At 38.5% G+C, this 57,671-nt stretch carries 45 protein-coding genes and 3 pseudogenes (1 of these 48 running past the window's edge); 36 read left to right on the forward strand and 12 right to left on the reverse strand.

The window, feature by feature from the left end; all coding sequences use genetic code 11:
• The first annotated feature begins 341 nt into the window (after nucleotides 1–341).
• The 23 genes and pseudogenes from HMPREF9969_RS13070 to HMPREF9969_RS09945 all read left to right on the forward strand — a co-directional run bounded on the left by HMPREF9969_RS13070 (nucleotide 342) and on the right by HMPREF9969_RS09945 (nucleotide 23,031).
• Entirely contained in the window at nucleotides 342–545 is a 204-nt protein-coding gene (locus HMPREF9969_RS13070) for a hypothetical protein (RefSeq protein WP_232212669.1), read from the forward strand.
• 33 nt (nucleotides 546–578) lie between these two features.
• The gene (locus HMPREF9969_RS09840) at nucleotides 579–2,204 is read left to right on the forward strand and encodes a hypothetical protein (RefSeq protein ID WP_009435687.1); all 1,626 of its coding nucleotides are present in this window, start codon (nucleotides 579–581) and stop codon (nucleotides 2,202–2,204) included.
• A gap of 288 nt (nucleotides 2,205–2,492) precedes the next feature.
• Entirely contained in the window at nucleotides 2,493–2,966 is a 474-nt protein-coding gene (locus HMPREF9969_RS09845; RefSeq protein ID WP_009435690.1) for an HU family DNA-binding protein, read from the forward strand.
• Between the two features lie 316 nt (nucleotides 2,967–3,282).
• On the forward strand, nucleotides 3,283–3,849 hold the full coding sequence (locus HMPREF9969_RS09850) for a hypothetical protein (protein ID WP_009435705.1): 567 nt from the start codon (nucleotides 3,283–3,285) through the stop codon (nucleotides 3,847–3,849).
• Between the two features lie 307 nt (nucleotides 3,850–4,156).
• Entirely contained in the window at nucleotides 4,157–6,058 is a 1,902-nt protein-coding gene (dnaK, locus tag HMPREF9969_RS09855; RefSeq protein WP_009435695.1) for a molecular chaperone DnaK, read from the forward strand.
• Between the two features lie 76 nt (nucleotides 6,059–6,134).
• Entirely contained in the window at nucleotides 6,135–6,476 is a 342-nt protein-coding gene (locus tag HMPREF9969_RS09860; protein ID WP_036895646.1) for a hypothetical protein, read from the forward strand.
• A gap of 129 nt (nucleotides 6,477–6,605) precedes the next feature.
• Nucleotides 6,606–7,064, forward strand: coding sequence for a DUF6078 family protein (locus HMPREF9969_RS09865; protein WP_036895647.1), 459 nt, complete (start codon nucleotides 6,606–6,608; stop codon nucleotides 7,062–7,064).
• A gap of 129 nt (nucleotides 7,065–7,193) precedes the next feature.
• Nucleotides 7,194–7,559: pseudogene (locus tag HMPREF9969_RS13310) on the forward strand (mobilization protein); the annotation flags it as partial.
• 99 nt (nucleotides 7,560–7,658) lie between these two features.
• Entirely contained in the window at nucleotides 7,659–8,015 is a 357-nt protein-coding gene (locus HMPREF9969_RS09875; protein ID WP_009435684.1) for a helix-turn-helix domain-containing protein, read from the forward strand.
• An 11-nt stretch (nucleotides 8,016–8,026) separates the two neighbouring features.
• The gene (locus HMPREF9969_RS09880; RefSeq protein ID WP_009435738.1) at nucleotides 8,027–9,241 is read left to right on the forward strand and encodes a VapE domain-containing protein; all 1,215 of its coding nucleotides are present in this window, start codon (nucleotides 8,027–8,029) and stop codon (nucleotides 9,239–9,241) included.
• Between the two features lie 218 nt (nucleotides 9,242–9,459).
• On the forward strand, nucleotides 9,460–10,350 hold the full coding sequence (locus HMPREF9969_RS09885) for a toprim domain-containing protein (protein WP_009435678.1): 891 nt from the start codon (nucleotides 9,460–9,462) through the stop codon (nucleotides 10,348–10,350).
• A gap of 143 nt (nucleotides 10,351–10,493) precedes the next feature.
• Nucleotides 10,494–10,847, forward strand: coding sequence for a plasmid mobilization protein (locus HMPREF9969_RS09890; RefSeq protein WP_009435726.1), 354 nt, complete (start codon nucleotides 10,494–10,496; stop codon nucleotides 10,845–10,847).
• Nucleotides 10,844–11,764, forward strand: a complete 921-nt coding sequence (locus tag HMPREF9969_RS09895; protein WP_009435723.1) for a relaxase/mobilization nuclease domain-containing protein — start codon at nucleotides 10,844–10,846, stop codon at nucleotides 11,762–11,764. The genes HMPREF9969_RS09890 and HMPREF9969_RS09895 overlap by 4 nt, the downstream gene beginning before the upstream one ends.
• Nucleotides 11,765–11,766: 2 nt before the next feature.
• Nucleotides 11,767–12,417 (forward strand): hypothetical protein, encoded by a 651-nt coding sequence (locus HMPREF9969_RS09900; protein WP_009435720.1) that lies wholly within the window; start codon nucleotides 11,767–11,769, stop codon nucleotides 12,415–12,417.
• 245 nt (nucleotides 12,418–12,662) lie between these two features.
• Complete coding sequence (locus HMPREF9969_RS09905; RefSeq protein WP_009435701.1) at nucleotides 12,663–15,092, forward strand: hypothetical protein; 2,430 nt, start codon at nucleotides 12,663–12,665, stop codon at nucleotides 15,090–15,092.
• 40 nt (nucleotides 15,093–15,132) lie between these two features.
• Nucleotides 15,133–16,134 carry a hypothetical protein gene (locus HMPREF9969_RS09910; RefSeq protein WP_009435732.1) on the forward strand — a complete coding sequence of 334 codons (1,002 nt, stop codon included), beginning with the start codon at nucleotides 15,133–15,135 and terminating at the stop codon, nucleotides 16,132–16,134.
• A gap of 62 nt (nucleotides 16,135–16,196) precedes the next feature.
• Nucleotides 16,197–16,415, forward strand: coding sequence for a helix-turn-helix domain-containing protein (locus HMPREF9969_RS09915; RefSeq protein ID WP_009435717.1), 219 nt, complete (start codon nucleotides 16,197–16,199; stop codon nucleotides 16,413–16,415).
• 28 nt (nucleotides 16,416–16,443) lie between these two features.
• Nucleotides 16,444–17,511 (forward strand): Fic family protein, encoded by a 1,068-nt coding sequence (locus HMPREF9969_RS09920; RefSeq protein ID WP_009435693.1) that lies wholly within the window; start codon nucleotides 16,444–16,446, stop codon nucleotides 17,509–17,511.
• Between the two features lie 10 nt (nucleotides 17,512–17,521).
• A complete protein-coding gene (locus HMPREF9969_RS09925; protein ID WP_009435735.1) occupies nucleotides 17,522–18,481 on the forward strand; it encodes a Fic family protein in 960 nt (319 codons plus the stop codon).
• Nucleotides 18,482–18,543: 62 nt separating this feature from the next.
• Complete coding sequence (locus HMPREF9969_RS09930; RefSeq protein ID WP_009435683.1) at nucleotides 18,544–20,877, forward strand: hypothetical protein; 2,334 nt, start codon at nucleotides 18,544–18,546, stop codon at nucleotides 20,875–20,877.
• Nucleotides 20,878–20,989: 112 nt separating this feature from the next.
• Nucleotides 20,990–21,190 carry a TIGR02391 family protein gene (locus HMPREF9969_RS12895; protein ID WP_036895649.1) on the forward strand — a complete coding sequence of 67 codons (201 nt, stop codon included), beginning with the start codon at nucleotides 20,990–20,992 and terminating at the stop codon, nucleotides 21,188–21,190.
• 74 nt (nucleotides 21,191–21,264) lie between these two features.
• Nucleotides 21,265–22,416, forward strand: coding sequence for a hypothetical protein (locus HMPREF9969_RS09940; RefSeq protein ID WP_009435680.1), 1,152 nt, complete (start codon nucleotides 21,265–21,267; stop codon nucleotides 22,414–22,416).
• 3 nt (nucleotides 22,417–22,419) lie between these two features.
• Nucleotides 22,420–23,031: a hypothetical protein gene (locus tag HMPREF9969_RS09945; RefSeq protein ID WP_009435718.1), complete on the forward strand. Its 612-nt coding sequence runs from the start codon at nucleotides 22,420–22,422 to the stop codon at nucleotides 23,029–23,031.
• Between the two features lie 467 nt (nucleotides 23,032–23,498).
• On the opposite strand, the gene HMPREF9969_RS12900 is transcribed toward HMPREF9969_RS09945, so the two are convergent.
• The 3 genes from HMPREF9969_RS12900 to HMPREF9969_RS09955 all read right to left on the reverse strand — a co-directional run bounded on the left by HMPREF9969_RS12900 (nucleotide 23,499) and on the right by HMPREF9969_RS09955 (nucleotide 26,584).
• Nucleotides 23,499–23,846 carry a hypothetical protein gene (locus HMPREF9969_RS12900; protein WP_156787975.1) on the reverse strand — a complete coding sequence of 116 codons (348 nt, stop codon included), beginning with the start codon at nucleotides 23,844–23,846 and terminating at the stop codon, nucleotides 23,499–23,501.
• 920 nt (nucleotides 23,847–24,766) lie between these two features.
• On the reverse strand, nucleotides 24,767–25,684 hold the full coding sequence (locus HMPREF9969_RS09950) for a hypothetical protein (protein WP_009435704.1): 918 nt from the start codon (nucleotides 25,682–25,684) through the stop codon (nucleotides 24,767–24,769).
• A gap of 6 nt (nucleotides 25,685–25,690) precedes the next feature.
• Nucleotides 25,691–26,584 (reverse strand): DUF6175 family protein, encoded by an 894-nt coding sequence (locus HMPREF9969_RS09955; RefSeq protein ID WP_036895650.1) that lies wholly within the window; start codon nucleotides 26,582–26,584, stop codon nucleotides 25,691–25,693.
• Between the two features lie 262 nt (nucleotides 26,585–26,846).
• Between HMPREF9969_RS09955 and HMPREF9969_RS09960 the strand changes: the two genes are divergently transcribed.
• The 6 genes and pseudogenes from HMPREF9969_RS09960 to HMPREF9969_RS09980 all read left to right on the forward strand — a co-directional run bounded on the left by HMPREF9969_RS09960 (nucleotide 26,847) and on the right by HMPREF9969_RS09980 (nucleotide 34,083).
• On the forward strand, nucleotides 26,847–28,133 hold the full coding sequence (locus HMPREF9969_RS09960; RefSeq protein WP_009435706.1) for a site-specific integrase: 1,287 nt from the start codon (nucleotides 26,847–26,849) through the stop codon (nucleotides 28,131–28,133).
• Nucleotides 28,134–28,145: 12 nt separating this feature from the next.
• The gene (locus tag HMPREF9969_RS09965) at nucleotides 28,146–29,423 is read left to right on the forward strand and encodes a YhcG family protein (RefSeq protein WP_009435688.1); all 1,278 of its coding nucleotides are present in this window, start codon (nucleotides 28,146–28,148) and stop codon (nucleotides 29,421–29,423) included.
• Between the two features lie 81 nt (nucleotides 29,424–29,504).
• Complete coding sequence (locus HMPREF9969_RS09970; protein ID WP_009435719.1) at nucleotides 29,505–31,013, forward strand: DUF262 domain-containing protein; 1,509 nt, start codon at nucleotides 29,505–29,507, stop codon at nucleotides 31,011–31,013.
• 5 nt (nucleotides 31,014–31,018) lie between these two features.
• Complete coding sequence (locus HMPREF9969_RS09975) at nucleotides 31,019–33,058, forward strand: DUF262 domain-containing protein (protein ID WP_009435713.1); 2,040 nt, start codon at nucleotides 31,019–31,021, stop codon at nucleotides 33,056–33,058.
• Nucleotides 33,059–33,224: 166 nt separating this feature from the next.
• Nucleotides 33,225–33,553, forward strand: a pseudogene (locus tag HMPREF9969_RS13320) (PDDEXK nuclease domain-containing protein); the annotation flags it as partial.
• A gap of 11 nt (nucleotides 33,554–33,564) precedes the next feature.
• Entirely contained in the window at nucleotides 33,565–34,083 is a 519-nt protein-coding gene (locus HMPREF9969_RS09980) for a DUF1643 domain-containing protein (RefSeq protein ID WP_009435696.1), read from the forward strand.
• A 58-nt stretch (nucleotides 34,084–34,141) separates the two neighbouring features.
• Here the strand turns inward: HMPREF9969_RS09980 and HMPREF9969_RS09985 are convergent, their stop codons facing one another.
• The 6 genes from HMPREF9969_RS09985 to HMPREF9969_RS10010 form a co-directional block, all read right to left on the reverse strand.
• The gene (locus HMPREF9969_RS09985; protein ID WP_009435729.1) at nucleotides 34,142–34,801 is read right to left on the reverse strand and encodes a hypothetical protein; all 660 of its coding nucleotides are present in this window, start codon (nucleotides 34,799–34,801) and stop codon (nucleotides 34,142–34,144) included.
• A 21-nt stretch (nucleotides 34,802–34,822) separates the two neighbouring features.
• On the reverse strand, nucleotides 34,823–35,749 hold the full coding sequence (locus HMPREF9969_RS09990) for a relaxase/mobilization nuclease domain-containing protein (protein ID WP_009435689.1): 927 nt from the start codon (nucleotides 35,747–35,749) through the stop codon (nucleotides 34,823–34,825).
• Entirely contained in the window at nucleotides 35,746–36,093 is a 348-nt protein-coding gene (locus tag HMPREF9969_RS09995) for a plasmid mobilization protein (protein WP_009435722.1), read from the reverse strand. Before HMPREF9969_RS09995 ends, HMPREF9969_RS09990 begins: the two co-directional genes overlap by 4 nt.
• A gap of 101 nt (nucleotides 36,094–36,194) precedes the next feature.
• Nucleotides 36,195–37,085 carry a CHC2 zinc finger domain-containing protein gene (locus HMPREF9969_RS10000; protein ID WP_009435727.1) on the reverse strand — a complete coding sequence of 297 codons (891 nt, stop codon included), beginning with the start codon at nucleotides 37,083–37,085 and terminating at the stop codon, nucleotides 36,195–36,197.
• Between the two features lie 181 nt (nucleotides 37,086–37,266).
• Nucleotides 37,267–38,319: an AAA family ATPase gene (locus HMPREF9969_RS10005; protein WP_009435707.1), complete on the reverse strand. Its 1,053-nt coding sequence runs from the start codon at nucleotides 38,317–38,319 to the stop codon at nucleotides 37,267–37,269.
• Nucleotides 38,316–38,624 (reverse strand): DUF3853 family protein, encoded by a 309-nt coding sequence (locus tag HMPREF9969_RS10010; protein ID WP_009435679.1) that lies wholly within the window; start codon nucleotides 38,622–38,624, stop codon nucleotides 38,316–38,318. Before HMPREF9969_RS10010 ends, HMPREF9969_RS10005 begins: the two co-directional genes overlap by 4 nt.
• Before the next feature lie 338 nt (nucleotides 38,625–38,962).
• Here HMPREF9969_RS10010 and drt3a point away from each other — a divergent pair, with 338 nt between their 5' ends.
• Both drt3a and drt3b read left to right on the forward strand, forming a co-directional pair.
• On the forward strand, nucleotides 38,963–40,423 hold the full coding sequence (gene drt3a, locus HMPREF9969_RS10015) for an antiviral reverse transcriptase Drt3a (protein ID WP_009435714.1): 1,461 nt from the start codon (nucleotides 38,963–38,965) through the stop codon (nucleotides 40,421–40,423).
• On the forward strand, nucleotides 40,420–42,603 hold the full coding sequence (gene drt3b, locus HMPREF9969_RS10020) for an antiviral reverse transcriptase Drt3b (protein ID WP_314519638.1): 2,184 nt from the start codon (nucleotides 40,420–40,422) through the stop codon (nucleotides 42,601–42,603). The genes drt3a and drt3b overlap by 4 nt, the downstream gene beginning before the upstream one ends.
• 237 nt (nucleotides 42,604–42,840) lie before the next feature.
• Here drt3b and HMPREF9969_RS10025 read toward each other — a convergent pair whose 3' ends face one another.
• Complete coding sequence (locus HMPREF9969_RS10025; RefSeq protein ID WP_036895656.1) at nucleotides 42,841–43,602, reverse strand: CsgG/HfaB family protein; 762 nt, start codon at nucleotides 43,600–43,602, stop codon at nucleotides 42,841–42,843.
• The gene (locus HMPREF9969_RS10030; RefSeq protein ID WP_009435692.1) at nucleotides 43,602–44,186 is read right to left on the reverse strand and encodes a hypothetical protein; all 585 of its coding nucleotides are present in this window, start codon (nucleotides 44,184–44,186) and stop codon (nucleotides 43,602–43,604) included. The genes HMPREF9969_RS10025 and HMPREF9969_RS10030 overlap by 1 nt, the downstream gene beginning before the upstream one ends.
• A 729-nt stretch (nucleotides 44,187–44,915) precedes the next feature.
• Between HMPREF9969_RS10030 and HMPREF9969_RS10035 the strand changes: the two genes are divergently transcribed.
• The 5 genes and pseudogenes from HMPREF9969_RS10035 (at nucleotide 44,916) to HMPREF9969_RS10055 (ending at nucleotide 52,037) form a co-directional block, all read left to right on the forward strand.
• Nucleotides 44,916–47,810: a TOTE conflict system archaeo-eukaryotic primase domain-containing protein gene (locus HMPREF9969_RS10035; protein ID WP_009435737.1), complete on the forward strand. Its 2,895-nt coding sequence runs from the start codon at nucleotides 44,916–44,918 to the stop codon at nucleotides 47,808–47,810.
• A gap of 11 nt (nucleotides 47,811–47,821) precedes the next feature.
• Nucleotides 47,822–48,253 (forward strand): annotated as a pseudogene (locus HMPREF9969_RS10040) (type II CAAX prenyl endopeptidase Rce1 family protein); the annotation flags it as partial.
• 313 nt (nucleotides 48,254–48,566) lie between these two features.
• Nucleotides 48,567–49,043 carry a phosphohydrolase gene (locus HMPREF9969_RS10045; RefSeq protein ID WP_009435733.1) on the forward strand — a complete coding sequence of 159 codons (477 nt, stop codon included), beginning with the start codon at nucleotides 48,567–48,569 and terminating at the stop codon, nucleotides 49,041–49,043.
• Nucleotides 49,044–49,082: 39 nt separating this feature from the next.
• A complete protein-coding gene (locus HMPREF9969_RS10050) occupies nucleotides 49,083–50,639 on the forward strand; it encodes a type I restriction enzyme HsdR N-terminal domain-containing protein (protein WP_009435736.1) in 1,557 nt (518 codons plus the stop codon).
• A gap of 510 nt (nucleotides 50,640–51,149) precedes the next feature.
• Entirely contained in the window at nucleotides 51,150–52,037 is an 888-nt protein-coding gene (locus HMPREF9969_RS10055; protein WP_232212671.1) for a hypothetical protein, read from the forward strand.
• Nucleotides 52,038–52,220: 183 nt separating this feature from the next.
• On the opposite strand, the gene sprA is transcribed toward HMPREF9969_RS10055, so the two are convergent.
• Nucleotides 52,221–57,671, reverse strand: the 3' portion of a protein-coding gene (sprA, locus tag HMPREF9969_RS10060; protein ID WP_036895651.1) for a cell surface protein SprA. 2,106 nt of this gene lie beyond the right edge of the window; the window shows 5,451 of its 7,557 coding nt (coding positions 2,107–7,557); its start codon lies off the right edge, out of view; the stop codon is at nucleotides 52,221–52,223.

The raw sequence follows: 57,671 nt of genomic DNA on the forward strand, positions 1-57,671 counted from the left end.
TTCTTCTTACCTTTGCCGCCGTGAAAGAATTAGCAATGACATATCAAGTGAATGAAGTACTGCAAAGAATTATCGAATTCTTTGCATCTTTTTGCACTTTATCTTTGGTCAATCCAAATAATTTGCTAACACACACACACACACACACACACACACAATATGCGCACCTAGCGTACAATAACACATTTTTTCTTCTCGCATACGCGCGCGCGAAGCGTGCCGTAACCCCTGTAAACAAAGGACTTCTAGGAGTTTCCTTTGTTTGCTTTTTTATGCCCTTTTGTGAACTCCGTTTTAAGCAAAATAAGAACGAAATAACAGCTATTTTAATCAAGAAAGTTATGAGAAAAGAACAGACTAAGAGGGATTATTCTGCACCAGAGTGTATGATAATTCAGGTAAATGAAGCCACTAATTTAATGCAAACGTCTTTCCCGAGCCAGCATAAGAAGGCTCACAAGGCTACTGGTCCAGCTGCTGCTAAGGCAAGTCAATGGAATGATGAAGACTTAGAAGATGAAACCACATCTTCATGGGAAGACTAACAGAGAGTTATTAACAAAGAGAACAAAGTAACAATGAAGAAAACAATGAAGCAACATTCATTCACATCACAACTAAAGTCCTTGGCTGTTGTATTAGGCATAGCCTTGGCTTTTACATCCTGCGCTAACGAGGATGTAGCACAGAACCCAACCAACCCCAATGAGGGTAACGACAAGAACCTAACAACTTTCGTAGCAGGTGACGAGACAAAGACCCGCACCTCATTGAATTATAACAGTAGTGACTTTTATTGGGAAGCAGGCGATTATATCTATGTAAAGGACGATGACGGCACATTACAGAAGAGCAGCAATGCCCCAACCAGCAAGGTAGCTTCTTTTAAGTATAAAGTACCGGGCAAGTTTACAGGAAATAGCTATAAGGTTTATTACTTGGGCAAGAATAGTAGCGGCAGTCAAGTAACGATCTCTACCACCCAAACACAAACAAAGCCTGATAATACAGAGCACTTCAGCACAGCAGGCGACTATGGTACAGCTACGGCAACCAAGGTGCCAAACAAACAACAATTTGCTTTTGAATTAGAGCATCAAGCAGCTTACCTTGTCTTCCAGCCTTATACAAGTAACACAATTCTGCATAACTGTTACTTGACTGGGGTAGAGGTAACTTCTGATAACGATATTGCAGAGACTTATACTGTCAACACAAGCACGGATAATCTGGATGCTTCAGCGGTTACAGGTGGCAAGAAGATTGTTTTAGAAACAAAAGACCCAACATCAGGCAGCGCTTACAACAACGGCTTCCCACTGACCAGCAACACAGCTGACGTAACCACCAATGGTGCTTACATGGTAATAAAGCCAGGCACTCATACCTTAAAGGTACGTTATTGGGTAAAAGACGTAGCAACCAACGTAGAGGGTACTATTACGAAGACTCTTCCTGCTACTGCTTATGCTTCTAACACCTACTACGATATGACAGCTAACCTTAACGTACGTAATTATGACGGCGATAAATACTACATGTGGGATGCTCAGAATCAATATTGGTATGGTTACGAATGGACAAAGAACTTGCCAGCAGGCGTAGGCCAGCCAACCCTCATTTATAGTCTTCCAGGCGCAACAAGTTCCAGCAACTACCCCAAGAGTAGTAGCGACCCTAACAATCGTTGGTACAACACAAGTTACCCAGGTAACGGCATAAGCAACCCCGCCATCCACTCATGCAAAGACCTTCCAAACGTGAACGAGATGACATGGTACGCTGGCAAGGGCGATCCTCGTTGGGACGCAGACGAATTATGGACTACTATGGGTCATTTATATAAAGGCGGCATGTGGTTTAAGAAGAAGTCCGTATTACAAGCCGAGCATCATTACGACACCGAGAAATCTGTCGACGGCACTGATTGGCGTACAAATGAAAACGATAACAACTGGTCCGCATCTAATACTCTTCCTTCCGCAGCCGATGCAAACAAATACTTCTACCTGCCCGCCTTGGGTTGCTACGGTTTCGTTGGTAAGCTGCAGAGAGTTGGCAGCCGCGGCTACTATTGGTCGTCAACTGCTAACCCTCGGAACAAGTTTAGCGCGTTCACCCTGGACTTCGAAAATGGTACCGTCAACGTGATCAGCTACAACGGCCGCGACAACGGGTTCAGGGTCGAGCCAACATTCGAATAGTCCTTGCGATTGCCCTTTTACAGGTGTCGCCCTCTAAAAGGTAAGAATTAATGCGAAAAAATATGACAAAAAGGGGTGAAATAGGCCTCTTGTAACTAGTTGATAATCAACGTATTATAGGATAGGGTATCTCGGTATAGGACAGAGACACCCTCGGTATAGGACTAAGGGTACCTCAGTATAGGACCGAGGTACCCTCTGTAACGGACCGAGATAGACTGTTGCTTGAAAATAATTTACATGCGATTTACAATAAATTTATTTATTAATCTTTAAAAGTTTGAGACTATGGCTTTTTTCAAGAAAGTGAAGAAGAAAATTACAGGTCTGTGGTATCCGCAGGTAGTAGTTGTAGGGAAGCCCGTAACGACGGACCAAGTGGCTGACCGATTGGCATTGATTTCGACGGTGAGTCGTGGTGACACGTATGCTGTGTTGAAAGACTTAGGCGAAGTGATGGCATCTTTTATGGCGGAAGGTCGCACTGTGAAACTGGAGGGTGTTGGTACGTTTTACTACACCATCAACGCCGACAAGGGCATTGCGAAGCCGGAAGAAGTGACGGCAAAGCAGATAAAGAACGTCCGTGTCCGCTTCATTCCTGAAACATCGCGCACACAAAGCAATAAAGTTGCCACTCGTTCGCTAGTGTCTGATTCTATCTACTGGGAAGAGTGGAAAGAAGATAAGGAAAAGAAAAAGGAGGAGAAAGGAAAGACGGAAAAGGAGAATAAAGAAGAGGGTGGACCAGTGGCTGGGTAAAACGGTACGCCCAACAGCCTCACCCTCAGCCCCTCTCCTGCAGAGAGGGGGGCGCCTAACGGGAGTTGGTTAGGAAATGTATCATGAGGCTTTCATAAGGATTGATTCAGATTATTAATTATTCCGTAATACCATCGTTTATATTAATTGTTAAGCCTTAATTCCATGACGATTATAATGAATTAGAAGACTTTATAGTAATAGCGACCATCTACGTGATCGCACCGTTAGCGTTAAATTATGATAATTTTAAGATATGACTCTACTTTTATCGAATATAATTTTTAATTTTGATGACCAATTAAAACATATTTGTATGAGAAAGTCTATTGTTACAATTTTGTTCATGTTGTTAGGTATGACAACATCTTTTGCGCAGAAAGTTTCTGTTCCAGAACCAGAGTTTGCAGATCAAACTTACTTGCTTACTTCTAACACAGAGTATGTGAAATTGCCACGTGAATCTGGCGTTGTTAAGACAAAAGCGGGTGCATCGTTGTATCTTGTTGGTATTGGAAAGATAAAGACACGTATTACTTTGAGTGGTCCTACTTCATCTGTAACAGTACCTGCTGGTAAGGAAGTTCGCCTTATTATTAAGGCTGCGAATAATTCAACCGACCCAGAGTCCTTTATTAATATCTTCCCATTTGAGGTAAAGGGTAAGGAACGTAGAGCACAATTGGCTGAAGCTGGAACGCTGTCTGCAACTAAAACAAACTCTCTTGGACAGATTACTTTCCAAGCAAAGAAGTATGGTAAGAGTTCATACTATATTGTTATAGAGAACCTGAAGCCAGGTGAGTATGGCATCTCTTTGGGTGATCCTGATAAACGGAATGAAAAGAATGATATGAAAGTGACGACTTTCAGTGTGAAGTAAGGTTGTCAGACCTCTACTGATATTGACAGTGCCAATGCTCTTCTTTTGGAGTGTTGGCACTGTTTGTTTATTCTTTGTTGATAAGCCCTTTAGTTAATCTTGTTGGACGAGTACATCTAATGAATGAATGTGAAGAGAGTTTGCTTTCTGCCATTCTGGCAGTTTCTTTCCGTTGGCACATCATTTGTCTAATTATTGGCGAACAATGCTGTCGGCGATAGCAGCAGGCGGTAAGGTCTGATGCTGTTGCGGCAGACAGATGTCAAGAAATGAATTACGAATAATAATAATAAAAGAATATACAATTATGGGAAAGATTATTGGAATTGACTTAGGAACAACTAACAGCTGTGTTGCTGTATTTGAAGGTAACGAGCCAGTAGTAATTGCTAACAGCGAAGGTAAGCGTACAACACCTTCTGTTGTAGGCTTCGTTGAGGGTGGCGAGCGTAAGGTAGGTGACCCTGCTAAGCGTCAGGCTATCACAAACCCAGAGAAGACCATCTACTCTATTAAGCGTTTCATGGGTGAGACCTACGACCAGTGTAAGAAAGAGGCTGAGCGTGTTCCATTCAAGGTTGTTAATGAAGGTGGCTATCCACGTGTACAGATTGACGACCGCAAATATACTCCACAGGAGATTTCTGCAATGATTCTGCAGAAGATGAAGAAGACTGCTGAGGATTACCTCGGCCAAGAAGTAACTGATGCAGTTATCACTGTACCTGCTTACTTCTCTGACTCACAGCGTCAGGCTACTAAGGAGGCTGGTCAGATTGCAGGTCTTAACGTACAGCGTATTGTGAACGAGCCTACTGCTGCAGCACTTGCTTATGGTGTTGATAAGGCTAATAAGGATATGAAGATTGCCGTATTCGACCTTGGTGGTGGTACGTTCGATATCTCAATCCTTGAGTTCGGTGGCGGTGTATTCGAGGTGCTCTCTACAAATGGTGATACTCACCTTGGTGGTGATGACTTCGATCAAGTAATCATCGATTGGTTAGTTAATGGCTTTAAGTCTGAAGAGGGTGTTGACCTCACAAAGGACCCAATGGCAATGCAACGTCTGAAGGAGGCTGCTGAGAAGGCTAAGATTGAGTTGTCAAGCTCTTCTTCTACTGAGATTAACTTGCCTTACATCACAGCTGAGGGCGGTGTTCCAAAACACTTGGTAAAGACTTTGACTCGCTCACAGTTTGAGCAGTTGGCACATAGCCTTATCCAGGCTTGTCTCGTTCCATGCCAGAATGCTATCCGCGACGCTAAGTTGCAGACATCAGATATCGATGAGGTTATCCTCGTAGGTGGTTCAAGCCGTATTCCTGCAGTGCAGACATTGGTTAAGAACTACTTTGGTAAGGAGCCTTCAAAGGGTGTAAACCCAGACGAGGTGGTTGCTGTTGGTGCAGCTATTCAGGGTGCTATCCTTAATAAGGAGAGTGGTGTTGGTGACATCGTATTGCTCGACGTAACTCCATTGACCCTCGGTATTGAGACAATGGGTGGTGTGATGACAAAGCTTATCGATGCTAACTCTACTATCCCTTGTAAGAAGAGCGAGGTATTCTCTACCGCAGCTGATAACCAGACAGAGGTTACTATCCACGTTCTGCAGGGTGAGCGTCCGATGGCAGCACAGAACAAGTCTATCGGTCAGTTCAACTTGACAGGTATTGCTCCAGCTCGCCGTGGTGTTCCACAGATTGAGGTAACATTCGACATCGATGCCAACGGTATCCTTAACGTATCTGCTAAGGACAAGGCAACAGGTAAGGAGCAAAGCATCCGCATCGAGGCTTCAAGCGGTCTGAGCGAGGAGGAAATCAACCGTATGAAGGCTGAGGCTGAGCAAAACGCTGCAGCTGATAAGGCAGAACGTGAGAAGATTGACAAGCTGAACCAAGCTGACTCAATGATCTTCACCACCGAGAACTTCTTGAAGGACAATGGTGACAAGGTCCCAGCCGACCAGAAGTCAGGCATCGAGTCTGCTCTCCAGCAGCTCAAGGATGCTCACAAGTCAGCTGACGTTGCAGCCATTGACACAGCTATCAACAACCTCAACACTGTTATGCAGGCAGCCAGCCAACAAATGTATCAAGGTGCAGGTGCACAGCCAGGCGCAGATGCAGGTCAGCAGGCACAGCAAGAGCAGCCAAAGCAGGACGAAACAATTCAAGACGCAGATTTTGAGGAAGTGAAGTAAAGAATAGGTATATACGAGGGATAGATAAGCATATCTTGTCTATTCCTCATTTTTTCTAATCTTTAATATATAAATCATGTTTACTAATCCAGAAGAAGCAGGAGCGGTCAGAAGCGTAAATGGTCTTTCCGAAGAAGAAAAAAATGCAATACACAGTTTCTTACAAGGAGCAGTTTATTGCTGGTGTAATAACAATCGCAACAAATGGTTCTCTATGCGAGATTTCATGGGAGGTGCTAATTTCTACTGGGAAGGAACGCCTTTAATAGCACTCTACGAGATGTATAAGGATGAAACGGCTGCAGGACAAGCCGCTGGCAGGTTATTGAAGTTTGTTATCAACAAAGATAAACGAAACTTCGAAACAAAGAAAGAAGAACTCATTAGAAAGTATAAATGGATAGGAGATGAAATTTGATTCTCATTTGTGATTAATAAGTGTTTCCACTGCATATTGGCGAAGTGGAAACACTTATTATTTTTCCATTACTCTACTAATAGCTTCACACCGAAAGGAACAAAACCGACATACCTAACCAACTCCCTCATGACCCTTGAAGAATACAACCAATTACCCTACGACTATGCGCACTGTGCTGGAACTCACTGCGAGAAAGCCAGCCAATGCTTACACCACACCGCCTACAAGATGCTCGAAATGGGTGGACGGGAGCAGTATATGATGGTGAACACGAATGTGATTGCGGATAAGAAGCCTTGTCCGTTCTTCGACCCTAACAACAAGGAACGTTTTGCATGGGGAATATCACGAATATATGACAATGTGCGGGTGGCTGATTTAAGTGATATCCGACAAAATCTCATCTACACCTTTGGCCGCACAGCCTATTATCGGATTAAACGAAAGGAGCGTGTACTGACAGAAAGTGAGCAAAAGGAGATAAGAGATATCTTCACAGATATGGGCTACGACGGTTCTTCAATTGAGTTCGACAGCTATGAAGAACAATACCCTACACTTATGCGTACCTACAAGCGTGTATAAAATAAAACATCTTCTCAGTATTAAGCGAAAGTTTCAACAGTTTGGAACTCTAATTTCATCAGTATGAAACTCCAGTTTCATTATATTGAAACTCTAGTTTCATTCTTATGAAAATAATTAGTTTATAAAGAGCAAAACAAAGCTATAGCTATTAAATATACTCAACTATAGTTCGCACCTTATGTTTCTAACAAATATTTGCTCAAGCTTTGTGAATATATAGAGTTGTACTCCGCTAAACTTCCCTTATCACACGTTGAACCAATTAATATCAAAGGTTTAGTTGCCTTAGACCTGTTTCATTTTGGTTGGAATATATGGAACCATTTTAGAGTTGGCAAACAAGATGAAATTTCGCAGTTTCTTAAGCAGGTTTTTGCCACCACATTCAAAGATGTAGAAGTTGGAAGCATAAAAAGTCACCTCCGTGATGATGAGAAGAAAGGCACTATACCTATTGTACAAAGCCTTTCAGACCACCAAATAACAGAATAACACTCAAACCTATTGTGTTTTTATAGTGTTTCTTCAGTGTCTTAGGACACAGAGGAAACACTTTTTTCATTTGCACCGTAAAAATCAAAAACAAGTATTATGGTACAAAATGAAATCACTTTTGAGAACTTGCCAAAGGCAGTTGCTCACTTAGTCAGCGAAGTTGCTGAAATCAAGAATTTAGTATGTAAAGGACAAACACCAGTTGCCCCTCCCAAACGTATTCCTATTGGAATAGATGATGCGTGTAAACTAATAGGGAAAGCCAAGCCCACAGTTTACACCTTAGTACGTAAACGCTTACTACCTTGTTATAAAAATGGTAAGCATCTCTATTTTTTTGAAGATGAGTTGTTGGCATGGATTGAAGGAGGTAAGAAAAAGACTGTTGACGAAATCAACGGGGAGGCAAAAGCTTTTATTTCTGAGAAACATTCTGATTCTTCCCTTTTATAAATATATGCATTATGGAAAAGGAAAGAACTGAAGGGCGAGCCAAGCAATCTAAGAATGAACGCATAGAGCAATTCTTGAAAGAACATTATGCTTTTCGCTTTAATACAGTTAAAAGTAGAACAGAGTTTCGAGAACAAGATTCTAATACTTCATTCCGTCCTCTTACTAAATATGATATTAATTCTATGCGTCGGCTGGTAGATGGGACTTTGGGAATATATACTCCAGCAGATAATATTCGAGCAATATTGGAGAGCGACTTTTGCAATAAAGTTAACCCGATTCGTGAGTATTTGTTGAATCTTCCAAAGCCTAAAGGTGAAGATAAATCTGAAATCATAAGGTTGGCAAATTGTGTTGTGGTGAGAAATCCCGATAAATGGCAGCATTATTTTGTAAAATGGCTTGTTGCAGTCGTAGCCAATGCTATGGATGATTTACAGTGTCGTAATCATACATGTTTAGTTCTTACAGGTGAACAAGGAAAATTCAAAACAACTTTCCTTGATTTACTCTGTCCAGAAGAACTGAAGAGTTATCTTTTCACAGGAAAGATTGACCCACAAGGAAAAGATGTACAAACACTGATTGCGGAATATCTTTTTATCAATATTGACGACCAGCTAAAAGCACTCAATAAAAGGGATGAGAATGAATTGAAGAATCTGATAACGACACCAAGAGTAAAATATCGTAGACCATACGACACTTACATCGAAGAGTATCCACATCTGGCAAGCTTTATGGCATCTGTTAATGGTAATGATTTTCTAACAGATCCGACAGGAAGTCGTCGCTTCCTGCCTTTTGAAGTTGAACATATTGATATTGACGCAGCTAAAGAGATTGATATCAACAAGGTGTACTCCGAGGTAGTTGAATTGTGGAGAGTTGACTATCATTATTGGTTCAATGAAGAGGAAATAGCCGAACTGCATCAAGAGAGCGAAGGGTTTCAAGTGCAGACTGTTGAGTATGAAATGCTTCTTAAAGGCATGGAAAAGCCAGCAGCAACCGAAGAGAGTTATATGACCACTTCTGAAATCCTAAACTATTTGCGTGGATACACAACGCTTAACCTAAGTGAAAGGAGAATGGGAGAAGCCTTGAAAAAGGCTGGTTTCTTGCGAAAATCCAAAAGGATAGGTGGTAATCCAATGTATGTTTATCATATACGCAAGATTGTTCCAAATCCCTTTATTCAAAGTTACAATACTAATTATTAATACTACTTTACTACAAAGAGAGATAAAGCATTGAAAGAAAAAAGGTTAGACCGTAGTAAATAATGATATAAGGTATTACTACCTCATTACTACCAACCTACCATATACATGTGCAATGATTACTACAAAGATAGTTAGTACTACATATTTTTCTTTCATTGCCAATGACTTACAAGAATATCACATTGTAGTAAGTACTAAACTTAAAAGTTACAAGTATGACAATAAATGAAATTAAAGTAATATCAATTAAAGATTACTTAGGTAGTATGTCTATATACCCTATAAAGAATTATGGCTATTACGGAATGTATAAAAGTCCATTCCGAAATGAACATACTCCAAGTTTCAAAGTTGATTATAATCAAAATCTATGGTATGACTTTGCACTTGATGAAGGTGGAAGTCTTATAGATTTAGTTATGAAATTACATAATTGCAGTTTAATACAAGCTATAGAGTTGTTTAATGGCAAACAAAATATCCTGCCTAAATTATCCATAGCTAATAGCAAAACAAATTCTCCAAGCCAATCACGTATAGAGATTATCGGCTCTACCAACTTATGTCATCCGAATCTCATAGAATATTTCACACATAGAGGAATCAATCTGAACATTGCGAAAAAATATTGTAGGGAAATCCATTATAGAATTGGTGATAGGAGTTTTTACGCAATAGGATTTCCAAACAATTCTTATGGGTATGCGTTGCGCAATCCATACTTCAAAGGGTGTTTGCCTCCTTCCGATATCTCGTATGTTCCCAGTCCTTCGGAACAAATCAATCTGTTTGAAGGTTTTATAGATTATCTTAGTCTGCTTACGATGAGTCCAGATGAAGAGAAGAAAGCTGCACTGATACTTAACTCGATTAATAATATCAAAAAGTCAAGATCTTTCCTTTCAAAGCACAAGTTCGTCTATTCATATTTAGATAATGATGAAGGAGGAAAGCGAACTTTAGAACAACTCAAAAGAGACGGTTTTGATGTTCAAGACTGCTCTTATGTCTTCCAGAATTATAAAGACCTAAATGAGTATTTATGTGCTGAATTCAAGCATTCAGAGAAAGCAAAAAATAAGAAAATCAAAGGGATTAAGCTATGATTGTAGGATTTGCTTTGCATAATCTGTTTTTCGGGGAGCAAGTTTATGTTTTGGGCATACCAAAACCACTTGCTCCACCTCCTGACAGTCGTTGCAGAGGATTATCCCGCTGGTCTCCATTAAATCAAATAAAAGAAACAAGTATGATAAAAACAGAATATAAAAAAGGTGGTCGTCCAACCAAGGGCGTAGCCGAAAAGAAAAAATACCGCATCACGGTGAAACTGAATACGCAGGATTACTATACGCTCAAAGGCAAAGCCAAAGGCGCAGGAGTAACCATGAGTGAGTTTGTAAGGAAAGTTCTTGATAAAGGAAATGTCATTGAACGACTGACCGTAGAGCAAGCAGACTTCATCCGCAAGCTGTGCGGCATGGCAAATAATCTCAATCAGTTGGCACATCGTGCCAATGCAGAAGGATTTCATACCATTGCTCCTTTCCATAAAATCATCATTAGCAAGATAGATGAAATATTAAATCTGATACGAAGATGATAGCCAAAATTATGAAAGGTTCGGGCTTCAAGGGTGTTATTAATTACATCCTTGACCCGAAGAAAGGAACAGAACTCATTGATAGTTCTGGAGTGAGGACAGACAGTATCAACCATATTGTTCAGAGCTTTATTGACCAAACGGAACTGAATCCAAGAGTGAGAAAAGTTGTCGGACATATCTCTCTGAGTTTCTCTGTGCAGGATTCTTCCAGATTAAGCAACGAGTTCATGGTACAAATGGCTCGTGAGTATATGGAGAAGATGGGGATAAAAGATACACAGTACATTATCGGTCGCCACTTCGACAAGGAACATCCGCACATTCATATCGCTTTCAACCGAATAGATAACAACGGCAAGACTATCTCTGACCGTAACGATAGATTCAGAAGTGAGAAGATCTGCAAGGAACTGACCGCCAAATATGGTTTGTACTTCGCTGGTAGCAAGGAGAACGTCAAGGAATACCGTCTGAAAGAACCTGACAAGACCAAGTATGAAATCTATCAGGCGTTGAAAGTAGAGATTGGTCAGTGCAGGAATTGGAAAGACCTTCTTGCTCACTTGAAAAAGCAAGATATTGATGTCCGCTTTAAGTTCAAAAGCAACTCACAGGAGATGCAGGGTATCATCTTTGAAAAGAACGGTTATCATTTCAATGGCTCTAAAGTGGATATGGGGTTCAGTTATTCCAAGATAGACTTTGCCCTGCAACAGAATAACAGGGAACACGAACAGCAGACACAAGGAATGATAAATCTCATATCCAATGTTGCAAGTGTTACGAGCGAAATTACCAACAACCTCATAGAAGGAGGATTGGATTTGTTTCAAACTCATGGTACTGTCCCTGCAGAGGTTTACAACACACTCGATAAAAAGAAGAAAAAGAAAAAACGTAAAATACATTTATAACTATGGCTAATAATAATACATTTGTCCTCTTTGAGGAAATCAAGAACAAACTGGAGACAATTTACAGGGAGCTAAAGGAGTTGAAAGAAAAGGAGAACAGTTCTGTTTCTCTCCCTGCTACATCTACAACCGTACAAAGTGACGAACAGAAGGGCCAGGATTTGCTCAATCAGTATGAACAGCGAACTAAAGAAGTGATTAACAAGTATATTGGTGTACAAGTGCGCATCAAGGACGAGGAAGCCAAATCCATTGTTAAGTTGGTGGCAAGTGTCTTGACTATGTTACACGAATGGCAGGAGCAGAAAGAACATCCACAACCTCAAGAACAGATTCACAGACACAGTTTTGACATCAAGTCCTCGAAAGTTTTTACTTATATGGCTGTGACAACTGCCGTATGTTTTATTTCTTTGGTCGGCAATTACTTCCTATGGCAAAGCAAACAGCAATACAAAGACGATGCCTTGAAATTTCGTATCATCAGAGTATGGCGAGGTTGTAGCCCTAAGGAAATCCTATGGCTTAACGATGTGTTTGACATTCATCGGAACAAAACTGCAATCAAAAATATTAAGAAGCAAATAGATGGTTATGAATTAGGATTAAAGCAGAAAGCAGATAGTCTGATGCAAAGAAAAATAGTTGATTAATCAAATAAAAGGCATACGATATAAAAGAGGGGAAATAAATCCTCTTTTATATCGTATATCAAATTAAATTTGTTATTTTTGTAAATCATAAGCAAATTGATATGAAAACTCCAAACAATCGTATAAAGGCAGTACTTAGCAAGAAAGGGAAAGTTACATGGTAGTGCTCAACTTGTTAAAGATTTGTTTGAAAAGCATCTAAGATATTTGTAATTTAGCATAATATATGTGATTTATTTTTGTAAATGAAAGAATTAAGTTTTTTAGATAAATACGACAAACAGCAGGCTTTATCATGTATATCATACATGATGGGGATGAAGGAAAACTCTGCATGGAAATACAATCTTGCAATTATTCAACGATATATATTAGAAAACAGCAATGGCGATATGCCTATTGATGTTACATTTTTAAAGAAAGAATTTTATGAGCTTATACCAAAAGGTGTAACAGATGAAGTTCAAGCTAATCTGTGTATAGATCAGTGTATAACAGAGGACAGATCTTATAGTGTATATGCCTTGATGAGCGAAGGTGAGCAATATGCTATTCGCAGAATGGACATGATAGCCAGAAAATATGAGGTGAATGATAAGTTAATGAGAATAGGGCGCGTTATGCTAGATATCTCGGATATAATATGTGAAAGATTTGGGTACGGGCGATATGAATTAGGTGAATTATGCAATGAATATTTTATTTTTCCTAATAACAAAGAACTAAAGAATAATCCTTTGTTATTTTCAGACCGTGATATTTTAAAAATTCTAAAAGGTTATAATTTAGATGATAAAAGTTTGGAAATAATGGTTTATGAAAAGGATAAGCCTTTTTCAGATTTGAGTATATATAAAAATCAATTAAGTGGACCACTGGAATGGTATCCTCTTTACAAAACCCAAACAGGCTATTTAGTACTATCTCCTTATGCTTTGTTACTCTGTGCGCATTCTTTTTTCTTTAAGTCATTAGTTAATAACGTGGGTAAAGAAAATTTTGAAGATGCTTATGGTAGAATATGTTTGGAAGAAATTGCCATAAAGCTTGACAATTGTGAAGAACTCCAGGGTATAAAACAATATTCTGATGTAGAGAATATTGTTTATAGGTTGGATATAGATAAATACGCCAGCTTTACCTTTGTTACGAATATTCCTGATAGAATAGAGTTAGACAAAATGTTTGAGACCGAGAGGGTTACTGATGAACTTTCGTCTCGAATCATAGAATGCCTTATCAATAATGAGTCCCAAATAAAATCTATAAGCAATGTAAGTAAAGTCCTTAATATTATCGTTTTTTGTGGACCAAAGGTATTTGGATCGTTCTGCTCAACAATTGCAGCTATCGGATTAGTGTTCTCTGTCGATCAACTTGGATGGATAGTAGAGCTTTTAAATAAAGGATTGTATAATCTTTACTGGTTTCTAGAGGATAAAAGAAAGATAAGATTTGCACCGATAAATAATGATTTTGAGATTTTTGGCTTTTATTATAAACATGAGATGACATTTTATGTAGATGATGATATAGCAATTCCAACAGGATTAACTATCTCTGGTAATCCATTACTTTACGACATATATAAGTTCTTATGGGAAAAGGATGAACATGTGGAATATATTTGCAGTAAGCTTGAAACTGTGAAGCATTTAGCAGATTTTGCTGATGAAGTACCATTTTATATAAATTCCCGGAGTAAGAATGACGGTAGCTATTTATTGGTGAAACTTCGTGATGCGGATATGTTGCTGTTTTATAGTTTTAATAAATATGCTCAAATCTCTGCTCAAATAGCAAAGAGCATTGGCATGTGGCTATTTATAATAGAAGAAAAGTTTAATATCCATGTATTAAGGTGTCCTGTAACCATATTTATTAATTTAACAGAAAATGGCACTTTTAATTTTTCTCATTTTAAGAGAAATGAACTAAGAATAGACATATCTCTATCTGATATAAATAATTTGAATATTGATGAATATTATATAGTTAAAGGGCTATGTGAAGTGTTCATGAACAAGAGGCTTGCTGGTAGAAATTTTACTATGGATCATTTAAAACAAGTATTTTTAGAAACTGGTGGTCATCTTTTGTTTGACGAATCTCAAGGTTCAATTGCAGTGATTGACGATGGTCTAAAGGAGTGCATGACTATCAGTAAACGTTTCAATAATGTTGTATTAACTAACATTCAAGAGCATTTTAACTGGTCCCCCCAAGGGGTCAAGTATAATATACAAGATTCAAAGAAAATAGTAAAAGATATTATTACATATTTGAATCAGCTCTTGAGGCCACTACTTGAGAAACTGTCAAAAAGAGGAGAACTGATAAAGTTATTGGAACTGCATCATGGGCAATTATTCTGGCTGGCTTTAACAAATAGCCGATACATATATTATAAGAGGATATATGATTATATTGGAATTCATGAGACAAAACAGCATACTTTTGAACAAGGTTATCAGGAAACTAATGCACTATGTAAATGGATAATTGAACAGATTGTCCTTGGACAACCATTTAATGAGAATAAGTTGGAATCAGTTGATGAAATATACTATGCCTTCTCTATAGCTCATCAATTGGAAGTGTTCAGTACGTTTATGGATATATTGAATAATACTCACGATGATAATGACGGAATAGAAATATTGGAGATATGGTAGAATTGCAAAATTATCAGCCATAGATGATATAAATAAATATATGATAGACTTTAGTCGCGAGCAGTTTTATGAGCAGGAGCGTCTAATAAAGATGGGTATTCATGTGCCAGATTTTGAAATAGATATAAAAGATAAGACCTTTGAACGAGCCTTTGTTGCTGAATATGGAATAAGTTATAGCGATTATAAGAATATAATAACTAAATCTATAGATTTGGTAAATGAAGAGAATGTAGTAATAGCAAATTTTGAGCTGCAAACCTTTATTGATTATGTTTTTAATAATGGTATAGGTACAGATAAATACCAACCTTTTAAAGAACATTTTATGCTATATGGTGAGTTAGCACAACAAATAGGGCGTGATAAAAAGTTTAATTTTTCAGATACTTATGCCACTCGTCATAATAGAAAATTAGAACTTGCTACCCGACCTTGGATAATATATGACGGACATGTACTTTATTCATATAAATCTATATATCGTTCACACATTGTCTTGTACGAAAGGATAAGGAATGGTCGCTTATCATGTTCATCAAAGGAAATGACAACATTTGAAAATAAGGTAAATGATAAGAAAGGTAAAGCCTTTAATGAAGCAGTGTTTGTTTTCCTGAGTAAAGAACTTCCTAATTCTGATATTAAGAAGGAAGTAAAAATTGGGAAAAATGAGGTTTTGGTAAATGAAGATAAAAATATAGGCGATTTTGATTTATTACTAAAAAATGATGAAAATAAAGTGATAGTAGGCATTGAGTTAAAAGACTTTATAGAATGCCGCACACCCTATGAGTTCTTGTGTGCAATAAAGACATATAGATATAAACTTATTCATGTTTACGAGCGATGTGAGTGGTTGGATAAAGAAAAAATGCAACTAAAGAAGATTTACCCATCTATGGATGAAGCTTATCGTATAAAAATGATATTTATGACACATCATAAATCTTCGCATAAATATATGGAGAAAATGGAACACGGGGTTGTAGAAATGTCATTGCTTGAAATTATAGAGAATCCCTCAATTTTGTTTGAGTAAACTCCTCATTTTTTGTTTATCAAATAATATTTGTTATTTTTGTAATTGATAAGGGAATAATTATGAAAACTCCAAACAATCGAATCAAAGAGGCACTTAATGAGAAGGGTATTAAGCAGACGTGGTTAGCAGAGCAATTGGGCAAGAGCTTTGCAATGGTCAATGCCTATGTGGGCAACCACCGTCAACTGAGTCTTGATATGATTGCTCAGATAGCCGATATATTGCAAGTTGAGCCAATTGACCTTATTGTGTTTGTGGATAAGAAAGTAAAGAATTAATGTTGGGACATTTAATTTAGGTAGCAAGATGACTGACTTTGAAAAATATATCCGGCAGAGCGAACCGCATAAACGAGAGAAAGGTTATGCGTGGCAGACTGCTATTGGTTTGCAGGCTGTTGATGGGCTGAAGACTTCAGACTATCTGCTTCAAACAGCTCGTCAACATATTGAGGGCGATATTACGATTGGAGAGGTAAAGCAGCTTGTCAATAGCTATTATGAGTCGAAGACTGCCCGTAAGGACGTAGAAGACAGAACAGAGGAAGCAGATAAAGTATCGGCTCGTATCACCGAATTGCTGTCTGAGCAGAGTTTTACATTCTCGCCATTAGAATATATTTCTATTCATCGCCGATTGTTTGAAGGCATCTATGAACACGCCGGTAAGATAAGAGATTACAATATTACCAAAAAAGAATGGGTACTGAATGGAGAAACTGTGCTATATGCAGGTGCGGATAGTATTCGTGAGACGCTGGATTATGACTTTGCCCGTGAAAAGGAATACAATTATAGACACCATGACACAATGGAAGCCGTGAATCATATTACTCAATTTATTTCAGATCTTTGGCAAATTCACCCTTTCGGTGAGGGTAATACTCGTACAACGGCAGTCTTCACTATCAAGTATCTGCGCACATTTGGTTTTGACATCAGCAACGAAACCTTTGCTCACTATTCGTGGTACTTTCGCAATGCACTGGTTCGTGCCAACTATAACAATATGCCTAAAGGGATTTTTGCGACAACACAATATCTTGAGACGTTCTTCCGTAACCTGATATTAGATGAACAGAATGAATTGAAGAATAGATACCTGCACGTGTCGGCAGAAAGTCAAAGTGCAACAGGTAATGACCCAAAGTGCAATATTTGCACTTTGAATTGCACTTTAGAAGAATTAGCATTACTCAACTTTATTAAAGAGAAACCGAATGCAACGCAAAAAGAAATAGCTGTGCATATCGGAAAATCAGAACGAACGGTAAAGACGATGACCGTAAAATTATCTGTACAAGGTATTCTTGAACGCAAAAACGGTCGGCGCAATGGCTATTGGGATATAAAAAATAGTAAAACGGACAACTAAATTCCCATTTATGGAAGAGAAGAAAGAACAACATAAGAAATCAATTCGTTTTTTCAACGACTGTGAAGTTAGGGCGGTGTGGGACGAGGAACAAAACTGTTGGTGGTTTTCAGCAACAGATATTGTTCGTGCTATTAACAATGAACCGGACTATACTAAAGCTGGTAACTATTGGCGTTGGTTAAAACGTAAGTTAAAACAAGAAGGCATTGAACTCGTGAGTGCCACTCACGACTTCAAGTTTGAAGCTCCTGATGGGAAGTTACGCGTGGCAGATGTTCTTAATAGTGAGAATGTTGTATTGTTGGCAAAGAACTACCCCAACAATCGTGCTAATGACTTTCTTGATTGGTTTACCTACAGCGACAACACCATTGATGGGCAGAGCAAGAAGAAAACCTACCAACTCTTTGAGAGCGACCTTTTAAAAACGGCAGAGCCTGGGAGCATTAAGTGTCTGCAACAGATTCACGCTTATCTCTTTGGTGGCCTTTACAACTTTGCAGGGCAGATACGTACCAAGAATATTTCCAAAGGAGGTTTTACTTTCGCTAATTGTATGCACTTCCCCGAAACTCTGCAAACAATAGAGCGAATGCCCGAAACTACTTTTGATGAGATGATGGATAAGTATGTAGAGATGAAAATTCGTGCCAATGAGTACCATGTGAACTCGTTCACTAATGGTCGAGTGCAGCCGAATTTATGCAACGTAGCTCATCCTTTTATGGAGGGTAATGGTCGTAGCACTCGCATTTGGCTTGACCTTATGCTGAAGCGTTCTCTCAAGCGGTGTGTGGATTGGAGTCAGATAAACAAGAACGAATATCTTACTGCCATGCGCGAGAGTGTGTCTGATAGTACACACATCAAGGCTTTAGTACAGCCTGCACTCACCACCAAGATTCATGACCGAGAAATGTTCATGAAAGGTATTGATTACTCATACTATTACGAACAAAGTGAGTGATACATAAGATGAGACTTTATTTCCACAGTTAAAAATTACGGTAAATCAAAACTAATAATATTATGGCACAACAAAAAGCAGTACGAAGTTTTATCCTTGAAGCAATAAAAGGATTAAGGCCAGATGAGTTTAGTGAACTAGTTCGCACTTTTCAGACATCATATTTACACAATAATGAAGCAATTAATGTTGATGGTGCAAATGATGGTGGCTGTGACATAAAAATCTTTCAGAGTAAGAGAGAAATAAAGAAGTGTGTTCAAGTCACAACTCAGAAACAAATTGAACTAAAGTTAAAGAAGGATCTTGAGAAGGTTTCTAAGATGATATCTCAATATCGCTATTCTAACAAGTTTGAATTTTATTGTTCAATTCCAATTTCAGAGGACAAGATAGAAGAATATAAGAAATTTGCTATTGACGAACACGATATCGAATTAGATATTTATGAGGCAAAACGTTTATCACAATTGAATTGCAAGGAGGTTGTTGACTATATTTATTCTCTCCATTCTGATGTGGTGTTGAAGCCAGAACAGATGAATATTGACAAGGCGACAAAAACTTTATATGACTTATTGGCAAATGGCAAAGATTCTTCAGACATTAAAAACAGTCTGGTTGATTCTGTTATTATTTCGATCTTGTATGAAAAAGCTCCAATCGACAGTTTAGAGTTGGAAAATGAACTTGAGAATAGATTGGGAAAAAATATTCCGGACATATTACACTCTGTAAATAACTTGAAAACAGATCGACGAATTATAAAAGTTCCAGATAATCACAATCTTATTCAACTATCAGAATTAGAATATGGAAATGTTAAAGAGATTCTTGCAAACTCAAGAAAAGCTGAAAAAGATTTTTGTGACTCTTTTGCAGAAATCTTGGCAAAATATCAAATAGACTATAATGGAGAAATTCTTAATGAACTTAAGCACTTGTATCAATACCATTATTCTAATGATATTGATGACAATACACAAAGTGACGAATCTGAAAATCTTGCTGTATTTGAATCATTTAAAAAATATCTTTTGAATATTATAGATGACAAAGAGGATATTTGTAAACTTATTCAAGAAATAAGTACTCTATGTTCTTCAAATAACTATCTCAACAAGATAAGTGCTAGTGAATCTTTTTTAAGCTTATATAAATCAAATCAGTTAGAGCGGTATTTAAACCAAAAGCAGAAAGATATTTATTTGGATACTCCAACATTTGTATATCTTCTCTGTTCATATTATGGAGTTGACAATAACGATTGGGATAATCCATTTTATCGTTCAATGAAGAGTTTAATAAAACTAAAAGATACTTATCCCGATAAAATTAGTTTCTACATTACTCAAAACTATTTAGGTGAAGTCGCAGGAGAAATAAAAAAAGCATTAATCTTTTCTCAATTTGAGAGTTATCCTTTTTTTAAAGATATGGGAGGTACAAGAAATACGCTCTTTAATTATTATGAGTATTTGAAACACAGTAATCTTTTTGACAACAATGATAATATAGAGGATTTCAAAGATTTTATATACAGTCTTGGTCTAGATAACACAAACCCAAATGATTCTCGTTTTTTCAAAGATGCAAATCAATTTCTTAGCCAAGTAGCTAAAGATTATGAAATTAGTATAATTAATTGGAGTCAATATGACAAATATGCTGAATTCAAAGTCGCATATGAAAAAATTCTTTTAGCAAATTCAAAGAACAAATCTGAAATGGCTGTTCGTAATGATGTTAATCAAGTGATAGTTTCTTTAGAACACGATAGGGATACCGATTGCTATTTAACCACATGGGATACGACAATTCATCTATTAAGAGATAAAGTTCTCTCAGAAGACGAACATTTAAAATATAGTTATTTCATTATTTGCAATCCTGCAAAATTGTCAAATAGAATAGCCCTAGAAAGTTTTAATATAGACGGGTCTGCATTAACTAACGATATTTTTGCGTACGCAGATAAACGATATGACATTTCAAATCGTGTTAAAAGTCTTTTAGATTTGATTGCACCATTTCTAAAGGGGAGTGGCAGTAAAAAAATATTTAGGAAATTAGGAAGAATTAGAAAGGAACAGATTGAATTAAGAGGATCTGAAGTAGGAGATGGAAAAGAAGAAAAAAACTTACCCATAGAAGAAATCTTCATGTTGTTAATACCTAATAAAAATAAGGAAAAAGAGGATGAGAATATTATGGCTAAATTTTCTTTATTCATGAGTTCCGAAGAAAATTCAGATTATATCATTGATATAATAAATCAGATTTCGGATCTGAAGGATTATAAAATGTACGACTTTACAGAATATTTCGACAAAATAAAATCTATTGATTTATCTGGATTAAGCGAAGGAATAGAAGCGTATGAAAAAACTACATGAATAATATTTATAGAGAAAGAATTTAGTAAGAAACCTATATTAATAGTTACCAAACTTGTTCAGAAAGAATGAGCATGAAGGCTTCTGTAGTCTACCTAAAGGTTTATGCAGTATGTTTAGAAATCCAACAGCACATGAGACAAAAGTTGATTGGGAAATTTCGGAACAAAACGCCCTTGAAATACTTGGAATAATATCCTATTGTCATAGACGACTAGACAATTACCCAAAACAGATGATTCTGTGCTATATACCAATGAACATACATTATTTGGCAATTTTGAAAACAAAGGTTATATACGTAGGGCAATAGAAACTATTCGAGTTCATATTGGGAGGGGCTAATAGTACAATAAAGTAAAAGAACTGTATGTTTAATATAGAACAATGGAAGGAAAATTACAATTACGGAAACCAGAGAACTGGCAAGACTTTGAGAGATTGTGTAAAGTCTTGTGGGGAGAAATTTGGGAATGTCCAGATACTATCAAGCGTAATGGAAGACAAAGGCAAGCCCAGAAAGGGGTTGATGTTTATGGTATTAAAAAAGGGGAATGTGTTTATCGTGGCATACAGTGTAAAGGAAAAGATGATTATACAAATAGTCAATTGACAGAATCTGAAATAGATAATGAGATTGCTAAGGCTCTTCTATTTACTCCTAAGTTAAAATCATTCTATTTTGCCACAACAGCAAATAAAGACGCCCACATAGAAGAATATATTAGAAATAAGAATTTAGAAAGTATATCTAATGGAGGATTTGAAATAGATATTTTTGCTTGGGAGGATATTGTTGATTTGATTGAGGCACACCGTAATACATACAATTGGTTCTTTCTTAATAATTGTAGTTATAAAGATGTATCAGATGTTGAAGTTTTCATTGGAGGCGAGAAAGAATATACGATTTGTCCTGAATATTATCGTATAACTAGAGAATACTATCTTAAACCACAGAATATGTTTTCTATTTCACAAGAACAATTAAGACTTTTAAAGACAAATAGACAATTTATGAGTTTAAATAATGTTTTCAATCCACCATCAAAACATGATTATCGCTGGTGTACTATTCCTATTAGTATAACTAACACAGGAAAAACGGTTATTGAAAACTATAAATTAGAGGTTATCATTGAGTGGGATAAGGTATATGAGATAAGTGATAAATTTCATTATTTAAATAATATAATGATGGATCAAGCTGCAGTTGCTCGAATCAATGCAAGTCGAGAAGCAAGAAGAGAAGTCTTTCATTCTACAGAATATTGTGATGTCATAGAATATCGTCCTAAAGACCCTGTCTTAGTTCAATCTGATCACAGGGCATTTGAAATTGCAATAAAACCTAAGGATAATGTACAATCAATAAAGGTTATGTGGGTTCTTTATTCACGTAACTACAAAAAAGAAGGAGAACTCATTTTGAATGTTGAACCTAAATTTGAGGATAAAAAGGAAAAAATTGAAGTAGATAATATTGATGAATTGAAGGAAAATGAGGTGATTATTTTACCAAAGATAGATTCAATCTAAACAATGAAAAAAGAGAATATCTTAAAGCAAATAGTATTGCAAGAATATGGGGAAAAGAAGCACCTAAAACTAACTAAGAATCAGTTCTCACTTTCATCTGAACTGTATTTTGAAGTAGAAAGAATGTACAAAGAATTAGGGGGAACACAGGAAGAACCTCCATTAAAGTTTGGGGCATGGGATATTTCAACTCCTAAATTTATCATGGAATTAGATGAAGAGAATCATTTCAATAGATATAGATTACAGACCTTAAACTCTAATATTTATCAGAGCATAAAGGGATTCCCTTTGGAGGCATATAAACAATTTTGTACACAATATGAGTCTCGTTGCCGTAAATTCGGAGGATATTGGAAATCCGATTCTTCAGAGAATTTATTTATGAAAAGTAATGATAATGGATGTTTAAATGGAGCTGGAAGTTCAAGATGGAAGCAACGTGCTTTTTACGATTTCCTAAGAGATGTAACTGGACTTATAAAAGGAATACCTGTTATTCGTTTATCCATTTATCAAACATTTAAGGGCAAGAATGTCCAAGATATTATAGAATCTAAGGATAAAGTTATGATTTTAGATTTGGTAAAGACTACGGTTGAAGAATGGTCGTAGGATTTCACCTGCTACATTAATATAAAAAAATTATACTCTATGACCCTTGAACAATACAACCAATTACCCTACGACTACGCGCACTGTGCTGGCACTCATTGTGAGAAGGCCCTGCCAGTGCTTACGCCACACCACTAGTGAAGGTGTATTTCAATAAGCATAAAACTGAATGCTCCATCGAGGGGCATCCAGTTTTGCAACACAAACCACAAGCTCTGCGTATCTAATAAAGACCAAGTGACTAGCTTTCCAGCATGGATTCTCAACTTGTGTCTAGCTTTCCTGTAGACTTACAAAAAGGCTGTCTATTTATTCAGCTAATATAACAAAAAAGTGTCTAGCCAAATCCAGAAAAGTCATTCAGAACCTTCGTTAAGCGGATAACTGCAGTTTTTACAATATGTCATAATTCTATTATTTTGAAATAAGAGGTTGCTACCTGTTAATTTGAATCCGATATCTTTATATTAATAGCATCTTGAGCAAGAACGATAGCCCTCGCTTCGTGCGGAACTTAAAGATATGCGGGAGTAGTTTCCGCGCCATAATGCCGGACATGATGGCGTAGAATGGTAACAAGAACCCGTTGGAGTGATATACACTGTCTGCCCTACATTGGCTGAGCGAGTTGATCGATTCTTACGAGTTCTATTCTTACGTGTCTTCGAACGTTTGTGAGTTTTTCTTCCACTATGCTTCTTTTGTTTCTGTATGCTGGTATATTCGGCATTGGTTGTAGAAGTTGTTTCATACGTGAAGCTACTGGTTCCAATTAGAGTTACCGCAATGAGAAGGATAGAAAGTAAATGTCTCATAACTTTGTTTATGTTTGTTATTAATAAAGATTGCACCTGCAAAGGTACAATTTCCCTTTTAGTTTCCCATCGTATGAGCGATACTTTTTGATATCAAATCTTGTACAGATCGTCTTAACCAACCCCTGTCGAATGCGTATTGCGTCTCTGCTGAATGCGTATCTAACTGTTGGCGAATACGTATTCCCTTGCCGACAGATGCGGTGAGCATTGCTGACAGATGCGTATCTAGCGGTGGCGCAATACGTATCTGCGGGTAGTTAGATACGCATCCGCCAGCGCGTAGATACGGTGAGCGCAGCGACGGAATACGCATTCGCCAGCGAGCCTCCACAGGGCAACATCTCATGCTATAAGACAAGCAAAAAATTGTTCGCGAACAATTTTATATCTGTCTTAGCAGAAACAATAGACCGACTGATAAAATGGTTTTTACGCGCACAAGAAGTACGATTGTATTGCATGGAATGTACCTTTGCCAAAGGGTATTTGAGCCGGAATATAGTTCGCCAAAACGTGGATGCTGTTTGCCGGAAATTTATATACTGTTTGCGTGAAATTTCTAACCTGTTCCCCGTAAATTTCTAACCTGTTTGCCATAAATTTCCAACCTGTTTGCGATAAATTTATATACGGTTAGAAATTTACGGGGAACAGGTTAGAAATAAATTTATATCAAATAAAAATTTTCCGCTAACCGCATAGGCTTGGAACTTTAACCTTTGAACTTGGAATATTAACCTTTGATCTTGGAACATTGACCTTTGAACTTTAAATTAGCCTTTGAACTTTAAAAGCAAGTAATATCCCCGCATTTGACGAAATGTACTTTCGTGCTCGACAATATATACTTTCGTGCCCCACGAAATGTACTCCCGTGCCCCACGATATATACTTTCGTCAAAAGCGAGATATGACGATTAGAAGATCAGAATTAAGTTAGTGTGTTGTTTGTAATACGCAACCGCAATATCTCTAGCCGCTTTTATTCTTTGTTTCTCTAAGTCTGCTTCCCTTTTTGCCTGATTCTCGATTAATGCAATAATTTGTTTCGCTTCTGTATCTCGCGATTGCTTAATACGCTGACATAAAGCCTTTGCCTCTGTAGCACAGGGACTTGTTGTATCTATTTGTTTGAGCATTTCAGCGCACGCTTCGTAATTGCCATTAGAATATTCAGTTTGTGCTTGTAGTAAAAGGTTGCCACACTCATTTCTTTGGTATTGTTTGTAGATGTTGCTGATAGCAGCATTTACACTATTGTAATTGGCTAATGTGGATGGACAAGAGAAGAGCAGGGATAATGCTTCTTCGTACTGGTGAAGCTGGGCATAGGTTTGTGCCCTATCAAGTACTGCTCGCAGATTCCTTGAATAGTAACTTAATATCTGCCTCTTTGCCGTATGTAGGAATAATCTTACATTCTCGTCGTCCGGCTTTATTTGTGAGAACGCACTTTTAACGAGATCATCAGCAGAGTAACCCTGCCCTTGTAGGCAGAATGTTCGACTGGCAAACACTGTTCCTGTAATCAGATTCTGACAGATAAGGTTTATTTGTACCTCTGAGGTATGAATATTCCTCATTCCTCCTTCGGCCTCTTGGTAGTTTGTGAAACTAAGCTCGGGCTTAATAGCGATGGAACTAACTTCTGATGTCTCAATACCTTCTGCTGTAAATGCAGGAAGTATTCTACTGCGAAGTATCCTTGCCGTATTCACGCTTATTTCATCTTGATTTGTTGGTATGACAAAACCAATCTCAATTCCTTGCGCGTGAGCACTGCTAATAACGGCAATAAATAGTGCTGTGATGACATATAATTTACGGATACTCATGGAGTTTTATTTTATAGTGATTACAATCATGTTGTTGCTAATGGATCTTTCAATCTTAATATTCCTTGAGCGGAAGTATTGTAGGAGTTTTAATCCGAATTTATTAGAGTTATAAGTCCTGCCTTCAGCATCAGTTAGTGGGATACGTATGTCATCAAAAATCATTTGTTTGTCACTTGTACCCTGTATGTGATAGTTCTCCTTATAACAGTTTTCTGCAATGAACATTTCGATATCGTCAGATAATGGAAGTCCATCATTCCCAACTTCTGTAGACATGGACAGCGTTGAGGCTTGGTCGAATCCGATTGTGAGACTGATTGATTGTCCGTTCTCTGTCATATCCATAAGTTTGCTCTGCATAGCGTTAAGAAAACCATTGATACCCGTCTCGGTTGCCCTTGAAGCCAGTTTGCCGTAATCATCAGTGTAGAATTTTCCACTTTCGCACACGGTATTTGCTAGTGAGTTTCCTGTTGATACATCGTATCCCGATATGATAATCTTCACGGAGTTGCCTGTTGGTGAATCGAGAATATTGATTTCGGCCTCAACGTATATATCAGCTCCAGATTGTTGTATGATAAGCGACTTTGCGTCTTGTTGTTGATTACTTCCTAATGCGTTAGCTTTAGACAGAGCCTTCACGCGTCCGAAGAAATCAACGGTTGTATATCCTCGCTGGTCAAATGCCTCTTTTATCTTCGTTAGAGCAATGCGTTTGTTGACATCACTTTCCAGCACCATGCGTATATCTTCCCCTTGATGAGTGTAGGGAATTACCATTATTTTTGGTTTCGCGGTTGTGATGTTCTCTATTTTTGATGTTAATTCTTGCGCATACGTATATGGAAGACAGAGAGACAAGATAGTCAGTAATAGTATAAATCTTTTTTTCATAGCTACTTCTTTATGATTAAACTACATTGAATAACCGCACCTTGCTGTGCAGAGTTGATTGCTGATATTATTTTGGATGTAGCGTCACATTCGGAGAGAGAGGCTCTTTCTCTTGAACCTTCAAATAGTATCATAAATGTTCAATCTGTTGTATAATAGCATTTTAAGTAGAATGTTAATAAAATGAGATTTCATGGAAAATCTTTGGTAGAATCAATTTTTGGGTGTAAATTTGGGTGCATAAATCAAAACACCCAAAAGTATGAACATCAAGCGGAATATTATCTTCACGTTGGAAAGCAGGAAAAAGGACGGAGTTCTCATAGTTGAGAATGTACCTATCCGTATGCGTGTCAATTTTGCTTCCAAACGAATTGAATTTACAACGGGTTATCGTATTGATGCTGCGAAATGGGATTCTGATAAGCAGCGAGTGAGAAATGGTTGCACAAACAAATTGAAACAATCAGCTTCTGAAATCAATGCTTCACTCTTGGGCTATTATACAGAAGTACAGGAAATCTTCAAGAAGTTTGAAGTAGAAGAAATAATGCCAACCCCTGAACAAATAAAAGAAGCATTTAATGCGCTGCACAACCCTATAGAAGAAGTAACTCCAAGAAAATCAACATCTAATGCTTTCTACAAGGTATTTGATGAGTTTGTACGAGATTGTGGACGACAGAATGATTGGACTGATTCTACTTATGAGAAGTTTGCTGCTGTGAAAAATCATTTGATGAACTTTCGTGATGGACTTACATTTGATTTCTTTGATGAAAAAGGTCTAAACGATTATGTTACCTATCTCCGTGATGTAAAGGAAATGCGCAATTCTACTATAGGCAAGCAATTAAGTTTCTTGAAGTGGTTTTTACGCTGGGCTTTCAAGAAAGGTCTGCATCAGAACAATGCTTACGATAGTTATAAACCTAAACTCAAAAGCACACAGAAGAAAATAATCTTTCTCACATGGGAGGAACTGAACAAACTCCGAGAGTTTGAAATACCAGCAGCCAAGCAAGCTTTAGATCGGGTGCGTGATGTATTTCTCTTCCAATGTTTCACGGGCTTGCGCTACTCCGATGTGTTTAATCTTCGTAGAAGTGATATAAAGGGCGACCACATTGAGGTTACAACGGTTAAGACTTCTGATAGCCTGATTATCGAATTGAATAAACATAGTAAAGCAATTCTTGACAAATACAAAGATGTGGCATTTGAAGATGACAAGGTGTTACCTGTTATAACTAACCAGAAAATGAATGATTATCTTAAAGAATTAGCTGAACTTGCAGGCATTGACGAGCCTGTACGTCAAACTTATTATAGAGGTAATGAGCGCATTGACGAAGTTACACCTAAATATGCCTTGCTTGGAACACACGCTGGTCGTAGAACGTTTATCTGCAATGCACTTGCATTGGGTATTCCTCCGCAAGTAGTTATGAAATGGACTGGGCATAGCGATTACAAGGCTATGAAACCATACATAGATATTGCGGACGACATCAAAGCGAATGCCATGAGTAAATTCAATCAATTATAACACCGAAACCATATGATCCAAGAAATAAATAAAACAGAGCACCAAGATTTAGCTCTCATTGTACGAGCTATTGGTACTGACCTAGAGCATACGCAAGTACGCTTAATAGCCTCTGCAAACGCAGATATGCTTTTTCACTATTGGAAAGTGGGGCATTTTATCCTCTACCTCCAAAAGAAAGATGGTTGGGGAAGCAAAGTCATTGACAACCTTTCTAAGGCGATACGTTCTAAATATCCGAATAAGAAAGGGTATTCCACTCGCAATCTTATCTATATGTGCCAATTCGCAAAGGCTTATCCTATGGAGGCTCTAACAGAAATGGTTAAGGTTGAAAAGTTGCTTAATAGTCCTTCGGTTGATAATGTATTACAACTCACAAATGAGCTCAATCAATTTACGCAAGAGCCTCTTGCGCAAATACAAGCAGCAGGTATTCGGGGAGATATAATTACGCAAGAACCTCTTGCACAATTAGGAGATGTTTCTGAAACGCTGTCTGCTATCTATCACAGCGATATCAGTCAGATAGAGGGAATCTTCAAGCACTCAGCCATAGTTCGCACCAACTGGGCAAGCCATGTAATTTTGCTTAACAGCAAGTTGCCTTTGGGTGAACGCTTTTGGTATATCACGCAAGCAGTTGCCAATGGTTGGAGTAGTAATGTTCTGCAAATGCAGATTGAGACTAATCTTTTCGCTCGGCAGATTGCAGCAAAGAAAGTGAGTAACTTCTCGGCACGATTACCCAAACCGCAAAGCGACCTTGCCAATTATCTGATGAAAGACCCATATATCTTTGATATGATGGGACAGACAGATAAAATGGCAGAACAAGACATTGAACGGCAATTGGTTTCGCATATCACCAAATATCTTTTGGAAATGGGTAGTGGCTTTGCATTTGTGGCACAGCAGAAGCATTTTGAAGTGGGCGATTCTGATTTCTATGCCGACCTCATTCTCTATAATATCCAACTACATGCATACGTTGTTATCGAACTCAAAGCCACACCTTTCAAGCCCGAATATATGGGACAACTGAACTTTTATATCAATGTAGTAGATGATACCCTACGTGGCGAGCACGACAATAAGACCATTGGCTTGCTCCTCTGCAATGGTGGAGACAAGGTGGTAGCGCAATATGCCCTCTCAGGTTATAACCAGCCTATCGGTGTAAGTGATTACCAACTTTCAAAGGCTATCCCTGATAATCTAAAATCTGCTTTACCTACGGTGGAGGAAGTTGAGGAAGAATTAAGTAAGATTGTAGATAAAAACATATAAAAGGATATTTCAATTGTTATACTGACCTTTTAAAATGGTTTGGATTACGATGTGTGAACTCATATAACTAATACTCATATTATGAATAGTTTAACATTATCAATAACTACTATAGGCGATTTGCTACTTCGCAAAACCATAACGAATTGCGAGGAGCCTATCAAGGATGTAGAGCTATGTGTGCCTCTCTATCAGCGTCCGTACAAATGGACAGCTCGGAATGCCATACAATTGCTCGATGATATTATTGATGCCAAGAATAGTAATAAGGAAAGATACAGGGTTGGTACGCTTATCCTTCACAAAACAAAGGAAAAGGGACAATATGATATTGTTGATGGACAGCAACGCATCATTACTTTCTCTCTTCTTCTGACGGCATTAGGAGAAAATAGTATCGAGTTTTTGAAACAAAAGATATATGACAATACGTACAATGACCATAATATCGCCAACAACTATAATGCACTTTTCCGTAGGGTTGGATTAAAGTCGGAAGACAATGATTCGGCAGTTGAACATCAACGGGAGATGGAGCATCTTAAGGATTATATTGAGAACAGGTGTGAGTTGATTGTTGTGATAACCACCGATGTGTCTGAAGCTTTTCAGTTCTTTGACTCTCAAAATGCACGGGGTAAAGCTCTTTATCCTCATGATTTGTTGAAAGCATACCATCTACGCGAGATGAATAACATCAGCGAGGATGAAACAGAAAGAATAGTAAAGGATTGGGAACAGGTTTCACAAAGAGATTTAGCTGATTTCTTTGGTAATTATCTATATCGTATCAAAGAATGGGTAGCAGGCAACAAAGCTAATATCTTGAATGAGCATAACATCCATATGTTCAAAGGTGTTACTCGTTCAGCAAGAACGCCTTATGCCCAATTCTACAAGAGTGCCTATTGCTATGCAGATATGGTCAATTCTTCTGCAATGCCTTTTGTCTCAGGTACTCGGAATGTAAATGCGTTCCAATTAGACACACCGATAATTGCCGGTAAGCCGTTCTTTGAATATACAAAGCACTATTATAATATCCTAAAAGATATTCAGAATAACAATAAGTATGAGGGATTCTATATCAATGACAATATAATAGTTAAAACATTAGACCGGCACTTCAAAAAAGGAATAGGTAACGGTATAACACGTCTGATGTTTGACACCTCTGTTCTGCTTTACGTTGACAGATTCTGCCCAGAGACATATCCGACAAAAGAAGATATTGACTTGTTTGAACAATTTGTCATATATGCATTCATTTGGGCTTATTCCTTGAGAGCACAATATACTAATCTTGGTTGGCTTTCTGCACAAAACTACATTATGGGGTGGAGTGAAAAGATCAATACATTTAATATGTATAAACTGATTGCTAAGCAAGATACACCGACTTCATTACTGAGTGCTTTGGCAGACAAGCTTAACCCGCTTTCAAATGATGACATTAAAGATGGTTGGGCGCAGGAATGCTACGAGTATAGTGGCGATGGTGAAACATTGAAGAATCTAAAGGACGAGAAAGATGGTGTGTATGAAAACTATCTGTATTTCTTCCAAACAAATGGTTTCTATAAAAATTGAAGACAATGAAAGATTTGAATAATATTCTTGAAGAGTGCTCTATTCATGACATCTATTTCTCAAAAAGAGAGGCTTCTAAATTATACAAGATACCTATCTATCAGCGTAATTATGCCTGGGGACGTGAAGAAATATACGCCTTGATAAAGGATGTATATGATTCGTTGGAAAAGTCTGTTTACTATATTGGTACTCTTGTCACATACAAGCGAGATGATAATATTTATGAAGTTATTGATGGACAACAGCGATTGACAACAATCTACATTATCCTAAAGGCATTGGACATAAAGGATATTCCAAATACTCTTACTTATTCTGCAAGAAAAGTTTCGGCAGCGACAATAAAAAAAATGCCTGTGTTTGGTGATGAAAACGATATGGGTATTCTTAATGGTTTCCATTATGCAAAGGAAGCACTCAACGAGATTGTCGGTGACAAGAATGCTGATATCGAATCTTTTAAGTCTTTTTTCTTGGACAAAGTGCATATCATCCATTATCGTGTGCCGAAAGACGTAGATTTGAATCACTATTTTGAGGTTATGAACTCTCGCGGTGAGCAGTTAGAAAAGCACGAAATAGTAAAAGCCAAACTCTGTGAGCAACTAATTGGCAATGAAGAAGCTATGGAGAAGTTTAGTCGTATATGGGAGGCTTGTAGTGACATGAGTTTCTATATTCAGCAGAAGCTCCCTGGGATGACAAGTGTCTTTGGTAAAACAATGGGCAGTTTTGATATAGAATCTTTCAACGACTTTCCGAATTCTAATGTGGCTTCATCTTTATCATTGGGGATGAAAACTATTTCAGATCTTTTAAATACACCTATAAAAAAGATAGAAAAGAAGGAAGAAGATGATATAAACGATCGTTTCCAGCCCATAATAGATTTTCCGAATTTTCTGTTAATTGTACTGAAAATTACGAGAGCGTGGAACGAGGATGATTTTAATCCTCTGAGTTTCACGCTTGATGATAAAGAATTAATTAAGGAGTTTGACAAAGTAAATCTTACTCCTGAGTTTGTTAAGGACTTCGCATACAATCTCCTTTTGGCTAAATACTTTCTTGATAACTTTGTAATACATCACACAAATGGTGAAGATAGAACCATTGAGAATCCATGGAAGTTGCAATATTACTACAAGAAAGGTAAGAAGGCTGCTTACCTAAAGGATTTGTATGAGAGCAATAAAGCACAACAAAACGAGGTTATTCAATTACTATCCATGTTTGAAGTCGCTTTCACGCCTAAGCAAAGAAAAAACTATCTGTTCTATTGTTTATACCACCTATTTGAGGATTGGGACCTCAATAATTATGTAAATTTCTTAAGAAAACTGGCAGATAAGTATTTCTTTGATGTGTATCTCGATGCAAGTAAACTCAACGACATAAATCAGCCGAAGCCAAATAGTTTTGATGAGACTATTTTTAATAATGGTGGATTGAATGTTGAATTAGAAGAAGTGAATCGGGACTTCAATCGTATCTACCCCATCGGCTCATGCAATATACCTTTGTATGTATTTAATTATACAGATTATAAGCTTTGGAAGAAATATGTTGTTGAATTGCGAGGTAACAAAGCAAAAAAGAATTCTCGTAGTCGAATAGATTTTTTCAATTCATTGGGTTGTAGTGATTTTGAGTTGGATTCTTTCAATAACTTCTATTTCTCTCGAACAAGAAAAAGTCTGGAGCATTATTATCCACAAGCTAAGGCTGGAGACAATATGCCAATTAGTACGCAAGATATAAACTGCTATGGTAATTTTGCCATGATAGGTTCCGATGCAAACAGTTCTGGCTCAAACTGGAATCCAATTGAAAAAAAGAATCGCTATCTTGATACAAAGTCCAATCAGGTGAGTGTTGCTTCCTTAAAGTTCAGAATTATGTTACAGATATGTCAAGACAATTACAATAATGGTATTAAAGACAAAGAAAAAGAACGTCCATTTGGCTTAGAATGGGACGTAGAAGATATAGTCAGACACCAGAACAAGATGTTAGAGATGGTTATGAATAAAACTGAATGAAAGTCAAAATAGCACCATTATAACATGCCTATAACATAGCCATTAGCATATTTGCCCATTGTATTGGCTATCTATTGTCATGATATCAGTCAGATTGAGGAATTCTTCAAGCAGTCAGTTATAGTTCGCGTCAACTGGGTGAGCCATATAATTCTGAGTTCTATACGATAACTTCTTCTATAAACTCCGAATCCATGTATATGTAATCATTGAGTCCAAAGCCACGCTATTCAAACCCGAATATACGGTACAATTAACAATATGTACAAATGTTATGGATAAAACTCTCTACGATGAATACGATGGAAAATCATCGGTTTGCTTCTCTGCAATGATAGCTATAAGGTTGTGTTTCAGCATACACTCTTTGACTATGACCAACCAATTGGTGTGAGTGATTACCAATATTCGAAGACTATTCTTGAAAATCTAAAATCAGCTCTGCCTTCGGTAGAAGAAATCGAGGAGGAACTAAGCCGAATAATGGATATATAATAAATTAAAATATGGATTATCAGATTAAACAAATGATTGGCGATGAGAAAACCCATCGCTATGTATTAGCAAGTAGATGTACAAAGCCTTTAGTGGTAATCGGAGTCAATCCAAGTACAGCAAATGAAAAACACCCTGATCCTACAGTGAGAAAAGTTATGGGATTTGCAGAGCTTAATAATTACGATGGTTTTGTTATGTTAAATCTATATGCTCAGAGATCAACAAATTTCAAAGGTGTACATAATAAGAGGGATGAAATCCTTCATCAGAATAATCTTGATGCTATAAGAGAATTCTTTAAGACATACACTGAATTGGACGTTTTAGTTGCTTGGGGTAATCTTATATCTAAGAGGGATTATTTATTAGATTGCTTTAGAGATATCGCCAATGTACTTCAAGAACAAGAGCGAAAAATCAATTGGAAGCAAATAGGAGCGTTAACAAAATCAGGACACCCAAGACATCCCCTTTATGCTCGTTATGATTTCGGATTAAAGAATTTTGATATCGATAGTTATCTTTAAAAGATACATATATCAATTATTCCAAGAAGCTGTATGAAACAATTTCTTGGAGTAATTGCTATTTCTTCAAATGCTTCTTTAGTTCTCTTTGTTCTTGCTTTATCTTATCCTGCTGCAACACTAACTCGGCTTGGCGTTGCAAGGCTTGCTCGTAATCAACAACTTTCTGTTGCATCTGTTGAATGGCTTTGCGATTGCGATGTATGATAAATATGCTGTCAAGATATGCGAAATCAGAAGCGGTAGCTTTGCCCTGCATACGCAGGTAACGATAACGTAGGTCGTAATCAAAGGCTGTTTGCAGCTTGTTGGCTCCCATACCAAAGAACCAGCAACTCACCATGACCAGCCCACAAACCAATAAAAGCAGCATACGCTCGGCTAATTGAATGCTTGCAAATAGCGAGTAGTTCTTATATCCTACAGGCTTTTGTTGCTTGCTGATGAGCTGGTGCAAAGCTTCAAACTTTGGTTCGAGTTTCTTATTCGACTCTGATAGTGCCTCCAAAACAAAAAGTTGATGTTCTTTGATTTTAGCTTGAGTTTCTTTCGAGAGATGGATTTGCACAGTTTCTTGTGTTTTAATGCTATCTCCCTTTGGATTAGATAGCTGTTCAGCAATAGTAGTGCGCAGTTCTACCTGTGCCTTACTGATGGCTTTGCATTCTTGTTTGAGTTCTTCGAGAATGTCGAGAACAGGGGCTATTTCGTTGTTCATACAGTTTTAATTTTGAAATGATTAAATTCTACGTTTGCGATTAGCTCTATTGCGAAGTTTCTTTTGGAAGCGGAGCTCATCAACATCTACGCCATTACTTGGTGTTGGCATAGAAAACACTTCACTAATTGCTTCAGATAGGTCGGTAATGAAATAGCTTTCATCTACAGAATCTACCATAGGCTCATTTTGTAGATTAGTTTTCTCTTGTTTGTGAGAATTTTGTTCTATCTCAGCATTGAGGCGAGAGAAAGAGCACGTTCGGTCTATCTTTGAGCCACTGAAACTACATCCGTCTTTTTCAAAGATGATTCCTTGAACAATATCGGTGTTGCCTTTCGTTTTGAAACGAGTGGTAATACCTTGTTGCTCTAACCCTGCAACAAAATCTTTCCAAGTCTGAGATTGAAGTAATATAGACTTAATGGTATCGAACATCTCGTATCGTAATTTATCCTCACCTCTCAATCTTGAGCGGTTTACCTCTTGCTTTCCTTCGCCAATGGTTAGACCATAACGCTCTGTCAGTTCTCTACAAATCTTCGTTGAACGATACTTTTCGTTGTGGTCGCTGATGGTTTTGCCATTGTTACCAATGCGATTGATACAAATGTGCAGGTGAGGATGATGGCGGTCACTGTGCCTTACGATAAGGCTCTGTGTGTCGCCATAGCCCATTTTATGAAGATATTCGTTGGCAATCTTCACCATTGTTGCATCTGTCAGTCGTTCTGAATCATGTGCTGAGAATGAGAGTATGGTATGACAAACTGGTTTTTGTACATTTGGACGCATAGAGGCTTGCAAGTTGAAGTCGTGTGCAATGTCATTTGGTAAAGAACTGCGTACGCCATTAGCTTGTAAAACCTTGACTTGACCTTCGCGTTTGCTGAGCATATAATTGACAACTCCACTGAAGTTTGTTCCTTTAATAATCTTGGCTATCATGGTTTCAATCGTTTCATGAGTTCGTGAATAAGTTGTTTCAGCGCATTCAATTCTTCATTGAGTGAAGAAATGCCGAAAGCATTGAGCCGATGGGCTATCTGATTGAGATTGTTTGCCATGCCCGAAACCGTACGGATGAGTTGCATTTCCTCTGGCTTGATTCGGCTCTTTACTTCTGCATTTGTTATGAGCTGCCGTAAAAACTCTGTTCGTGAAATAGAGGCTTCACGTGCTTTTCCCAACAAGGTGTAGTACTCCATTGTATTAAGCCGAAGAAGCACTTGATATTTCCGTTTCTCTGATAAAGTCTTAGTGGGTCGTCCACCTTTATTTTTCTGTTCCATTTTTATTTTTTTGATGAGACCAACGGGATTTTCACCTCCCAAAGGTGGGAGCAAGTAGGTTTTGAGATACTCAAAACACAAACTTGCTTCCCAGATAAACACTATCTTCTGATACCACGCTTCGTGGTCGGTAACGAAGGTTGACTTTCTTGCACTTTGGACTGAGAAACAAGCCATTCGTTGAGGTCTTTGTGAGTTCGATAGCGAACAGAACCGTCTATGATAGATGGGCAAAACTGCTTCAAAAATTCAAACGATTTTCGTCCTGCTTCATCATTGTCCAGAAAACTCTCAACTTGTTTGTAGCCTTTTATTTTCTCTTGAATACGTGGCAAAAGAGCCAAAGAATTAAGAACTATGGTGTCGCAAGTTGAAGAAGGATTTAGCGTTTGCCACGAAAGGAAATCCATAAACCCTTCAAAGATTTGTAAAACGTCTGTGCCTTTACTAGTAGTTGTAATCGCTTTTGGAGCTATGCAGCCTTTGAAATAAGGACTACGAATTTCCCATCCGCCAGCATCGTTTGAAAATCCAATGGCATAGTATGTCCGATTGGTATTATTGTATCGAATTTCAGAACAGAATCTATTGGCGATGCTGAGAGGTATTTCTCGTTTTGCGATGTAACGTAACAAATAAGGATTGGTAAGTGATTGCACAGATATGATTTCTAATTTGTGCTTAGAGGTTTTTCTTTCACCGCCAAAAGAAAAATCTTGATGCACTATTTGTTTTGAACCACATAGAAGTTCAATGGCTTTGTTCATGGTACAATGCTGTAAAGTACGTACAAGGTCAATGATGTCTCCATGTTCGCCAGTTCCAAAGTCATACCATTGATTACGCTCTGTATTTACTTTGAATGATGGTGTACTTTCGTTGCGCAGCGGAGAGCAGTACCAAAAGTGAATACCTTGTACTCGTGCAGGTGAATAACCCTGTTGCTGCAAATAATCTGTGATAGAGATTTGCTTGATATTTTGTATTTCCATTGTGATTTTGTTTTGATGTTTGAAAGAATAAGTCTCAGCCTTTTTCTTTTGGAGGCTGAAAGGCTTAGGATTGGTCGGACAGTCGTACACTATAGGCACACCTTTACGTCCGACCAAGTTTGTTTCTCTTTGGTCGGATTGATTCAGGTATATATAGCCTGTGTCCGACCGACCAAAGGTTTTATTGTAGAGAACTATGGCTGAGTCGATATTTTCCTCGTTCTTCCTTAACCACTATGCCTTTGTTGAGCAAGAATTGCAAAAGCTCCTTGAGTTTTGTTTGTCCGTAGGATTGTCCCACAACTTTTGCATAAGCCTCTTTGAGAGCTACGATAAGTTTACTATATGGCAAGACTTCATTTGTAGAGAAGACTGGTTCCAACGCTTTTCGATGTTCGTTAGTGCTTAACTCTTGGTAGGAGAAACGATGTGACTTCCGTTCATTGTCAGAATACGAGAAATCTATTTGGGGAATGCAAATCTCGTCTTCAACCTCCTTAAGTCGAAAGGCAAACTTTTCAAAGGGTTTGGAACGAATGATGGAAGGTGCAACAATACTGCGTTCAGGCATAGTATTGTCCTTTTTGATTTGAAGAACTGTTTCAGCCTTGTTGTTGAGTTCCGTCCCAATATGTCCTCGTGCGTTATCGTCGCCCTTGTTGAGGTGAAGCACAGTTTGGATGTGGATGTTTTGCTCGCTCGTCCATTGCATCAGGTCGCCCACTAACTTGGTTGCCTCCGTTGAGTTGTTGATGTCGAGCATCAAATCACGAATGCCGTCAATTACCACCAACCCCACATTGGGTGTATGGTAAATGGCATAGCGAATGATTTCTCTGCGCTCGTTAGGGTCTGCAATGGCTCTAAGGTGACTGAACTTCAAATTCTGCGGTTCCTTGTCTATCGGCAGCCCTGCCAATCTCAAAATACGTTGCATCACAAGTTGGCAATGATAAGGACTTTGTTCCGTATCAAAGTAAAGAATTATGCGTTTACTCTCAGGAAATGATGCTTGATATTCCAGCACCTTTCCATTGATAAGAGCTGCAGCTACGATTGCACTCACGTTGAAAGTCTTCTTGGCTTTTGCCTTACCTGTCGATACACTGAAGTTACCTAATGTGCCAATAATGGCTTCACCTGCTTGTAGTACAACAGGAGGAATCGCAAACTCATCTGTTACATGAATGAGCGACTTTTGCCATATGTTTTCATAATCAGTTGTGTTCATCATCTTCCTCCTGTCTTTCGTCCTGCCAATTCCAGTGCAAGGTCAGCATCAACAATAATCTTGCGCCCTACTTGTGTAATGGCACGATTGATTTTACCACTCTGCTTGATACGATTAGCCGTGGGCAGACTGCACCCAAAGAGACGTGCAATGCCAGCCAAGCCGTACACATATCGCTTTTCTTCTTTGGAGGAAGAAGCCTTTGTTGATTCCCTGTTCGTGGACATATTACCATGTTGTGCAAGGAAAAGTAATTCTTCACCAGTCATCTGCCAAACAGGCTTGTCCAGTAATTCGTTTATCGTCATAATCCAATTTTTTGAAATGAATAACTCGCCCTTGCGCATAGGGCATTCAGTCAGGTCTGACGATGCAAAAGTAGAGAGCTTTTAATGCTTTTCCAAGAGGCAGGGATACAGCGGGAAGTATATGAGAAAGTTGGGAAATCATAGGGCTTCACGAGATGAAAGTTAGCATTTCAGAACTACTTATTCAGAAGTAAATTCATCATCGCACACTATCAGTTTTTAACACCTTTGCTACGAAATTGAGAACATAGCTGTTCCTTATATGTAAAAACTTGGAGCGTTTCTTTATATTATTGAGAGAATTTTATACCTTTGTAATCAAAATAGGTTCTAAAGAGATGTCTCAATATAGTTTCTCATACAACTACGATTCGCTAAATGATGCGTTCAATGCGGTGAATAGGAAGGGAAAGATGCAGAAAAGGTATCTTTCACCTGAGTATTTAGCTTCAGCTCAGGAATACCGAGATATGAGAAAGGAGCTAAATGAAATATTGAGAAAGAAAACGGCAGAGCGTACGGAGGATGAAGCAGACCTTGTTGAATTTCTGAAGCAATCGATGAAGAAGAATGCTCAGCAGCAAAAAGCCTTGTTGCAAGAGCATCTTATTAAAGTGTCTTCAAATATTTTATCTAGTAGTTTTCGTTTCAACCTCACACCAGATTCGTCAGCAGATCCAAAGAAACCTGTTTATTCTATTGGAACTACAGCTGAAGAGTTTTTTGCAATGCAAGTCCTTTGCTGGAATGTGAAAAAGCTGTTTAATATATCCATGTCAAGTCGCAATGAGATTCTTTCTCAGCTAAAGATATTGTTGAGAGAGGATAAGAGCAGGTACTATATAATCCGAACGGATGTTTGTCACTGCTTCGAGTCGATTCCGCATGATAAATTGTTTGAGTATTTGGAGGGAAACAATCTGCTTGACGTAAAGAGTAAATCGCTCTTGCGCGGACTCATACGGAAGGAGTTTGAAGCCAAGAATTTGCGACCACTTGTACAGACTCCTCAAACTGGTATTCCACGAGGTTGTGCTATCAGTTCGCTACTATCCGAATTCTATTTGTCCAAGATAGATGAGGTGATAAAGAGATCTTTGCCTGGTGTTTTATTTCTTGGCAGATATGTGGACGATATAGTACTTGTTATTCATCCTGATATCAGAGATGAATTCCATAAATCAATAGATTGGTACATCGAAGAGCTTAAGGAAATTTATTATCAAAAAGGGTTGACAATACACACGCCATCAGATGGCTCGGGGAAATGCTATAAATATGATTCGGCTAAAGCTGTAGATTTAGACTTCAATCTATTAGGATATAATGTTCATATCGACAATAAAAATAGGGATAGGCTAGTATTCTCACTCTCCCAAGATAAGTTAGAAAAGATTACAAAAAGAATAGATAAGACGTTCACTACTTTTGATAATATGATTGATGTCGTAGGTTTCGATGTTGCAGCACACTATTTGTTTGATGCACTTCATGTGTTGACCTGCAATATAAATCTGTACAACGCAAAGAAAGGGGTTAAAGTTGGTATCTTTTATTCCAATCAACTACTGGATAATAAAAGAAATCTATCATACTTGGATGGACAATTGAGTCGCAACATAGGTAGGCTGAATCTTTCTTCAAAGGCATCTATTACAATTGCGGATAGGGCTATAATAGAGGATAGACTGAAAAGAAAGCTTGCTTTACTATCTTTCGCAAAGGGATTTGATTATCCCCACAAGCGTTACAAAGTAAAGAAGCAAAGACTTCGAACAATTAAATCATCATGGGTATGAAACGTAGAAAAAAGATAAAACTAAGCTACAGTAAAGAGCGAGTGATCTTTTCAGACGTTCTGCCCTACGAGTGCCCTATAATATTCTCAAACCGATATTTGTATCGATTTCTTGCCAAGTATTTATGGGTTGGTGAAAAACAAAAAATTGATAATATCACGTGGAACACCTTGAAGCAATCTAAACGCTTGAATGAAAAAAATGCATCTGCTTTTGCGGCATTGCTTTTTGGTTGTTATGAGCAAGGTAAGCCTATAAGCGATTTGAAACACAAGAATAATGCTCTATTCTATCCTTATTATTTCAATATAGCTCACAAGGCAAACAAGAATAGAACGTTGTCAATTATACATCCATATAATCAGTGGCAGGTAGTAGATTTTTACGAACAATATAAGTATTCTATACTCTATCTCTGTAATCAGAGCAAATACTCTCTTCGCAAGCCACACAAGGTTGCACAATACTTTTATTATAGAGATAGACTCCATCGAAAGTTGTTAGGACATCAAAGCGACAAAGTCGAATTATTCTTTAATGAATATGAGAACTTGAAAACTTATTTCAGTTACAAGAAGTATTCGAATATATACAAGTTCTACGAAGACTATAGGTACCAGCGGGCTGAAAAGAAATTCAAACATCTTGTGAAGTTCGATTTACAGAGCTGTTTCGATAGTATTTACACTCACACAATAAGTTGGGCGACTGCTGGTGGTGCAGACAAGGTGAAGGTTTTGCCCGGTTATCATGGTTCATGGCTCGGTGATGCATTTGACAATCTAATGCAGTCGGTCAATGCTCGTGAAACTAATGGTATTGTTATAGGTCCAGAGTTCTCTCGAATCTTTGCAGAGATTATACTTCAGTATATAGACCAAAAGGTTGAGCAGGAACTATTGAAAGAAAAGCTTTGTCAGAAATCTAACTATGAGTGTTATCGGTATGTTGACGATTATTTCCTATTCTATAATGATGAACAGGACAGGAGTCTCTTCATGGAAAGTCTAACAAAATGGCTGAAAGAATTCAAATTACAGATTAGCCCGTCCAAAACTGAAGAGTTTGACAGACCTTTTATAACAAAGGTTACAATAGCCAAACAGAGAATCGAACATTTATTTAGCAATATATTCTCGACTCCACTCTGGGAAGAAGTAGAATCTAATTTGGATGTGGAGAAAGAAGATGAAACCGAAGATGAGAATTCGGATAAAGACAGAGAAATACTAGATAAGAAATTCAATATATACCTGCCTGCAAATAAGGTAAATGCTCAAATAAAAGCAATAGTTAGGGAATGTGGAATAGAATATCGCGATATAGCAAACTATCTGCTTGAGAAAATGAGTCAACGCCTTGACGCTTTTCTCAATCGATATGAAATGGGATTCAAGAAGTATGAACGCTTGATGTCTAAAGAGAACACTAATAAGGATGAGGTTGAACTTCTAGCACAAGGAGTACAAAGGAAGCTTACAAGTTTTCTTGTATCTCTGATTGATGTGGTGTTCTTCGTGTTCAATAGCAACAGGCAGGTAAACACCACATTGAAATTGCAGAAGACAATGAATGCCATTGTTATCTATGCAAAACGGCATGGTGATTTTAAAACGAATCCTGAGGTTAGATTCCAAACAATAAGTAAGGATGTTATCTTTAAGAAGATTCAAGATGAAATAGCCTTGGTACTCGCTACAACAGATTCACATCGTTACACTTTACATGAAAGTCTTTATCTGTTAATTTTAGCCAAAGAGTTAGGTTCTGCATATCTATTCGCACCTGAAGTTATCCAGTCATTTATTAAAAAAAGTGAGTTACAGTATAACTTATTCGCATGCATCATATTGATGTATTACTATGCTAACCACAAGTGTTATAATGAGCAAAAGATAGCATTGAAAGATGAGATTCTGAAAAAGTATCGGCTTGTTGCGGAAGTGGAGCGTAAACGCAATTCGGAGCTCACGATTCTCACGGCGGATATGATGACTTGTCCCTTTGTGGATGATGTATATAAGCTAAAACTCCTTACATTGATGGGCATTGCTGATATGAAAGTTCAACGGATGATATTGCGCTTTGCTAAAAAGCAAAAGTACATCTTCACTCGCTGGACAATGTTTAATTTGAATAAAGAACTACAGGCAAAGATTTCACAGGAGGTATATTCGTAGCTTCTGTAACAGCTGTTGGTCCAACCACTCTTTCACACACATAACCTTCAAGCTAGCCGAAACGACGCAGGAAGTTACGTTTTCCAAAATGGTTGGTTAGGATTGTACCGAGTGTGAAATCTTGCTTTTTTCAAACCTATAAACCTCTCTCAATAATGAACTACTCCCAAGACTATTAGTCTTGGGAGTAACTTTTTTCTTAACTGCTTGATTTTTGGGTGCAATAAAGGGTGTAAATCACGTAACTTGCTGATTTACACCCTTGTTTGCGGAGAAAGAGGCTCCAGATTGTTTCTTTACAGTTATTGTTCCTATATCGGACGGGTTCGGTTTGCCGTCAAGTAGTTCTATTATTTGGACCATGAATTTATCCCCAACTTTCACGCCTGTCTCTTTACCAGCATTAATGACAAGCGTCTTCTTGTCTAGAACCTTAACAATCTTTGCTGTGAGGGGGAAGTTGATTCGGAAATACTCATAAATGTCATCTTTAATTGATTGCATTGCAGCAGTGACAGCACTTTCTGGAGAAAGCATTTCTTTGCTAGCCTTTCCTTGGAAGCCCTGTGCTTCATTGCTGATGCCAGTAGAAACGTCTACAACTTTTAGCTGAAAAGCAACACTTGCCTTGTAGCCTCTAATACTTCCATCGCCATTAAAAATACGATAAACAGGTATCTTGACGATATGCCCTGTTACTAGCATACTAGCACCAAGCGATGCGTCCTGTCGTGCCAGATTCTTGCTATCCAAAAAAGCCTCACTTTTCTGTAGCTCAAGTTCTTCTTCTACTTTATCACGACTGGTTCTGTCAACAACAATAAATCGATGAGTATTGGTTAGCATTTCCACGACCTTTTCGGTTACTAACCTCGTATAAGGACTTTCTTCGTCGCAAGTAAACTCTGCTACACCAACGACAGGTCTGTTTTCTGCCTGTGCATGACAACTTGTGCCATACACGAGCAGAAACAGGACTGAGAGAATAAAACACCTCATTATAGATTCTTGCCAGACTTTAGCGTTTCTATGATTTTCTGAACAGCTTTTACTTGCTCTGCACTTTCTTCTAAAAGAATAGGGGTTGCTGCATTGCCAAATTCCATAACGATACCAGCTCCTTTAGCAATCTTTGCAAGCTTAGCAATCTTCATTGGATTCTTGTTGTTCTTTGCATTTTCTGCTATTTGCTTCATCTGCTCACCTGCAGCTTTTGCATTATCTACAGCATTTTTAATAGATGCAGCTTCACCTGTAACTGTTGTCAGTAGCTCTGTCCAATCTTCCAATTTTGGCTTTACGATAGTAACGTCTGTTACTCCATCCTTTGTCTGCCCAATCTGGCGATAATAAAGCCCCTCTAGCTTCACACTGTTTGCAATTGCCAATACCGCTGCATCGCGAACGGAATTACCAAAACCATCAATGATTCCGTCTCCACAATTTGTGTCAGAATACTTGTCTAGTAAGGTTTGTAAGTTCTTGGCGCGTTCTTCGCTTTTCTGGATTTGTTCTTTTGTCTCTTGTGCAAATGCAGTCATAGCACACAAAGTCATCACAATGAAAAATAAAATTCGCTTCATATATGTAAGTTTTTATTAGCCTCACCACTCCCAAGTATAGGCAAGTTGTTTAAAGGACACGAGAATATGGAAGTGAAATATTCTTATGCCTCTCTCCTGCAGCAAGGTCCGAAATTTAGGTGAATTAAAAAAAGACGTGGGAGTCTTCACTTACCTATCCCAGTCCTCAGGCCTTCGCATTGCCTAACCCAAAGGATAGGCAACGCAAGAAGCCCACGTCAATACGATATTATAATCAATGCCATAAACGACATAGAAATAATACAACTAACGTGAACGTTTCCGTTGCCGTATCTCTTTTGGGTTTTGGTCAAATTTGCGAAGTTTGAGGACCAAAAGATAACGTCTGTAAACGTCCTTTTCGAGCTGTGGACTATTTACTATACATAGTATGAAGTCTTATGCTCAATTCCAATATGTCTGAACAAGTTGATAATTACTTGTCGTTGCAAAAGTACTAATTCTATTTAAAAGTGCCAAATATCCAGTTAATAAGTTTTATAGGCATTAGCTCTTGTCTTACATATCATCTGTTTGTATGGCTTCGAGATAAAGTAGTGTGAATGATTTTCCAATATGTTACCGTCTTTTTATACCTCATACCAGGAAATTTATTATATTTGCAGTAGCATATATAATCATTTACATTTGTTTCTTTTAGGAAATTCATAATATAGTTTGATGATGGAATAAGGCTAGTAAGATCTATGTCTAATTTTGAATAAGTCTATGGAGAATAACGAACGTTATCAGCAACTTCTTCAGCATTGCGAGGAATTGCAGAAAGAGAACGATAGGCTGAAAGTTTTGCTGCAAAGGCATGGGATAAAGTATGAAACGGTGGCAAGTAAAAGCCTTGAGGCATCCCCTAATCCTTTGACGTCCCAGCTTTCACTTGATGAAAAGGTACAACTATTTCGTAGTCTGTTCAGAGGACGGGAGGACGTTTATGCAAGGCGATGGCAAAGCAAAACTACTGGCAAAGGAGGTTATCAGCCTGTTTGCATTAATGAGTGGAGCCAGGGGGTCTGTGATAAGAAGCGATATAAATGTGCAGACTGTCCTAATCGGAATTTTGAAGCGTTGAATGATAGGGCTGTTTACTGGCATTTGGAAGGCAAGAGAGAGGACTGTACCGATGTGATCGGGTTATATGCTATTATGCCAGACAATAATTGTGCTTTCTTGTGTGCGGACTTCGATGACAAGAACTGTGAGCACGGTTATAAGGAAGATGTCACGGCTTTTGTCGGCATTTGTAGGGATTGGGATATTCCATACGTCATTGAGCGTTCGCGTTCGGGTAATGGTGCGCATGTATGGATCTTCTTTGAAGATGTTATATCTGCTTATAAAGCACGACGACTGGGAAGCTCAATTCTAACAGAAGCAATGAATCAAAACGGGCGAATGTCATTCAAATCATACGACAGATTCTTTCCCAATCAAGACTCTCTTCCAGAAGGCGGACTAGGTAATCTTGTGGCTCTTCCACTACAAGGACAAGCTCGAAGAAGGTCGAATACCGTTTTCGTTGATGATAACTTCCTTGCTTATCGAAACCAGTGGGCTTTTCTTTCCCAAGTAAAGAAGATGACGACAGAGGAGATTGATAAGCTCTTGATAGAACATACACAGGAAGAATTGGGCTTGCTTTCTACATCAGATGAGCGAAAACCATGGATACCACCAGCTGTGCAAACAATTAGCAGTAAGGACATTTATACAAAAGTAGATATTACCAGATCGGATAAACTCTATATCCCTATTAAAGCTGTTTCGGCGAAAGTATTGAATCATCTGAAACGTATAGCAGCTTTTAAGAATCCAGAGTTTTATCGTAAACAAGCAATGCGCTTGTCCACCTATTCCATCCCGCGTATTATTTCTTGTTTTGAATTTACCGATAATTATCTGCTGATGCCTCGTGGTTGCGAGGATGCTATTATTTCTTTCTTTAAAGCTAATTATGTAGATTATACGCTAACTGATAAAACCAATCATGGGCAGATGATTTCTGTTACGTTTCAAGGTAAATTGCACACAGAACAACAGCAGGCAGTTGATAGTTTATCACAATATAATAATGGTGTCCTCTATGCTACAACAGCTTTCGGAAAGACTGTTACAGCTGCGGCACTTATTGCAGATAAGAAAGTAAACACACTGATTCTTGTCCATTCAAAGGCTTTGCTCACTCAATGGAAAGAACGTCTATCAGAGTTTCTTGAAATAGATTATCAAGAACCTGAAATGCCTAAGAGGAGGGGACGACGCAAGGTGTTTTCGCCTGTTGGGTGTTTAGATTCTACAGGTAATATGCTGCACGGGATTATAGATATAGCCTTAATTCAATCGTGTGTAGATGGAGACGATGTGAAACCATTTGTGCGCAATTATGGAATGGTGATTGTTGACGAATGCCATCATGTTTCGTCTGTTACCTTTGAACGTGTTTTAAAAGGCGTAACTGCACACTATGTATATGGATTGACAGCAACACCGATTAGAAAAGACGGACACCAACCCATTATCTTTATGCAATGTGGACCAATCCGCTTTTCGGCAGATGCTACAAGTCAAAGGGCACAACAAGGTTTTCATCGCTACCTTATTCCTCGGTTTACATCATTCCGCCCCCTTACAGACGAGACGCAGAACATTAGTTCTTTATATCAGTCATTGGTGGAAGACGAAGTACGCAATAAGCTGATAGTGGATGATGTGTGTAAAGCTGTAGATGCTGGGCGTATTCCTATGATACTTACCAGTAGGAAAGCGCATGTAGAAGTGCTCTCGCAAAAGTTGCGCGACAAAGTGAAGAATGTAATTCAGCTTACAGGAACAGGCACTGCCAAGGAGAAAGAATCTGCACTTCAGCAATTAAGAGCAATGCCTGCAGAGGAACCGCTGGTGATAGTAGCCACGGGGAAATATGTTGGTGAGGGTTTTGATTATCCTCGGTTAGACACATTATTCCTTGCATTGCCCATCTCGTGGCGTGGACTTTTGGCGCAATATGCTGGTCGACTTCATAGAGAATACGCGGGAAAGAGAGATGTACGCATCTATGACTACATCGATCTTCACCACCCAGTTTGCGACAGTATGTATAAACGACGCCTGAAGGGTTATGCCTCTATTGGCTACACGGTTGTCAATCTTTCTTCGCCAACATTGTTTGATTCTTTACCCGACCTTGACCTATCAAGCAGCGAAGGACAAATCTTCAATGGTAGAACCTTCTTCTCCTCCTTTTGTAAAGACCTGCTCAAAGCCCAACACTCTATTATTATCTCCTCTCCTAAATTGTATCGTGTTCAGCAGAATAAACTTACCCATCTCTTTAAAGACCTGCTTGCAAATGGAATCAATATTATAGTCTTATCTAAACCATCAGATGAGCAAACTAACTTCCTAAAATCTCTTGGTATCACAATAAAAACAAATAAAATCCTCTCCCATTGCTGTGCCATCATTGACAAAACCATCGTTTGGTACGGCAGCGTCCATTTTCTCGGCTTCTCAACAGAAGAAGACAACATTATAAAACTAACAGACACCTCATTAGCTACCGAGTTGATTGGAGTGCTAATGGATAAAATTAACGGTTTCTTATCCTAAAATATATTTAATTCTATCCCCTTATCCTTGCCCCAACACTCGAAGAACTTGCATGGCATGGCTACGGTACTGACAGCCTACGTTCGCGGATGAATCTCTTCAAGACTTCCATGCTTTTTGCAGCTTATTGGGCTGTCTGGCATTTCCCCCTTGCAGGAATTAAGGGTTATTATCACGCAAACGTAGTGAGCGAGGGCTGGCTTTATAGTCTGAACTTCATCGTTAGTATCTTCCCTTTTGTTTTTTTGATGAACTGGCTTTATTATAAAACCAACCGAAATATCCTTGTTGCTATTATCTTTCACATTACGGCAGGTTATTTCAATGAAATATTTGCAACTCACCCTGATAGCAAGTGTATACAGACGGTATTATTGTTCATCGTGTCTGTTATCATTGTGGTTAAAGAACGTCGACTGTTCTTTAATCGAGCATTGGAGTAGTTGGTACTCACCATTTAAATCTTAGTTCCAAGAAGAATACAATTATTTAGGTATTAACTGTACCCTGGCTGGCACTCGCAGAGAGTCAGCCAGTGTCTGTGTTATACAACCAATATAATGCTTGATATGAACTTAATTAACGTGAATTTGTCGAACTCACATTAAATTATAGATGATGTTAAAGGCTTATAGATAAAGATGAAATCTTAAAGAAATGCTCAATAAGATTTGTATGTTCACAAAAAGATGTACATTTGCATTGTGAATAGTAGATAGTAAAGGGTTTCTATTACATATAACTTAAATTTTAGCTATGTTAGTCAACAAGGAAGAAAATATCGTACAATGTGCTGCCACATTAGCTTGTGAGTTACACAAAGGGCAAGTGGATAAAGCTGGAGTTGATTACTTTACAGGTCATCTTACAGCTGTTGCCAAAATGGGGACCACTTGGCAACAGCAGGTTGTGGGTTATCTACACGATGCAAGTGAAGATACCCCACATTCTGTTGAAGAAGTGCTTAACTTGTTAGATGCGAAATTAGGAACTCCCTTGTCAGATACCGATAGGCTTGAACTTGCCGATGCTTTACATTTACTCAATCATCATCTTGCACCTAACAGAGAAACATATATTCATCGTATAAAAGAGAATGCCCTTGCAACTGCCGTAAAGATGCACGACCTTACTCACAATATGGACCTTTCTCGAATTCCTAACCCTGTGAAGAAGGATTATGAACGTATTGAGCGATATAAACGAGAGTATGCTTATCTGAGCAAAGCCTAATAAGATAAACCTTAAACTTTAAGAAAGAATTAAAAGATTATGAACAAGACCCTATGGAACTATTATAAGCAATCAGCCGATGGACAGAAAGCGATAGAAATGTTTGACCCTAATCCCGATGATGTATATAAGAATATAGAAGCTATCGCAACATTTGCAAATGGATTGGATAGTGATTTTAATCCTCAGCAATTTGTGGAGTTAGTGTATATACATGAGATTAATTTCGTTGAACGGAATCTCATAGAGGAAGAGACTTTTACTCGGGAAAGTTTTGAGCATTTCATTGACTCATACGACCTAATGGACTTTGAAGTTAAAGATGATGAAATCGTATGGTTAGGGAACAAATACATCATATCGGCAAATAAGTTTCGACTAAAAGCAGCAGCGGTAGATGCCTTATCTATGTATTTGTATTATTATGATTATTACTTTAAGCCTATCCTTCTTTCACATCGATTTGATATTATACAAAAGAGTTGTGATGCGCTTGGCATAGACTTACCACCAATACCTCGTTCTAAAGACTACAAGCAGTACCTTATGTATTACTATGATATATGCGGTATACTTAATGAATTCCAAAAAGACAATGAACTAACAGATGCTGAACTCTGTGCATGCCTATATGATTACGGAGCAAGGGTACTCTTAGATACAGAGGAATTAACAACTGGAAAATTACCACAACCCACAAATGTATGGTTAACAGGAGCATCTGGTAATATTGATTTTAAGTTTCTTGATTCATTAGAAGAGTCGCAACCATCTACTACTTCTATTTGGGCTTGTAACGAAAGAACTCGTAGAGGAGATTTAGTTATTGTATATTGCACATCCCCACGAAGTTATATACATTCAATTTGGCGTGCAGATTCGATCGGTATATTCAATCCTTTTGATTATTACCATTGCAGAACTATTGTACGTAATGGTATTAAACTTCCAAAAATTACTTTTTCAGACTTAAAAGAAGATTCTTATTTCTCTCAGTTACCAATCGTACGAAAGAATTTGCAAGGTATAAATGGTATAAGATTTTCTGCAAAAGACTACACAGAATTATTGCGATTAGTAAAGGAAAAAGGAGTAGAGAATACAGATTATCCGCAACTCTATGCAGTGACTTCTATTGACTTTGGAGATATTATACATGAGAAGGACGTAGAAGAAAACATTCTCATCCCTATATTGAAACGAATTGGTTACAATGATTCTGATTGGACGAGACAGCTACAATTAAAGGCTGGAATAAAGGAAAAGGCTATTCCGGACTTTGTATTTTTCCCACGTGGGACTACTCATTTTGAAAGTTCACCCTTAGTAATTGAAGTTAAGTTGGACATGTCTTCAATGATAGAAGAACAAAAAGCCTTCCGTCAAGCCTTGTCATATGCTCGTATGTTACGCTCTAAACTAATGGGGATTTGTGATAAGGAACGACTTATTATATATGCATTAGACAATTCTGGACAATGTAATATAGATAAACCGATCTTCGATAACTATTGGCAGTCAATCTATTCTGATGAACTTATAGGGGCTACATTAAATCAGTTAATTGGAGTGGAAGTTATTAAAGGCTATATTTAAAAGAGTTTACATCGAGCAATAAACTCGGGATTATAAAGTTTAAAAAAGATCATAACACATACTGTATAAGCCCCTAATTTATTTTTTAATTCATTTACTGTCATATTTAATACTTCATGTAGATAGTTGAATATTAGATGTTAGCAAGTAAAAAGGTCGTGATAGGAGTGACTGGAAAGTGAAATGAACTCGGTCAGACTCTGTTATATAGCGAGGGATAAGAGATTGACTTTGAGAAGATAGAACTCTCTTTTGAGAATGTTTAAGTAGCATGATGAACGTGGGAAAGGATGGTCGTGAGGTTGGAAGGAAGGAACTTAGTAATTTTTAACAAGTAATGAGGAGTAAATTGAAAAAAGTATATTTACTTTTGTTGCTGTTAATATATAATTGTCTTTTAAATGGTTATAATTGTCTTTTGAATGGTTATATTGGTACAGAAAAGCTGGCAATTATGGGATTTGAAAGGGTGAGTTTATTAGGAAATAAATAATTTTAAATACAAAAGAAATGAGACATTCAAAGTTTTTAGTAGTGAGTTTATTAGCGTTGATGACGTTGAGTTTCACGGCATGCAGTAGTTCTGATGATGATGGAGGAAAGGGTAAGATAGAACGACCGATGTATTTGTCTGATGCTGCAAGATACAAGATTACAACGCAGGGATCTACTTGGAAGAGTCTTGAACTAACTGAAGATGGACGCTACTTTATCGTGCATGATGGTAGTGTTTCTGGGCTTTCTTCACAAGATAATGATGATGTTATCGTCTCTGGAAGTTATGAGAAGAAAGGTAATCGATATGTATTGAATACTGTTGGCGAGCTGACTATCACAGCTAATAATAATTCATACGAATTGCAGTTGACCTATAATGGGAAGTCTCTCAAGTTCTCTGCCCAGAAGTCTGGAACGTTACCTTCTAATAAGGTCAACGATGAGTTGTGTCGTACATGGGTGTTCTCTAAGTGTTATATCGTTGTGAAGTATGATGGAAAGAAGGTCTATAATGCTTCATCTACCTCTGCCAATGAGCTTTACGATGGATTTAGATCAGCAATAAACACACCTGAGTATAAGGACAAGTTAAAGCTTTCTCAAGACAAGGAGGATGATATTGATGGCTTAAGGCTATTGAGAACGGTTACGTTTACGCATGCAGGTTCATATTATGTAACCACTACGGACGGTCGTGAAGACCTAATGAATTACTGGAAATGGATTAACGCTAACGAGTTGATCATAGGCTTTTCAGAAAATGAGGATCAGACCTCTGTACATGATCAAGCTGCCCTCAAGTTTGATAATGGGCAGTTGATCATGGTAGATAGCCAATCTAAAGGTCGTGAAGAAGTTACTATTACAATGGAATTTCAACCTGTTCATACAGATCGTTAACAGATTCCAATTATAAAGAAAAGTCCGAATCCAGTGCAAGGATTCGGACTTTTTCGTATCTGTTAAAGCCATTTTAAAGTGCAACTGATAATTTACAGGATTATTACAAGTGCTTTGGAGAACCATTACAAGTGCCTTGGAGAAGTATTACAGAAGCCTTGGAGAGGTGCTGTAAACCTCTTTCTACCTCGTTAAACTTAGTCTTAAACTAACTCCAAAGTCGTGAGTTGTGGTCGGATAACTACCCGATGACAACAAAGGAGAATTTATTTGCATATCGTAATAGATGCTGGCTGTGACAAAGCGGCTTAGTGTGTAATCACCAAGGAAGGAGAATTTAAAGGCTGTATTACCACTGGAAGCGGTAGAGGTGAGCGATGCGATGTCACGTGTAAGTGCAGCTTGACGACGATAGCTCATATCTAATCTGAGGTTAAGATCTTGGTTAAATCCGTTGTTCCTGTTCGATGAATTATTATCGTTTTGTTGCGTGTTTGCGGTCGATTTCTTCTTCTTCTTTGCCACACGATGTGTTCCATTGCCAAAGAGATTGAAGTCGTTAATGCGATAGCCAATACCAATTACCCAATCTTTCGATGTAGCCTCATTGAGCTGAACACTCGTCATTGAGAGTGCTAACACACGTGTTTGACGATATTCCATGCGTGCAGTTAGATTGTTCTGAAGCGTCACATCCACACCCAGTAAAGGCGAGAATGCCTCGTTGATACTAACTTGTGAGATGTTATACATCGAACTTGGGATAGGGTTCCCAGTGGTTGCATCGGTGATGAAACCTAATCCATTCATGTATTCCTGCCATGTGCTGTAACTCTGATAAGAGCCGATTGCGAAGATACTTCTATATGCGTGATTGATGTTCACACTCTTGAATAGATCTTGGAAGAGTGGCAATCTCGATAGTCCACTATACCTAATACTCCAGTTCGGGAGCAGACTTCGTAGGGTAGGGAATAGCTTTAAACCATTGCCCCCCATACTTGTGTAGGCATTGAGGAAGGCTGGGATCATCACATCTGCACTATATTTATTGACCGCTCCGACCGTTGGACTGAAGTGCCCTCCACCCATTGATGCTGGATAAGTAGCCCCATTGTATTGTGCTTCCACACGATTACGATAGCTGTTGAGCGAATTGACAAAGCGATCGAAAGTGGCACTATGATAACCATTGTTAGCGTTTCCCATGCTCTCAAAAGCAGTGCTCAAAGAGAGCGTAGTCATGGTGAATGAGCCTGTTTGAGTGGTTGGAACGCCAGCATACATATACTGAATACTCCTTGAAGTGGTTGTCATTCTACTAGCCGTGAGATCAATTCTGAAGTCTCTGAAAGGCTCCAGTGTGGCACGTAATTGTACGTCTTCTACCTGGTTCGTTATCGCTGGTGTGGCAACACTATCATTGATGAGTAACCAGTTATTGTCACGTGCTTTACCAATGTAATCATCGTCTATGAGACCAAAAGCAAAGTCCAACCCAGGTGTCAATGCACCAGTTCCACGACGTTGTCCAAAGGCATCTCCAATGGTTGGCATGAAGCCTGGTAAGGTCATAGAATACTGGTTGCGATACGATATTCCGACGTTGCGCACCATCATTAAAGCACGTGCAACACATTGTGCAGTCTTATACCATTTCTTGTTATCAAGTGGCTCTTTTGGTGTGATAGTGAGCTTTGCTCGTATAGCAGAGTCCGTCCGATTGAAGATTCTTACTTGGTTATCTCCCACCTTCTTCCACTTCATCTTTAAGGCTTTTCCATGCTCATCTTTAGCCGAGAAGATCAGTCGTTTCGTATTCTTACCATGCGATACAACGATAGAAGTATCGGCTTTGAGGGTTATTTCCTGCTCAAAACTCTTCTTGTTCTTAGGCAGTGCTTTCTTCTTTTCATCGTCCTTCTCTTTCGCTTTCTGCTCCTTCTCTTTCTTCTTCTGTTCGGCTGTCATTGTTGGACGAGAGGGCTTCCTTGGTTGTGTCCGATTGAACCGCTCATTCGTTTTCTTTAGGAAAGGGACATGGTTGTAAAGGCGTTCCATGTTGAAAGTCCCATTAATGTTTAAGGTCCTGTTACTTGTGATTGTGTTACCGAGCGAAGTTCCATTATCAAGGTTAGCACCCCTTACCCATGTGTAAGTTGCATTATAACTAGCATCCGTATTCACCCAATCGAAGACAGGTAAAAGGTTAAGAGGTAACTGATAAGAGAGCGAGAAGTTCTGTTGGTAATCAAGTGGAGTACCAAAGTGCTTAATGCTTGTCCACACCGAATCCTTCCATGCTTGATAACGATCCGCATAGAGGTCTTTGTTAATAGGAGTGTATGGTTCTTCTATTTCCGCATGCGTTGCACTTTGGAAGTTCATGTGTAGGTTGCGCGTTAAGTCCCATCTCAATGCAAAGTCTCTGTTCCATAGGAACTGCTCATTAAACGTCAGTGGGAGGCGGTCATGACCTATTGACTCCATGTCACGCTCTTGTAGTTCGTAATAGTTGCGAACCATCTCTGTATTGAAGGTAATGTTCTGTGGCAACCAATTCAAGCCAAAGCGACGTAGGATCTCAAACCATTTTGAACGACTCTTGATCAGTCGTTTGAATGGCTCCCAAGTCTTGTAAACAGGTGTCCAGTTATAGTTTAATGCCCCACGCCAGTTGTCTTCATTCTCATAGACAGTCGTTTCTCCCGATGTGTGAGAGTGTGAATGGCTATACGAGAAAGAGAAGTTTGCGGGGTCGTATGGCATGGGGTGATTCTTTGTCTGTATGTCAACACGCACATTCGATAGCGATAAGTTCGTTGTCAATCGTTTAGTAATTGCAATCGACTTAATCGAGTCTTTCTCCTGCTTGTTACTAGCTCCTTCGAGTGCATCCCCCAGTTCCATATCGGTGTCGAGTGGGTTATATTTAGGTCTACTTTCGCTCTTTGTGATACTATAATATAATGGTGCAGAGACCTTCGCCTTGTCTGGGAACAGTTTACCTAGTTCCAAACTCGTAGTGACAGACACATCAGTCTTCGTTTCTTGTTGCCGTTCATTTACCCCCTGTTCTAAGCCTCCAAAGCCGTCAGTACTATGACTTGCGTTGATATCAACACTACCGAAATCGGACAACTGGACGTTCAACTGCCCTCTTGCAGCCCATCCGCCCTCGTTGTTAAACTCCTTTAGACGCAACTCATTGACCCACACTTCACCACTCTTCTGGCTGCTGGAAAGGTTGCGCACACCGATAATCATAGTCTTAACCTCACCCAGTGTTGGGTTACCCATGATACTTACTTTGTTGGCAGGGTGGTCAGTGTCATAGACAGAGAAGACGCGATTGAAACTAGCTCCACCAGTTCCACGTGCCTTGTTACGCTGCTTCTTGACAGAAGTGAGTAGGTGCAAAGGAATATCCAACATGTTCTCTATAGGCCAAACCAGCCGTTGATCCTGTGGGAGATACATGTCGTAATCGCTTTTTGGAGCGGTTAGCTTCAATGGAATTTCATATTCGTAATAGTTGTTCTTATAGTCTGATCCCAATCGAATGAACACTGCCAACTGATCATCCCCGAGGTTGGTTGTGTTCTGTTCGAAGGCATTTGCGTGTACAAACATCTGTAGACGCTTGTATTGGCGCAGGTCAAGTGTTGTGTTCTTATATACAGCTTTCGATTCACCTGAGCTTAGATTATTAACGACCAAAGATAGTGCTTGCTCGTTCTCCTGTACTAGTTGAGGCTGACTCGGATCCTGTCCTCGAATGATACCAGGCGGTAAGACATAGTTGACGGGAGTCTTATCTCCATTCTCTTCAAGGCTCACCGTACTAACATTCATCGTACCTGTATTGGGCACACCACTGGTTAAGTTCTGCTGATACTGACGCCATTTGCCACTGACAAGGTCGAAAGTGGCAAAGCGGAGAACGATTGGTTTGCTGAAACCAGTGAGGAACATGCGCATGAAGCGGATACTTGTAAAGTCGTTGATACCGCCCACTCGTTTCTGAAACTCTTCTAGTGGAATGCGGAAAAGATACCATGTGACAGGCTCCGAACCACCTTTTCGCAAGGATGCTGATGCCACTCGCTTGTCCACAATGAAGTTTTGTCCGACATTGAGATCCTGTGGTCGAATGCTAACATGGTATTGGTAATACTTCTCGTATTCGTTCAGTGTATAGTCTTGATTGATATCCTCTACATCAGGAGTAGTCTTGTAAGACGTGTCATAACGCTCGTTATTGTTCTCATTGTCAGGTGAGTTACCTTGCGGGTTATTGATTCTTTTATAGCGTTCAAGTATCGATGCACGTTTACGATCCCAATCCGAACCACGGAAATAGTGGTAGTCATCATTGGCAGGGTCTGCCCATATAGAGTCAAACACAGCCTGATTGGTGTTGGCACGGGCTGCAGTAAGGAAGTTCTGATAGGCTGCGAACTGTCTTTCTTCTTCATCCGTCAAGCCATTGTAACCCACATCTTGCTTGGCACGACTGCCTGCTGACGTTGCAAAAGCATACGTGATGGTAGATTGTGTAGGGATTCGTCCCCACTGAGTAGTCGTCCATGAGTTGCTACCATCTACTGGCATACCACTCTCATAGAACTTCTTTCCATCCTTCAATATATCTTCAGACACCTCGCCGAGATCGATATAGAAGTCGCCACCATACTGGTTGGCATTAGCTTGTCGATTGGTATAGATGAACGGATCAAGCATCCAAAACTCCACATACTCAATGTTGGCTGTCTGGAAGTCGTTCGTGTCCAACTTACGCATCATACCGCCCCATGTTCTGTTAGGGTTGGTGAGGTGACCATTAATGTCAATATTAGGATTGAAGTTATAAGGGCCTCGTTCTGATGGATAAAAAGCCAGATTCAGTATTTGCAAGGTTGAGATTGAACCGCTATAGTTACGATCTCTGTTAGGGAAGACTTCGGTAATTGGAATCTCACGAACATAGTGATTCGATAATTGTTCGAGGTCGCTTTTGATGTGACCAGGCGTTAGTGAACTACTACGACGTGTGAAGAGCGGGTCAATATTGTACCAAGCTAAGAGACTTCTGTTGTATCCACTCCTTAGAGTCGTCTTATCCGTTGACTCGGAGAAGTCGGATGGTACACTTGAAATAACCCATGATGTAGGTTGGCTAACATCGATTGCATTCTTCGTACCTTCAAAGTCATCAAGGTAAGACGCATGGTCTTGTGTACCCTTACTCTGCCCTGCCAACAACTGTGCGAACTCGGCAGAGAAGGTGATATATGATGGTTGAGTGACATGCAAGAAAGGTATCTTATTGAGCATGTTGGTCAACCATTGGCTCTCTTTCTTCCAGTTTAGATTAAGTCCCCAAATGGTGTTGTTGAGCGGTTCCGAGCCCATATTCACCTTTGTGGTGAGTGGTTGTTCAGATAAGTGCATGAATGTTCCACCTATTTGGAAGTCCTTTGAGAAGTCATACTCCCAGTTTACTCCTATCATTGTCTTGCGCTCCTGTTGGTAAGCACTTTGACTTTCGAGGGAGACATTCACGGCAGTTCCTGCATCAATAATACTCTGGTTGAGGATTGTAACCTCTCCCGCACTGTAATCAACGCTGTA

It is taken from the genome of Prevotella sp. oral taxon 306 str. F0472 (assembly GCF_000257925.1).
Lineage (GTDB): Bacteria > Bacteroidota > Bacteroidia > Bacteroidales > Bacteroidaceae > Prevotella > Prevotella vespertina.

Excerpts from the sequence above, each read along its gene's own strand:
- HMPREF9969_RS09890 (WP_009435726.1), top strand. The coding sequence starts at position 10,494 with ATGATAAAAACAGAATATAAAAAAGGTGGTCGTCCAACCAAGGGCGTA.
- HMPREF9969_RS09840 (WP_009435687.1), top strand. The coding sequence starts at position 579 with ATGAAGAAAACAATGAAGCAACATTCATTCACATCACAACTAAAGTCC.
- HMPREF9969_RS09900 (WP_009435720.1), top strand. The coding sequence starts at position 11,767 with ATGGCTAATAATAATACATTTGTCCTCTTTGAGGAAATCAAGAACAAA.
- HMPREF9969_RS09940 (WP_009435680.1), top strand. The coding sequence starts at position 21,265 with ATGGAAGGAAAATTACAATTACGGAAACCAGAGAACTGGCAAGACTTT.
- dnaK (WP_009435695.1), top strand. The coding sequence starts at position 4,157 with ATGGGAAAGATTATTGGAATTGACTTAGGAACAACTAACAGCTGTGTT.
- HMPREF9969_RS09860 (WP_036895646.1), top strand. The coding sequence starts at position 6,135 with ATGTTTACTAATCCAGAAGAAGCAGGAGCGGTCAGAAGCGTAAATGGT.
- HMPREF9969_RS09885 (WP_009435678.1), top strand. The coding sequence starts at position 9,460 with ATGACAATAAATGAAATTAAAGTAATATCAATTAAAGATTACTTAGGT.
- HMPREF9969_RS09980 (WP_009435696.1), top strand. The coding sequence starts at position 33,565 with ATGGATTATCAGATTAAACAAATGATTGGCGATGAGAAAACCCATCGC.
- HMPREF9969_RS09850 (WP_009435705.1), top strand. The coding sequence starts at position 3,283 with ATGAGAAAGTCTATTGTTACAATTTTGTTCATGTTGTTAGGTATGACA.
- HMPREF9969_RS10045 (WP_009435733.1), top strand. The coding sequence starts at position 48,567 with ATGTTAGTCAACAAGGAAGAAAATATCGTACAATGTGCTGCCACATTA.
- HMPREF9969_RS09905 (WP_009435701.1), top strand. The coding sequence starts at position 12,663 with ATGAAAGAATTAAGTTTTTTAGATAAATACGACAAACAGCAGGCTTTA.
- HMPREF9969_RS10005 (WP_009435707.1), bottom strand. The coding sequence starts at position 38,319 with ATGATGAACACAACTGATTATGAAAACATATGGCAAAAGTCGCTCATT.
- HMPREF9969_RS10055 (WP_232212671.1), top strand. The coding sequence starts at position 51,150 with ATGAGACATTCAAAGTTTTTAGTAGTGAGTTTATTAGCGTTGATGACG.
- HMPREF9969_RS10035 (WP_009435737.1), top strand. The coding sequence starts at position 44,916 with ATGGAGAATAACGAACGTTATCAGCAACTTCTTCAGCATTGCGAGGAA.
- HMPREF9969_RS12900 (WP_156787975.1), bottom strand. The coding sequence starts at position 23,846 with ATGAGACATTTACTTTCTATCCTTCTCATTGCGGTAACTCTAATTGGA.
- HMPREF9969_RS09975 (WP_009435713.1), top strand. The coding sequence starts at position 31,019 with ATGAAAGATTTGAATAATATTCTTGAAGAGTGCTCTATTCATGACATC.
- HMPREF9969_RS10000 (WP_009435727.1), bottom strand. The coding sequence starts at position 37,085 with ATGGAAATACAAAATATCAAGCAAATCTCTATCACAGATTATTTGCAG.
- HMPREF9969_RS09970 (WP_009435719.1), top strand. The coding sequence starts at position 29,505 with ATGAATAGTTTAACATTATCAATAACTACTATAGGCGATTTGCTACTT.
- HMPREF9969_RS09930 (WP_009435683.1), top strand. The coding sequence starts at position 18,544 with ATGGCACAACAAAAAGCAGTACGAAGTTTTATCCTTGAAGCAATAAAA.
- HMPREF9969_RS10050 (WP_009435736.1), top strand. The coding sequence starts at position 49,083 with ATGAACAAGACCCTATGGAACTATTATAAGCAATCAGCCGATGGACAG.
- HMPREF9969_RS10030 (WP_009435692.1), bottom strand. The coding sequence starts at position 44,186 with ATGAAGCGAATTTTATTTTTCATTGTGATGACTTTGTGTGCTATGACT.
- HMPREF9969_RS09880 (WP_009435738.1), top strand. The coding sequence starts at position 8,027 with ATGGAAAAGGAAAGAACTGAAGGGCGAGCCAAGCAATCTAAGAATGAA.
- HMPREF9969_RS12895 (WP_036895649.1), top strand. The coding sequence starts at position 20,990 with ATGTTTAGAAATCCAACAGCACATGAGACAAAAGTTGATTGGGAAATT.
- HMPREF9969_RS09875 (WP_009435684.1), top strand. The coding sequence starts at position 7,659 with ATGGTACAAAATGAAATCACTTTTGAGAACTTGCCAAAGGCAGTTGCT.
- drt3b (WP_314519638.1), top strand. The coding sequence starts at position 40,420 with ATGAAACGTAGAAAAAAGATAAAACTAAGCTACAGTAAAGAGCGAGTG.
- HMPREF9969_RS09965 (WP_009435688.1), top strand. The coding sequence starts at position 28,146 with ATGATCCAAGAAATAAATAAAACAGAGCACCAAGATTTAGCTCTCATT.
- HMPREF9969_RS09990 (WP_009435689.1), bottom strand. The coding sequence starts at position 35,749 with ATGATAGCCAAGATTATTAAAGGAACAAACTTCAGTGGAGTTGTCAAT.
- HMPREF9969_RS13070 (WP_232212669.1), top strand. The coding sequence starts at position 342 with ATGAGAAAAGAACAGACTAAGAGGGATTATTCTGCACCAGAGTGTATG.
- HMPREF9969_RS09995 (WP_009435722.1), bottom strand. The coding sequence starts at position 36,093 with ATGGAACAGAAAAATAAAGGTGGACGACCCACTAAGACTTTATCAGAG.
- HMPREF9969_RS09910 (WP_009435732.1), top strand. The coding sequence starts at position 15,133 with ATGATAGACTTTAGTCGCGAGCAGTTTTATGAGCAGGAGCGTCTAATA.
- HMPREF9969_RS09945 (WP_009435718.1), top strand. The coding sequence starts at position 22,420 with ATGAAAAAAGAGAATATCTTAAAGCAAATAGTATTGCAAGAATATGGG.
- drt3a (WP_009435714.1), top strand. The coding sequence starts at position 38,963 with ATGTCTCAATATAGTTTCTCATACAACTACGATTCGCTAAATGATGCG.
- HMPREF9969_RS10025 (WP_036895656.1), bottom strand. The coding sequence starts at position 43,602 with ATGAGGTGTTTTATTCTCTCAGTCCTGTTTCTGCTCGTGTATGGCACA.
- HMPREF9969_RS09845 (WP_009435690.1), top strand. The coding sequence starts at position 2,493 with ATGGCTTTTTTCAAGAAAGTGAAGAAGAAAATTACAGGTCTGTGGTAT.
- HMPREF9969_RS09960 (WP_009435706.1), top strand. The coding sequence starts at position 26,847 with ATGAACATCAAGCGGAATATTATCTTCACGTTGGAAAGCAGGAAAAAG.
- HMPREF9969_RS09955 (WP_036895650.1), bottom strand. The coding sequence starts at position 26,584 with ATGAAAAAAAGATTTATACTATTACTGACTATCTTGTCTCTCTGTCTT.
- HMPREF9969_RS10010 (WP_009435679.1), bottom strand. The coding sequence starts at position 38,624 with ATGACGATAAACGAATTACTGGACAAGCCTGTTTGGCAGATGACTGGT.
- HMPREF9969_RS09915 (WP_009435717.1), top strand. The coding sequence starts at position 16,197 with ATGAAAACTCCAAACAATCGAATCAAAGAGGCACTTAATGAGAAGGGT.
- HMPREF9969_RS09920 (WP_009435693.1), top strand. The coding sequence starts at position 16,444 with ATGACTGACTTTGAAAAATATATCCGGCAGAGCGAACCGCATAAACGA.
- HMPREF9969_RS09925 (WP_009435735.1), top strand. The coding sequence starts at position 17,522 with ATGGAAGAGAAGAAAGAACAACATAAGAAATCAATTCGTTTTTTCAAC.
- HMPREF9969_RS09895 (WP_009435723.1), top strand. The coding sequence starts at position 10,844 with ATGATAGCCAAAATTATGAAAGGTTCGGGCTTCAAGGGTGTTATTAAT.
- HMPREF9969_RS09985 (WP_009435729.1), bottom strand. The coding sequence starts at position 34,801 with ATGAACAACGAAATAGCCCCTGTTCTCGACATTCTCGAAGAACTCAAA.
- HMPREF9969_RS09950 (WP_009435704.1), bottom strand. The coding sequence starts at position 25,684 with ATGAGTATCCGTAAATTATATGTCATCACAGCACTATTTATTGCCGTT.
- HMPREF9969_RS09865 (WP_036895647.1), top strand. The coding sequence starts at position 6,606 with ATGACCCTTGAAGAATACAACCAATTACCCTACGACTATGCGCACTGT.